The organism is Psychrobacter pocilloporae (assembly GCF_029872915.1).
Classification (GTDB): domain Bacteria; phylum Pseudomonadota; class Gammaproteobacteria; order Pseudomonadales; family Moraxellaceae; genus Psychrobacter; species Psychrobacter pacificensis.
This window is the reverse complement of the sequence record NZ_PGFT01000002.1, coordinates 1-50,920: the sequence shown is the minus strand read 5'-3', so window position 1 is coordinate 50,920 and position 50,920 is coordinate 1. Positions and strand designations below refer to the sequence as shown.

Below are 50,920 nucleotides of genomic sequence, written 5' to 3'. Positions count from 1 at the left end.
TGTGTAATGTCAACAACATCGGTCACGCGTGGTTTGCCTTCAGTTTAAAGTGCCTGTCTTGTCAAAAGCGACTGTCTTCACTTGGCCGATGGTTTCTAAAGCACTACCGCCCTTGATCAGCAAGCCGCGGCGCGCACCGACCGCTAGACCAGAGGCGATAGCAGCTGGTGTTGAGAGCACAAGAGCACAAGGACAAGCGATCAATAATAAGGCTAGACCTCGATATAACCAAGTTGACCAATCTCCGCCCATGGTTAACGGTGGGACGATGATAATTAGGGCGGCAATAGCCATCACAGCCGGTGTATAGTAACGACTGAATTTCTCAATAAAACGGGCAGTGGGTGCTTTGGAAGCTTGCGCTTGCTCTACCAAATCAATAATGCGCGAAATAGTGTTATCGGCGGCTGTCTTTTCTACGCGCACTTGGAGCACACCATCGATGTTAATTGACCCTGCAAATACATTGTCACCCATCGTCTTGGCAACAGGAACAGACTCTCCCGTCACGGGCGAATCATCAAGGCTGGACGCACCTTGAACAATGGAACCATCAGCAGATACCCTATCTCCAGGACGCACCAGCACAAGGTCATTCACTTGTAGTGAAGTCGCTGGAACGTTACGCTGCCCACCTTGAGCATCAAGTAAAATCGCACTTTTCGGAACCAGCGATGATAAGGCTCTGATGCCAGCGCGAGCGCGATCAGCAGCGATACTCTCAAACAGTTCACCGATTGAGAACAAAAAGACAACCGCTGCGGCCTCTTCAGCTTCACCAATGATAAGTGCGCCAAGCACGGCGACGGACATCAGCGTTTCAATTGAAAAGAATGAACCTGTTTTAGCCAGTGCTAAGGCTTTGCGTGCAAATGGAAAAACGCCTACAATCACAGCGATGGCAAACACCCATATCCCATAAGCGGGGAACAGTAGTGACAGTGCATAAGCGCTGCCCATCAAAATACCGAGACCAACAACCTGTTTGCCTTTTTGAGTTTGCCACCACCGCTTATCCTGCGGAGCCATCTGATTGTCGCTGTCAATATCAATAGCCGATACAGTTTGTTGACCAGTATTGGCAGATATACCGAACCCTAGGCTTTTGATTGTTTTTTCGATATCACTAGCCTGAGTCGGCGCACCAGGGGCTAAATTTAGCTCTAGCGTTTCTGTAGCGAAATTCAGCTGAACATCAGAAACCCCAGGCATACGTTTCAAAGCTGTTTCAATCTTGCCGATGCAACTGGCACAGTCCATACCTTCAATATGATATTTCATAATAATTTACCCTTTGAATAATGATATTATGAACCCTATAGTGGCTTTAGAGTCAAGGTTATTTATCTACAGTTTCGTAATTTTAATTTCTCTAGCGCTAGTCTTTACAGCCACTTTAATTATTTAAATCATAGAGGTTGTTATGACAATCAAAATTGGTGAGCTCGCTAAACGCACAGGTGCCACAGTAGAAACCATTCGCTATTATGAAAAAGAGCGTTTATTACCCGAGCCTTTTCGTAGCGAAGGGAATTATCGTTTATATAATGAAGAGCACATTGAGCGTCTACAATTTATCCTACATTGCCGTACGCTCGATATGGCTTTAGATGATGTGCGAATCTTACTTGAATACTGGGAGTCGCCTGACAAGGACTGCGGCGATGTGAATAACTTGCTAGATGAGCACATTCATGCTGTGGAAATACGAATGGAAGAACTGATGCACTTAAAGCATCACTTGACCGTTTTGCGCCAGAAATGTGCAGGTAGTGCACAAGCGGTATCATGTGGCATCATGTGGCATCTTAAACGCGCTTGCCGATAATTCTTGTAATGAGTAATGATATCAGTAGTGTTCATTTCTGACGGATCAAATCATGAAAGGTTAAATACGCCCTGATGTTAAGCACAAAAAAACCCAGCAATGATAGTAAGATCACTACTGGGTTGGAGGAAATAACAACTATGTTGTGCTGACTTAGAAAGTCTTATTTATCATTCATAGCAAGGTAGATATTACGATCTGATGCGGATGCGTCATCCACATATTTTGAATCACGCCATGTCGTATAAGCATAGACACCACTGTATGGGCTGATGCTGTTCTGACGGAAATCAGAAATCCAATTTGTACCATCGAAAATTTGAATATGGCCATGTGGACGCTTTGATGAGCGATCATAGACAATAACATCACCTACTTGGGTTGGCATATCATTACTGATTTTGCTAAAACCTGCTTTCTCAAGTGTGCCACGAGTAGCGTACTGATAGGCTGAAGGATTTGGAGTGAACTCATAACCAGCTGATTGTAGTGCTTTACGTACGTAACGGGCACAGTATCCAGAGCTGCTAGATAGAGCCACTTTTGAGGCGCGAGCAGCAGCGATAGCGGGTGCTGAATTGCTATCAGGAACCTTATTGACTTGCTGCTGTTGTTTTTCAGCGTATAAGCGGCTGTTTAATGATGAAAGCTGATTCTCTTTTTGCTTGGCCTGCGCACTTAGGTTGCTAATTGCTTGACTAATTTCATCATTATTAGAAACATAAGCACCACTTTTGGTGCTATAGATGTTTTTTGATGAACCGTAGTTTGATGCCACAGAAGTATTGGTGATGGTATTATTTGTTTGAGAGATTGTGATAGCAGCACCACTCGTTTGTGCTATGCCCATACCCAGTACTGACAAAATCAATAAAGCCTGTTTCATAAATCTAATACCTACGGTTAATTCAAAATCGTCTGTTATCAACAACAGCGCAGTCAATTAAATCTCAATAACTCAAGTATATATATGTCATAGTGACTGATACTTCTGCTGCATATTATTCATATAAAAAATGATTATTGGCGATCACAGCTCATTGAAGTCTTACGAAGCTGTTACAAATCAAGCTGCTGACCAAAACACAAAGCCGACTTTAGCATAGGTTGTTTAGCCTGTCATTCCCCTTAAAAACCCCAAAAATACTTTTTTGATGTCGAAAAAATTGCTAATATCCCACATTTTACAATGTAAGTTTGTGTAACATGTACAGAATATAGCTGACTAGATTGACCACAATTTCTACTGTTTTATAAGCAAAAAAACGTCTGAGGGTTAAATCTATAATTTAGATTTAACCCTCAGACGTTTTTCTATTGGATGAAGTAATTACCCTATATAGGGTCTAACTAATTATTAAGATAATATAATAATTTATAATATTAATATAGATGTTAATTCCCTACTGGCTTATGTAATATTACGTAATTGTTTCGATACATCCTGTATATTCTTGTATTAACCCTTAATTATTTATCTATTTTAAGGGTTAATAACCGATAAATCCGCTTACATTGTCATCAAAAGTTACAAATTCAAAGTTATTTTTGCTTTTAAAGTCGCAATAGCTAATGATTTTTTTGATGAAGAATCATTTTATAAGCAATAGAACAGTCTTATACCTGCCTCATTTACTTTTAACGCTAACACTATAATCAAAGTATTCTTAACTGCTAACACACTATAATTGCTGCTCTACCGATTCAATATCAGCATAAACTTGGGTCGTCCCGTCTTTATTGAGCTGCATAACCTGATAGGGCATGAATTTATTTTGATACTCCATACCTGGGCTACCAACAGGCATGCCAGGTACGGCAAGACCCATAGCTTGTACTGGCGGATTTTCTAAAAACTGCGCCATATATTTAGCGGGTACATGACCTTCAAAGACGTAACCATCAGTAGTGACTACAGTATGGCAAGAACGCATTTCATTTGGAACGCTGTAGCGCTCTTTAAATACGGCTAAGTCCGCAACATCTTGCGCGGTTGCACTTAGACCATTATCTTCTGCATGACTTATCCATTCTTTACAGCAGCCGCAATTGGCATCTTTATAGACAGTGGCTGAGACGTTTTTTAGTAGGTCTGGTTTACTTACTGATGTCATCATAGGAGTATTTATAACGTTTGGTTCAGCTGTCTTTGGAACAGCCAAAACATCTTCAGTTGATGCCGATGTTGTGCTTGCATCAGATACGCCACTACTCGGTTGGCTACAAGCAAATAGTGATGAGGCGGCAAGTAATACTAACGTACTACGCAACCCCTTAGACAGATAACGATTGAATATAAGACTGGATTTTATTTTTAAGGGGGTCATAGTGCTCTCTCATGTACTGTAGATATTGTGAGCTATAGAAGGTCAAGTAACACTTCATATCGTTTGGTAATGTAGCATAATAACCCATCAAACGGAGTACGTAAATTTATCCATTGAGCAGTGCGGACTGGTATCATAAGCAGTTTTCATTTTGAAATGCTGCCTGTAGTATTAACAGGTCTATCCGAGTTTTGGATTTTGACTAAAAATTCAAAACTCATAATTTTGGATAATTTGCGATGCGCCTGTCTACTATTAATCTACAAAAGCGTTTGAGTACTCACTTAAATCAATTACCGCTATCGCTTACGCTAGTAGCAGCATGGCTTGCAGGGGCTATTTTTTTATTTTCGCTAGCGCCTTATGGGTTTTGGCCGCTAGCAATAGTATCACCAGCGATTTTATATGCGCTGTTGGTGACAAGTATGAGTGGTCGTCGCGCTTTTATTATCGGTGAAGCTTACGGTATGGGGCTATGGTGCGTCGGCGGCTTTTGGCTCTATACTGCTATCCATGATTATAGCGATACACCAACGTGGCTCGCATTGATTATGATTGCATTGATGGGTCTCGGTATGGGACTGTTTCATGGATTGTTAGCACTAGTCTTTAACCGTATGGTAGGCAAACAACCCTTTTCATTTGCTGCTCTTTGGGTGCTACAAGAATGGTTAAAAACTTGGTTATTCACAGGCTTTCCGTGGCTGTTTGTTGGTTATGCATTTACTGAAGAGTATTGGTTATCGTCCTTAGCACCCGTTGCTGGTGTTTTTTCCGTCTCTTTTGTTGCCATACTATTGGCTGCAAGTTTAGTAGAGCTACTGCTTCGGCGCAGTAGTTATGCCATCGTTTCTGTACTGTTATTAGCCATTAGCACATCATTATGGCTGGTCAATCCGCAATGGACAAAACCTAAGGGCACACCTGATCTGTCAGTGTCATTGATTCAAGGTAATATTTCACAAGATATAAAGTGGCTGACTAAGTATCAAGTAGAAACGCTAAAGATTTATGCGAAGTTAACACGCACTGAGTGGGGACGTGATGTGGTGGTGTGGCCTGAATCATCTATTCCTATGTTTCAGGATGAGGCTGCGGGCTTTATTAGTGAAATGATAGAAATGGCTAATGCGACCAATACGACATGGATAACTGGTATCCCTTATAAGGATAAAGCGGCATTCAATGCCAGTACGGATAAGTATCCCCCATTTTACAATAGCGTGATTGCTCGAGGTGTAGAAGCGGAAGGCCTATACAAGAAGCAGCGTCTAGTGCCTTTTGGAGAGTATATTCCATTTGAAGGCGTGCTCGATATTTTCCCAAGTTTGGCCGGTAGTCAGGATATTAAGAGCTATAGTCGTGGTAGTGATCAGCAGTCACCTCTAAAGGTGCGTGGACACAATATAGGGACGGCTATCTGTTATGAGGTAGCTTATCCAGATACCACGCGTAAAAATGCCATCGATACTGAATTTTTGTTGACCGTCTCTAACGATGCCTGGTTTGGCACTTCAGCAGGACCATTGCAACATTTGCAAATGGTACAAATGCGCGCGCTTGAGAACGGGCGCTGGTTTATTCGAGCGACCAATACTGGTGTTACCGCTATCATTAACCATAAAGGTCGTATTGTAAAACGCGCACCGCAGTTTGAGCGTACTGTACTACGTGGTGAGATACAGGCACGGGTTGGTAACACGCCCTTTATGCTTATGGGAAATTATCCTATCTTGATAATAATAACCCTGTTATTACTAATAAGCTATTTTGGCAAAGGTCTAACCACACTTAGAAGACGAGGGTAATAGTAAACTTAATCATAATAATTTAATCAGCGTAAGTTTTTTATTTTTTCTAGGTAACGTCCTAACGCACGTAAATATAAAAGTTTTAAACTATTGATCACATAAGAACTGATTGAAAAAATTATGTTGACATAAGGCACGCGCCTCATACTTAAAAAGAGATAGCTATATACGGTCTATCATCTTTTAGTTGATACTTTCATTTAATGCACGCGATTTTTGATTGTCATCTGCCTTAGTACCAAATTCAATAGTTGCATGTTGTATATTCTGATGCGCCAAATCTTCCTTGATGTTTTCTTTCATAGTAATAGTCTCTTCAAACGTTATATCGGTCTTCGGTACAATATGAACTGTAAGAGCATTCTCAGTGGTACTCAAAGCCCAGATATGTAAATGATGAAAGTTTTGAATAAAATTATAGCTCTCTAAGATAGCAGTGATTTTACTGAGATCAACATTTTGAGGTACTCCGTCGATAGCAAGCTTGATACTCTCTTTTAGTAGACCCCAAGTCGATAACAGTATAACGACTGAAATAATCAAGCTAACTAGAGGATCAACGATATTCCAACTTGTATAGTAAATAATAATGCCCGAGATAACGACACCTAAAGAGACCAATGCATCTACCATTAGATGCAAGAAAGCACCTTTGATATTAATATCGTCTTTTTGACCTTTGTAGAATGCAAAAGCAGAAACAGTATTTATAAATACACCTATTAGAGCTGTAATAATAATAACTTTTCCTGCAACTTCCGGTATCGTATCAAATCGACCCAAGGCCTCATACGCAATACCTATAACGATTGTAACTAACAATATGGCGTTAATAAGAGACGCCATTATAGAAGCTTTTTTGTAGCCATAGGTATAAAGCGTAGTAGATGCTTTCTGTGCTAATTTCATTCCAATTAACGAGATTATTAAACTGGCAACATCACTTAAGTTGTGGCTAGCGTCTGCGATTAAAGCTAATGAATTAGTTGAATAGCCCACTATAAACTCGATGAGCGTAAATGCAGAATTTAGACCAATCCCAATATAAAAAGCTTTATTCATATTTTTAGGGTCTGGAGCTTGATGACTGTGGTTATCTGAATTACTCATAATTTACCCTTGTTTAGGTTGCTGCATTTTATTAAAGGTAGAAAATAAGTTTATTGCATATTTTCTATATTGCACAGTCAATATTGCTCTAATACCGTAGACCCACTTATTTTTATCAATAAACTGAGCCACAACTTGATTGTGTGTCCTATCTCTCCTTGGGCGAAAAAAGCGGATTTTACTGTAATCTAACTGGCTTACGTAAGCTTCTTGTTCTCATGTTCAAGCTCTTTAGTATGTGTAGCTTAGTCTTGAATGTTGGTTAGTATAGTTTCATTAGTGTGCTTTTTATGACATGACCACATAAAGGTGTAATCGTTTAATGCTTCAATCAGCATACGAACGGCGCGTTCTTTAATCTCAGGAGTGTAGGTTTGTCTTTTCATTATCGTATTCTCTCAGAAAGATGATTTACCGCTTCTTAACAGCGCGTGTAAAACCTTGCATCTGACGACTAAGCCGGTCTTCATAGTAAACTATCCCAGTATTGTCAGAAACTTAACGTCTTGTGAGGATGTACTAAGTGCTAACTTCAAAATGGTTGAAATACCTACGCTAAATGACGACAAAAAAAGCCTAAGCAATCTAATGAAAAAGTAGATAATAAAAACCCAATCTACATGACAAACAAAAAAATGCCTCTGGGAGTTGACTCCCAGAGGCATTTAGTTTTAAATATAGCTAACGGTTACAGCGTGTTGACGCACACTGTAACGAACAAATAAGCACCTGAACTGCGTTATTTGAACAGCATTAAATGCCCGTGTAGGTGCATTTTATCCAAAATTTGCTTTCATATCAACTTTATTCACTATACATTTTAAAAACCGCTTGTTCGCTCGTTACATCCTCGTGCTGCTCTCTTTATAACCGTTACCCGTCAAATGGGTGGCAGGCTAAGGCGACGACTGCGTTTGACAGAAGGGTAAAGCTCTCGACAGGGGGTTCTAGACATATTGAGCAACGCAATGAGTGGTTATTTGTGCATATCGTAGCGGTATATTGGGTGTATTGCCCTTGCTAGCGTATGACAGCACAGTAGCGGTTAAGAGCGTGTCTAGGCGGTGCTATCAGCCGTAATCTTAACAACCGTAGCTTGATACAGTGATACGGTCTTGATGACGCGATGGGCGATGAAGTCGGCATGACTAATCACATCAAATCCAAGGAATGCACTAAAGTGTTTGTGAGTATGCTAGAAAATACTCATAGATGCTTTAGGGTGAGTGTTCCTTGAAATCTGCTCAAGGCTCCAAAATCAGCATCGGAACTTACTTAGGCTAATTTAAATAGTATATAGCCCACTAGGCTATATACTATAAGACTTCAGAGAAAAATTTAGAATAGTTCTTATACAACAGTCATTTATTCAGTGAGTCGATATTGTCATGGTTGATTCATAAGCTTAGTGTGAATAGAACGAGATCTATGCCTTGGGTAAACTACCTCCCAAACTTATAACTGTTCTTTATCTTGAAATCCTAATTAAACTGAAACCTCGAATACTTTTATTTAGTCAGCATCCAAAGTATTATCTTTGTTTTGAATAAGTATTAGAGCATCTTGTGCTTTCTTAAGTTGATCTTGTAACAGAGTCACTTGTTCCTGCTTTGATAAATGACGGCTTGATAGCTCGCTATATTGTTTATTCAATACGCTATGCTCGGCTTCAAGCTTAGCCTGAGTTTGAGTCAGCTGATTATTAAGTCCTGATAGCTTGTCACGTTCAGCGGTGACTGCCTTTAACTCTCCTTTGATCTCTGCGGTAGCCGTTTGTATATCATTCCGCTCAGTGGTGACTGCCTTTAGCTCTGACTTAGTATTTTTAAGTTCAATCTTTAAACGTGCAATCTCTGCCTTATCACTATCAGCTGTGGCTTTAAGCGTGGCTACCTCACCAAGACTGCTAGTCAGCTCTATAGATTGCTTATCTAATGCATTACTCACCTCTGCAAGCTGTGATTGCGCGGTCTTAGCCTTAGTGCGTTCAAGCTCTAATTCATGCCTAGTATCTAATAGCGTCTGTTTGGTAGCGTCATGGTCAGCTGTGGCTTGCTGTGCGCTTTTAGTTGCTGTTTCCGCAGTGCCGGTCACCTCGTCCAGTTGCTGTAGTAAATCCGCTTGTTCCCCCTCCAAGGTCTTAACCGCTTCTTGCGCTTCGTCCATCTCTGCTTGTGCCTTGATCTTAACCACCTCTAAAGCTTCACGCTCTTTAGACAATCTATCATTAGCCATATCAATAGCCGTCTGCCACATATCAGCCCCAAGCGTGTGCAAGCGTTCTGTGATACCACTAGGTAAGTCTACTTGCTGTAGCTCTTGCTCTTCTTGCTGTTCTCGCTTCCAGCTTTGCATAGCATCACTGATAGTCGTGAATGATCCACCGCCTAGCGCCTTACGCACCTCTGCCAGTGTCGGCTTAACCCCTTGCTCTTGTAATTGGTCTGCTGCTGCATGAATATCTTGTATCGTGAGTGCCATGATTTTGTATCCCTTAATAGTATATTGTAGTATGTTGTATATAATATACTACAATATACAACATACTACAATATAGAATGTAAAAAAACCCCAAGTAATCTTGAGGTCATGTGCTTGTTATTTAATGCCTAGTGATCGGTTAGGTATTCTTCTAGGGCATCGTTGATCATGTCTTGATAGTTACCGCCTGTTTGCTTAGCTCTGTCCTTGAATTTGGTAAGGATACTTGGGCTAATGACACTGGTTTCCGTAGACAACGCTTGAGATTTGATACTGCCACGGATCGCGCCTGACCAGTCGGTGACTTCTGGAATGTCCGATAAATCAATGTCGTCATCGCTAAGCGTGGCTAGATGCTCTGAGTCTGCTTGCTGCTTAGCAGTTAGTGGCGGTAATTCGTCTATTTTATCATCTAACGCCGTAAAACCACGTCCTTCTAGGGCGTGGATATCAGGCGTCAGTCGTTGTCGCCCAGTATGGCGAACCCCTTGATACCCAACTGCATTGAGATCATAATTACTCCATGAAAACGCTCAAACTACGCATCAAAGACAAACACGCCACTCAGCTCAATATCTTAGCTGGGGCAGTCAACTTTGTCTGGAACTACGTCAATGAGCTAAGTTTTAAACATTTACAGCGCACGGGCAAATTCTTTTCAGCCTATGACTTGGCCGCTTATACTAAAGGGGCGGGTGAATACCTGAATCTGCACAGTCAAACCTTGCAAGCGATCAGTGAGGTTCACGCTAAATCCCGTAAACAGTTTAAAAAAGCCAAACTCAACTGGCGTACCAATAACCCAAAAGCCAAGAGAAGAAGCTTGGGCTGGATTCCGTTTAAAAAGACCGCCATTAAGCACCTAACAACCCGTCAGTCAGGCAAGAAAAGCCTTAAATCTACTATTCAGCTAAGCCTCGCTAAAGGCAAAAAGCTGATCATTGATTTGTGGGATAGCTATAACCTCTCGCTCTATACCATCAATACTTGTGAGCTGGTACAAGATGCACGAGGTCACTGGTACGCCTGTATCACCGTCAAAGAATTTCCAAAAACAGTTTGTGGTACGGGCCAAGTCGGTATTGATTTAGGCTGTAAAGATGCCGCAGTCAGTAGTGAGGGTGATCAGCTACAAATCAAAGTCACCCATCAATACGCAGAAAAACTGGCCATCGCTCAACGTGCCAAAAACAAAAAACGGGTTAAGGTCATTCATGCCAAGATTAAAAACACCCGCCAAGATCTGATTCATAAATTCACATCAAAGCTTGTCAAAGCCAACAGCTTAATCGTTGTTGGTAAAATCAAATCAAACTCATTCACTTCATCCAAACTGGCCAAATCCGTCTATGATGCTGGTTGGTTTGAGATTAAGCGGCAACTGGATTATAAATGCGCGAACGCAGGTTGCCACTATATCGAAGTCAATGAAGCGTACACCACCCAAACCTGCTCGTGTTGCGGCTCTCGCCAAGACAGTCCGAAAGGTAGAGAAGGTCTTGGTATAAGAGCATGGTTTTGTCGTTCTTGTAAAACGACCCATAACAGAGATGTTAATGGAGCAAAAAACATTCTCGCGGTCGGGCTTGGCCGTCTTTAGTAGGAATCCCCGTTCCTTTAGGTCGGGGAGGAAGTCAATCTGTGGTAACGTGATCAGAGGTATAGTCATTATTAGCAATTATATGGCGTCGTATGACCACATAAGGTTTGTTATCGAATGTTTAGGTCGAAAATACTAACCAATATATTTAGACGTCTCTACAGAGCTTTCTCGTTCGTTTTAGGACACATAGCCAGAATGGAAAATAAAAAAGTGCCTGATTCTTAGGATCAAGCACTTTTGTGAACTAACACTGTTTACTTAATAATGATATCGGCACTGAACGATGATAATGGCATCATCTTGAACCTCATAAACCAGTCTATGCTCTTGATCAATGCGACGCGACCAATAGCCTGCCAGATCGTGTTTGAGTGGTTCAGGTTTACCAATACCCTCAAATGGGTCACGTTTGATGGCTTTAATCAGCTTACTTATTTGCTTGACCTTCTCTTTGCTGGTTTTTTGCCAGTATTCGTAGTCCTCCCACGCATCCTGTGTCCAAGATAAGATCAAGCGTCCACCTCATCATCACAAGTCAATAATGCGTCATCCGTATTGATGTCATGCTCGATTAAACGACCCGCCTTAGCATCGGCTATAGAGCGTCTGAGGCGCTTGGCATTAGTGGGGCTTTTTAGCAGATGAAGCGTTTCCTCATATGAATTAAACTCTTCTAAACTCATGAGTACCGCAGGTTTGGCGTTTTGTCTAGTAATCACGATCGGCGATTTGTCGGTATCTACCTTATCGATATATTTGGCTAGGCCCTTTCTAAAATCAGTGTAGTTCACAACATCCATAACGATTACTCCGTGTTTGGTCATCTTTATTTGTATGACTGATATTATATACCATATCTGTACTTATATCTGTACAGATATTTTACACTGATTTATTTATGGCGCTGGCCGCTCAATCCGTAATCACCCGCAGAAGTTTGTGGCGGCGTATTAAGATTAGAGGGTTTTTGATAATCAAAGGATAACGGCACGGTATTGGTTTGCGCCACTTGAGTTAAGAACAATTTGATTGCTTGAGACGGCGTTAATCCATAGCTTTCAAACACGGCAAAGGCGCTATCCTTGAGCTCTTGATCGAGCCTGATATTATAATTGGTTGTCGTCATGGCATTACAAATGGCTTATATATGTACGTACAATATAAACCATTTGTAATGCCAAAACTACTAAGCATGCTTTTTTCATATTATGATTTCTGCTTAGGGAACGTATAGCCTATCGCCAGTAAGTGCTTTTTGTGGGTCTTTAAAAAAGCTTCATCTCTTAATTGAGTGTGTAACCAGCTGATCACTTCTTGGGTACTTTTTCCTGAAGGCGCATAGCTACCAAATGGGGCATAGTTAGCCAATAGAGGCGCAAAACGGTCGATCTGTTTGACGGTTAAGGATGGTATATCTCTATTCTCATTATTCTGATTTAAGTCCTCCAGACTTTTTTTCTTGGTGGGCTTAGCTTTGACATTAAATTTTAGTCCTGTGACGGTACGACCACGTTTAACGTTTTCATAGGTGATTTTAATATCTGACTTTTCTGTTATTTCTTCAACGCTTGGGTTGATGACTCGACTTTTTAGGTTGTTAATACGTTCGTAAGATTTAGAAAGAGCTAGCTCCTCTCTAATTTCTTCAAGTGACATTGTCCACGAGCTCATTGCCTCATGTTTTTTGGCCAGATGGTATATATCTATTGAATATTCACCCTTCAGTTTAAGTACATCTTCTTTTTTATATTTAGTGAATGGATTATTTTCATCAAAAACCTTCAACATCAGTAGCACTTCATCTGTAAAACATAGAGACACATAGCCATCTTCATATATTGATCTGATGACCCACTGTACATTGACACGGCTACCGCGTTCATTTCTATAGCTAAAAAATCGCCTCATCATCGTTTCACTAGCATCTTTTAATTGAGTATAAGCAGAATCCACTTGAATGTTGCAAGCCTCTGCAAATGCTTTCGCGGTTATCTCTATAGTGTCTTTTTCAGTGGCATCTATCAAACGCACTACTGAACTAGCAAGCAACAGCAACCGTTTTTCATCAAGTGTCATTTCATAAAACGCTTGTAGAATACGATTTTGCATAACAACCCAATTTGCAGGGTATTTCTTCTCATATAAACCAACTTGGTTAGTCATATCTACGCCTTAATGCTCAAATCTATCTAATTGTAGCATAATACCTGCTGATTGTAGCTTTTAACCTAGCTGATTGTAGCATTAACCTAGCTGATTGTAGCATTAACCTAGCTGATTGTAGCTTTATAGATCTTGAAGCCCTTAATTGGTAAGGTCTGAGAGCGTCCTAAAAGTCTTTAAAAGTCTTTAAAAGTAAAAAATATGTTTTTATATTAAATAATAGGAAAAAAACCAAAAAACCGACGGATTTAAGATGATAATTTGATCGACCAATCACTTATAAAACTTATCAGTAGCTCAGAATGCAATTGTCCATTTACTTGATGTTAATCCTCGTTCACATAGTTCGGATCAAGCTTGGATCTTTGAAAATCTTCAAAAGCATGGTCAAAGATATTTTGAATATCTTCATCTGTCATTCTGGACAACCCTGTTTTCACATTCTCAATATCAGTCTCATTTTTTGTAGATAGTTTGTCTTCATTTTCAGTAGCCATTATCGACACATCTGTAAACACTTATCAAACCGTTGCTAAAAAGCCTAGAAACCACTCTTATATACGTTTTACGCTCTGTCCGATACGATGGTAGCTAAAGCTATTCTAAAACGCTTAAAACAGCCGATAACCGTCTCCTAACCTTTCGCTAATTAGTAGACGATCCAGCTGTACCTTCAATTAGGCGATTTCGAGTAGCTACTGTGATGATGAATAAATATCAAGCAATGAACCGTGGTCACTGTCCTGACTGTTTTTAGGTGGTGTAAAGCTGCTTGGTACCACCTCAGCTTTACTTTGTATTTTATTGGCAATTGCTTTCAAAAATTCACGGTGCTTTTTCAAACGAGCATATTTTTCATTATCGTGTGCGTCTAAAAAAATAGCTTGCAGTTCATGATTATCATCATCGTCTAATGCGTTGGCCAACCACTCCCCCAATATTTTATGTGCTTCAAGCCTGTCCTGATCAATCTCTTTCTTAAGAGCCTGTAATTGCTTAATCTTATTTGCAAATAAATCATCTGATATTACTGACATTACCTCATCCTTTTTTTAGCCAACTATGATAGAGTTGATCCTAGCAGTACATACACAGGTATGCAAGGTAGTAAAATACACAAGACCACATCGTTTCGTGGGCGCAGTAGTATTTTAACCCTCTGTTAAGAGCGAACTTAGGAGTTTGTGTAAAAAAGACCCACAAGGGGTACTGTTTTTTTACATAAACTCCGTCGTCCGGCAGGGGGCGAACCCCCTACAACCCCCAAGAAAACATTTTTCAATTCCGGATTTTTTGCTATGAATAATAAAGGGTTTCACCTGTCAGTTAGCGCCGTTAGTAAGGCGAAAAATCATAGCGTGGTGGCAAAGTCGGCTTATAATTCTGGCTCAAAACTGGTTGATGAGCAGTCAGGAGTCGTCCACGATTACACCAGTAAAGCTAAAGACAAAATCTTAAATTTAGTGGACAGTGATGGTACTAAATACACGCAAGTTATTGAGAAAAATGTGATGCATACGGCGTTGATAACGCCAACTCTTGCTGGGGATCTAGCAGTGACACGTGAGGGTTTTTGGAATGATATCGAACGCATTGAGACTCGTAAAAACGCGCAATTGGGTACTGAGATTGACGTGATGTTTCCTGATGGGATCACCGCGGATCAGCGTATAGTTCTGGCCGAGCGCTACGCTCAAACCTTATCTGATCGCTATAACGTGCTTGTCGATGTGGCCATTCATCGGCCCCACAGTCACGAGAAACATGTGGGGGAGGTTGAAGTGGTTGAGCTGACCAGTCGTAACTTTCATGCCCATATTTTACTCTCAAGCCGTGAGATAGTAGCGGATGTTGAGGGTTATGCTTTATCAGCACGCAAGAATTGGTTGCAGTGGTCAACGGAGGAGCGGTTATCTAAGGGGTTAAACGGACGCGGCGATGAGCTTAAATATCAACGCACCCTTTGGGCGGATATGGCCAATGAGCTACTGCCTAAGAATAAAACCATTAGTGAGAAATCCTACCGTGAGCTGGGCATCAATCGTTTGCCAAAAATGAAACTGGGTAAATCACTATATAAGGATATTCTCAAAGGCAATCGTTCAGTGATTCACGAATACAACGAGACGATTGATGAGATCAATGCTTACATTGAAAAAAATGGTTTAGTAATTGAGTACGACGACAAGGGACGTATTGACCTAGAAAGCAATGAACAAGAGGTTAACGGCGTCACAATACATTATAAAAAGCGTAAACCCTTTGCGCGAATTGAGCTCAGTAATATCCGATTTGTAGATCCTGCCGTTGAACTTGAACCCGCTATCCCTAAAAGTAACAGTCAGACGCATAGTGATGCGGCGAATGATCACGCACTTGATGAGCTTTTAGCAATCTCAGCCGACTTTGTGAGTCAAAAAAAGATGGTACGCAGCGCCTTATTTTCAACCATTGATGCGCTGCATGAAGAGTTAGCGCACCAGTCTAAACAGATTATTACTATTGATAAAAACATTAAGAGTACCCAGCGGTTCACCGAGGAGGTGGGACAGGATTTTAGTGACCCCCGCCAAAAAATGATTGAGCTTGCCAGGCAGATAAGCACAAAAGAGCAAAGTGAGGCACTAAAGGCGGCTTTAGCGTTGGTTGAGGAGTTTAGACAAGATGATACCCTACAAACAGGCCGCGCTGTTAGCCGTCTTGAAGAGCAGCTGTCACAGATTGATAAAACGGTGCTGAACAATAAAACGGTTTTAAAAAAGCTGATCCCGCTTAATAATGAAGTCATTGCGGACTACAAAGGGTTGAAGGCCACGCTAAAACCCTTTGCCGCAAAGCTGAATAAACTGGCGACTGGCTTTAAAGCTCTTGATGAGATTGATATTGAAAAATCCGACTTATCCTTACAGTGGGATCAAGCGTTTGCGGATCTACAAGAGATAGACGTCACCAATAACATGGACACTTATCATAAGTTTGCCGCATTTGCAGATCTGGATGTTGAGCGCTTTAAATATCTTCAAAAAGAGCGTGAGGCGCTCAGTACGTTAAAAGCAGTAGAGGTAGACGCGGATGCTTACACTCGTTTAACGGCATTGACCGCTGATGTTAAAGCGTTTAAGACTGCCAATGATAACGACATCAAACAGTTAAAGCAGCAAATTAATACCAGTCAAAAAACCTATCAGCGCCTGTCGCCGTTTTATGAGCAGCGTATCGCCTTACTGGATCAAAGTGAAGCTGTGATTGTGCAAGATGATGACCTATACGATGAGATTACCCGTACCAAGACCACTCAATTGAACGCAGATCGGCTTGATGACTGGCGCAACCGTACGATGGTGCTTCACCACCAGCTCAATAAAGCACATGAGCAAGCAAAGCTTAAGGAAGAGGCTGAGCGCGCACGAGAGGAGGCTTTAACCAGGCGGCGAGTAGCTTTATAACAGAGACGGCAGCAGGCATCTCTTAAGCGTCAGCGAATCAATGAGACCAAAGCATATCGAGATCGATTTGACAATTTAGTGGTACGGGTGCGTGACCGCGTTGATGCCCTTGATTTTAAGGCCGTTGATGCACCGATCGAAGTGATCAACGCGGCTGAGGCGGTTGCCGCACAAGCATTTATATTCACTACTCTAAAACACACTGACAGCTTTACGACACTACAAAAAAGTTTACGAGACACCGATGCCAAAAAAATTGCAACGCAGGTGCAGAAGGCAGCAACGACGCTATGGCAACAGCTTGAGCGCTTGCCTGACAATCAAGATAAGGTCGAGGTATTAACCCAGATCAATGAGCGCTTTGAGCACGTTCCTGCTATCACCATAGATGGGGCAACGCTCACACAAACTGTGACAGATCACCTGCAAAAAACGAAGAACGCCATCCAAGCGCATGAACAAGCACAAAGACGCCGCTACTCCTCACCACGCCCATTTTAGGCGGCATTATAATAATGAGTACCCCATGAATAAAGACAATAGCAATGAGCAAGACATACACGATCAACTTGTTAACCTAGTGACTTCATTGACTCCGGTCATTGGGGCCTTGCGTGAGCTGATTAAGCGAGCCGATGATGCGGTAGCGAGGCGGCTTGAGCGTTCGCTTAGCGGTATTGATAGCAAGGTGAATGAGGTGTCTTCTGCCATTGAAGAATTAGGTAGTAGCGCAAGCACGACTTCGCAGGCATTGAGCCAGTATCAAGAACTCGTGTTAAAGCAGCTTCAAGCAGCAGTGACGGCTTTCACTGACAATGAGATGCCGCGTCGTTATGATGACAAAATAGCGGGCATCATCACCGATATGAAACAGCAGATTGATACGGCTGTAGAGTCGGTCGTCACTGCTAAAAACGATAGCATAGAGGTACAAATCAGTACCATGCAAGGAGTTGCTGATAAACTTAGCGCAAGCGCTGACAATCTAGCCCTATTCACCAATCAGTACCAAGCTGGTCATAAGCAGATTATTGAAGATATTGAGACCTTTGAGACCACCACCAAAACGCGGATTGAGCAGGTCGAGGGTAGAGCTAGTAAAGACTTGGACAAAATTCATAAGTCCATTGAGACTATGAGTATTAAAAGGATTGCAGCCGCTGTCGCAGCGGGTACGATGGCTGTGATAATAAGTTTGGTGGCTCTGGTATTTTGGTATGTGCCAAGCTTTGATGAGATTGCAGAGATGAAATACCAGCAAGCAGAGCTACAGCGCGGCATCGATGAGCTTGAAACGGGTTGGAAACAGGCCTTTAATAATGCTCAAAGTGCGCAGTTTATTTTGGCTTGTGATGTTAATAAAGAGCAGCCTGATGCAATCAGCTGGTGCGTTAGAGCAGACAGTAAGAGTGTTTTGAGAGATGAGAGAGGCTTTGTTTATTATAAAATAGCTGGGGTGCCGCGTGCAAAGCCGACTGAGTAAAGACGTATGGCAATAGTGAGCTATATTGCCCAAAAGTGCGTCTTCTGAAACATATAAGACTGAAAAAAGGCTTGTTTGATTGTCGTTATCTTTGTCTATATTAAAAAGCCAGATAATGACACTTTATCTGGCTTTAAGGGTTATTGTTTCTTGTTAAACAAGAAGTCTGTAAATATAAGCTAAAGTGACTAGGCTGCTTGGTCAGTGTAAGCTGTGACCAACTCTATAAAAGCAGTTTCAAGGATGCTTAAAGTGTAGTCGTCAACGATAAGACCATCATCCAGCTGTCGTTGCACCCAGACATAAATCGCTTCATCATTATAAAGAATAGCGTCAACACCAAGTAATGATGCCAGTTGTACGCCTTGCTGTACTTGTAAGCTGAATAACAGCTTAGAGGCTAAATTTTTAGTCTGTTCACTAAACCAAGCGCAGCTGTTGAGCCGCGATAGATTGTTATTCATTAGTATTCTCCTGCAGATTATTGTGTATAAATAATGGATAAAATGACTTACTACAGGTCAAATTATACCTATATTTTAATCTATTGCAAGAGAAAATAACCTTCTGTAGGTCTTTTTATACTTTTAAAGGTGATAATGTCTTATGAGCGAAGGTGTTCACTCAGGCGACTCACTGCTGTCCTCATTTATGATTTCATATAAATCACCAACATTGATTCTAAGATACGTGCATAAAGACTCGATGACATCTAGATCAACTCGGGTGGCTTCTTCATGATACATGCGAGTAATGGTGCCACGATTGATGCCAGTATCCCTTGCGACATCGGCAATTTTAAGGCGTCTTTCGCCCATGATGGTCGATAAGTGACACTTCACCATAGTGGTTTCCTCATTAACGATTGGTGGTTTTGATTGGTGAGCAGATTATAACGAATATGAGTGGCTAACGTATTCCTTTTAGTAGCTCAAATTGATATTCAACAGCGGTAATTTACCTGGTAGTAGGCAGTTCGTTATGCTGTCTTTGATACAGGACGTCTATCATGATGGATATACGCTAGTTAGAAAAGGTGATGCTATTTTTACTATGAAGTATTGCTATTAGTAGTAATGTGACGTACATTTTTAGTTATACTTATATACTTATATACTTATATACTTATATACTTATATACTTATATACTTATATACTTATATACTTATATACTTATATACTTATATACTTATATACTTATATACTTATATACTTATATACTCAATACATACTACAGGGATCTGTATTTATGAAGGTAATCGCGGTATTAAATCAAAAGGGTGGCAGCGGTAAGACTACCATCGCAACGCATTTGGCTCGTGGCTTACAGCTAAAAGGCCATAGTGTTTTGTTGGTGGATAGTGACCAGCAGGGCAGTGCGCGTGACTGGAGAGCAGTTGATGAAGACAATCCGGTACCGGTGATTGGGCTCGACAGACCAACACTTGATAAAGATTTAAAAAACGTCTCTGATAAAGATTATGTGGTGATCGATGGATCGCCGCAAGCTACTAGTCTGGCTATTTCTGCTATAAAAGCGGCTGATTTTATATTGATTCCGGTGCAGCCGAGCCCCTATGATATCTGGGCGACCAGCGATTTGGTTGATTTAGTGCAGCAGCGTATTGAGATGATGGATGGCCAACTAAAGGCAGCCTTTGTTGTCTCACGCGCCATTCAAAATACCAATATTGGTAAAGAGGTTGCAACCGCGCTGCTTGATTATAATATTCCGGTATTAGAGACCAGAGTGATGCAGCGAGTTGCTTATCCTAATAGTGCTGCCCTTGGTAAGACAGTATTTGATACCGAATCGCCTAGTAGCAATGCGATACAAGAGATAACCGCATTGGTCAGTGAGATTCAAATATTTTTTGGTGAGGAGTAAGTCATGAGTTTATCAGCAGGTCGTCCTAGTAAGAACGTTAAGGATCAATTGGCTTTATCGGATGTGACGGACAGTCCCAAAAAGACGGTACGCGTGAATTTTAATTTAGATGAAGATAAACACATTGCGCTCAAGCGGTACGCGCTTGAAAGCCGAAAAACGGTGACTGAGTTGTTGACTGAAATGATTGAGGAAAAGTTGGTTGAGCGATAGGTATAAAAAAGGGACTTTCCTAAACTTTGTGTAACTTCTTATACCCTATTAGCAAATAGAAGTTACACAAAATCCAGGATGGGCTCGTGGTCGATGCCTATTCGTAACTGGACGTCTGCTCTGAATCGTTTTATGATTATGTTTGATGACCGTATCAGCAAGCATTTAATCTAAACGGCAGTTACACAGAATTCGGGATGGTCTCAAAAGCAGCGACAACTTCTACTATTAAAAAAGTAGTCGTTAAACCTAAGGCAACCATTAACTTCTTACTATTTTCTTCAGTAACAACCGCATGGCTATGATCATGATGTTCTGACATAAAATATTTTCCTTATTCTATTTATGATGAGCAGAGATATTGGATAACAGCCAATATCTCTGCTGTAAATCGACTAATCTATTGGATTAAGAAACTTTTTTTTCATTTATCCAACGATAAAGCACGGGTAACAGCACCAAAGTTAGTAATGTTGAAGAGATAATCCCGCCAATCACTACGGTTGCCAGTGGCCGTTGAACCTCAGCCCCTGTTCCGGTTGCCAGCGCCATTGGTACAAAACCCAGTGAAGCCACACAAGCTGTCATCAACACTGGTCTTAAGCGCAAAATAGCCCCTTGCCACACGGCTTTATGCACTGGATATTTGTCCCTTAATTCCTTAATAAAGGTCAGCATTACCAGTCCATTGAGGACTGCAACACCAGATAAGGCAATAAAGCCAATTCCAGCTGACATCGATAATGGAATATCCCTTAGCCAAAGGAACAGCACACCACCGGTCAAGGCAAAGGGTATCCCGGTAAAGACCAATAGACTTTCTTTGACATTGTGAAAGACCGCCATCAGTAAAATAAAGATAGTGATTAAAGCCAGTGGAATCACGATTTGCATCCGTGCTTTGGCTGAAGCCAAATTTTCAAACTGACCGCCATATTCTATCCAATAACCACTTGGCAAAGTGTATGCTTTGAGCTGTGTCTGTACATCAGAAACAAAAGACCCTAAATCACGCCCTTCAACATTCGTTGTAACCACAACTCGGCGTTTACCATTTTCTCGACTGACTTGGTTGATTCCTTCAATGGTCGAGACTTGCGCGACATCCGACAATAAAATACTGCCACCATTTGGAAGCTGAATAGGTAACTGGGAAACAGATGCGACACTACGGTCTTGCTCTCCAAGACGGATAACAAAATCAAAACGACGATCGCCTTCTAAAATCTCTCCCACGCTTTGTCCACCAATATTGGTTGCCACAAGGTCTTGAATTGAACGCACACTCAAACCATATTGTGCAGCCAAAGTTTTATTTACCTCGACATTCAGTAATGGCAAACCTGAGGTCTGCTCAACTTTCACGGCACTGCTACCCGATATTTGCTGAATGATTTTGGAGATTTTAGTCGCCTCAGTATTGAGGACATTCATATCATCACCGAAGATTTTCACACCAATATCACTACGCACACCTGAGATCAATTCATTAAATCGGAGTTCAATCGGTTGTGAAAATTCACTATTATTGCCTGGAATCGTGGCTAAATACGTCACCATACGGCCACGTAATTCATCTAAACTTTCTTTAGGATTTGGCCATTCTGAACGAGGCTTTAACATGATATAGCCATCTGAAATATTGGGTGGCATGACATCTGTTGCAACCTCGGCTGTACCCGTTCTGGCAAATACTGCCTTAATTTCAGGGAAACTCTTTAAAAGAAGTTTTTCAGTATTCTCCTGAATACGTAAAGACTCTTCTAAGCCTGTACTTGGTGAACGTAACTGTTGTATCGCAAAGTCTCCTTCACTGAGCTGTGGTGCAAATTCACTGCCGAGTTTGGTACTGATAAATCCCGTAATCACTAATAAACACAGTGCAAAAGTCAGCACAACTGCTTTGTATTGATACGAAATATCAAGAGTTTGCTGATATTTAGCTTTTAGCCATAACATCCAACGACTTTCTTTTTCTTGAATATCGCCTTTGACCCACAATGCCACAGCAGCAGGCACAAAGGTGATCGATAAAATAATGGCTGCAACAAGGGCGAGTACCACTGCCAATGCCATCGGATGGAACATTTTTGCTTCCACACCACTTAAAGCAAAAATCGGCAAATACACCACCAAAATAATAAGCTGACCAAAAATAAGAGGACGACGTGCTTGGCGGGCAGCCAGAAAAACTTCCTTAAAGCGTTCACTTTGTGTGAGAGGTCGTTTTAACAGTTGCTGTGTATGGGCTAAACGCCGGATACAGTTTTCGACAATCACCACAGCACCATCGACAATGATGCCGAAATCGAGTGCACCTAAACTCATCAGATTGGCACTGATATTTTGCTGTGCCATCCCGGTTAAGGTAAACAGCATAGAGAGTGGAATGACACAGGCAGTAATCAAGGCAGCACGGATATTCCCTAAAAACAGGAACAGAATGATGATGACCAGGATTGCTCCCTCTACCAAGTTTTTCTGAACGGTTTTAATCGCCTTCTCAACCAAGATAGTACGGTCGTACACCGTTTCAATCACTACCCCTTTAGGCAAACTATTCTGAATATCTTGAAGCTTGGCATCCACAGCTTTAGAAACAGTCTGGCTATTTCCACCCATCGCCATCATGACAACCCCTAAAACGGTTTCTTTGCCGTTATAGGTTGCCCCACCGGTTCTTAAATCATGCCCAATAGAGACTTGCGCAATATCACCAACCCGAATTGGGCTGCCATTTGGGCTACCCAGCATGGTGTTCTCAATATCAGAAAGCCCATTGAATGCACCCGGTACACGTACCGTCAGTTGCTGACCATTGTCTTCAATATAACCTGCACCTCGGTTCTTATTATTTTGCGCTAAAGCCTGTTGCAGTTGTTCTAATGAGATATTCAGTTGCTGCATCCGGTTTAAATCGGGAGAGACCACATAGGTTTTTTCAAAACCACCAATACTGTTGACCTCTGCAACTCCCTTAACACGTTGCAGTTGAGGACGCACAATCCAGTCCTGAATCTCACGCAAATCCATCGGCGTGTATGCAGTTCCATCCGGCTTTTTCGCATTCGGATCTGCCTTCAGTACCCATTGATAAATCTCACCGAGACCCGTAGAAACGGGGGACATCGTCGGTGCGATTTGTGCAGGCAACTCAGATTGCGCCTCCTGTATCCGTTGGTTAATCTGCTGACGGGCCCAATAAATATCAGTCCCATCTTTAAAGATAATGGTGACTTGAGAGAGTCCATAACGGGATATGGAACGGGTAAGCTCCAGATCCGGAATGCCAGCCATGGCATTTTCAATGGGATAGGTAATCAGCTGTTCGACTTCAAGCGCAGTAAAACCCTTGGCTTGAGTATTAATCTGGACTTGGGTATTGGTAATGTCAGGAACAGCATCAATCGGCAACTTCTGATAACTATAAATACCCACTGCAATCCAGGTACAGGCAAAGAGCAACACCCAAATCGCATTTTGTATGGAAAACTGAATGATTCGTTCGAATAAACCTTCTGGTTTTGGCAGATCAGAATTAATGTCCATGGCCTGCCTCGTCTTTTTCTAATTCAGACTTTAATAGAAAACTGCCATCCGCAATGTATTTCTGCCCTTCAGTTAATCCAGAAATGACTTCTAGCCATTGCCCATCCTGACTGCTCACGCCCACTTCTATTGGCTGTGCTTTAAGATGAACCAGTCCCTTTTCTTCAGACTCAATCACAAATACCACAGGTTTTCCTTCAACCTGCTGTAAGGCTTTTTTCTGGACTCTTAACGCTGTTTTTGCTTGTGCATCAGTCACAAAAACATTTACCAAAACATTTGGACGCAGTACATCCGCTTGTGTGGTGACTTTGGCACGCACTTGTAAACGTCCAGTTTGTAAATCTGCCTCTGGATTCAGCGTTTGTACTTTTGCTTGGTAATTTTGATCAGAACCATTGGTTTTAAAGTTTAAAATTTGCCCTACTTGAAGTTGAATATTTGAGGTATTTGGTAGATTAAATTCCAACCAAAGGTCTTTTAGATTTTCAATCACAAAAAGCTGATCCGCCAGTTGCACATTTTCACCGACCACAATATCTTTTTTACTGATCACCCCAGAGATCGGTGCTTTAATCAGAAAACGCCCATTGTTATTGCCACTTGCACCTAATGCATTTAAACGTGCTTGTGAGGACTGGACAGTAATCTGCGCTTGACGGTAGGCATTTTCGGCACGCTGGTAATCCTGTTTGGCAGAAACCCCCTGTGACCAGAGTTGCTGTTCGCGCTGGTAATCTTTACGGGCCAAATCCAGATTCACCTGTGCCATACGCAGATTTGCCTGTTGGTCGATCAGTTCAGGCACGGTTAGTACAGCCAGCGTTTGTCCTTTTTGCACGCTCTGTCCTAAAGCCACATTGATCTGCTCGACATAACCACTAAAATTAGGCGATATATGCGCTTGTTGATCGGTATTCACCACCAATTTACCTGGCAGGGTTGTCAGCTTTTCAACCAATCCTGTGGATGCAACAGCAACTTTTAAACCTTGTTCAACCATTTGTTGGCTGGTCAGTTGTATTTCGCCTTCTTCAGCATGTCCTTCTTCAGAACTATCTTCATCAGAATATTCGGCATTTCCCTCATCATAACCACGCCCCTCAGATTCAGTTTTTTTTGAACTTAACCAAATAGCCAGACTGACCAAGACCGTAATCAGAATCAAAATTGCAATCATGAGAGACTGGGATATTTTTCCGTTTTGCTTGGCGTTCATTTTATCGTGCTCCCCCATTGATTAAATTTTGCGATGCTTCGACTGCCTTTTTATTCAGTTGTGTATAGGCATCCGAACGGCTAATTTCTTCATAACTTGTGCCAATACTGAGTGCCTCAGCTGCTAGGGCAGTTTGCCAAGCTTGACGTAGAATTTGTAATTGACCCAATCGAAGATTCTGCAGTTGGGTGGTTGCTTGCTGAACGTCGGTAATGGACAGTTTCCCTGCCTGAAACCCTAGTAAAGTACGGCTCTGAACTTTGGTCGCCAAAGTAACTTGTGCTGTTGTGGCATCGAACTGGCTACGTAAACCTTTGAGCTGATGCATGCTGTTGGCAATATCGAGTATTTGTTGCTTCAGCTCACGCTGCTGCTGTTGGTTCAGCAATATTTGCTGTTGCTGGACCATCGGGATCGCATATTGCTGGCGATTGAAAATATTCAGTGGAATAGCCACGCCGATTGCTAAAGTCGTATCGTTGCTTTCATTAGGGGTTTTGCTACGTTTCATGCCTACATTTAAAGTCGGATTGGGACGTGCCTGAATTCTTAAATTTTCAATTTGATGATCCGATTGCTGAATGTTCAAGGCATAGAGTTTTTCTAGCCACCCTTCAGCAATATACCGTTGCACAGTTTGGAGACTTTGCTCTGGCCAAGGGATAGCGGTTTTATTCAATTGAAGATGTGAAGATGTTTCTCCCCCCCACAAATTAGACAGCTGACGACCGGCAGCTTGTTTATTCAGCATCGCTTGCTCATAAAGTCGTTGGATTTCTAGCGCTTCAATTTGGGCACGCTCAAAATCAACCAGGGCAATACTGCCTGCCTGATAGCGTTTCTGGGCACTGTCCAGATTGACTTTACTTGTTTTTAACTGTACTGAATAAGCAGACTGCTCAACCTCAGCAAGTGCAAATTGCGACCATGCAAATTTAACAATCAGTTGGCTTTGTGCCTTCCATAATTGCTGTTGCAATTGGATTTGTTGATTCGAGGTATTGGCAATCACCCGGTTCAGCTTACGCTGACCAAATAGATCTAGAGGTTGACTAACGCCAACATTGAATTCCTGTTCTTGACCTGAGCCAAAGCCAGACTGTTCTAAACTTATACTTGGATTCTGCCATAACCGACTTTGCTGAATATTCAATTCAGATATTTGCTGAACTTGTTGCCACGGCTTGTCTTGAGTCTGGTAACTTTGTACTTTTGCTAAAGCGGATTCAAAGCTGGTAACGTTTTCAGCATAGCTATATTGCATAGCCGCTGCACATATACAAGCAACCAAGCTATGACGCAAGAGTATAATTGATTGTGAAGACATGATTTTTCCCACTTATTTAAATAATAAAAGTGGTGGGAATGTTTTAGGCTACCCCACCATGAGCGGGGAAAATTCGGGAGGTAGGCTTTGTTGAAACAGGTCAGGAGCCTGATAGCTGTTTTTCCAATGAAATTGTGGATTCACTTTAACTTCAGAGCTTGGATGAAACACATCTACTTTTTCATTTTGTACAATCAAATGCATCATCGATGGTAGATGATCTTGATGATCTTCACCGATTTCTAAATCGCTACTGAATGTTTTTATGTTTTCTGACTGTCCATTATGATCGTGTTGACGACTATCGCTGGCACACAAGGTATTTTGGTGATGACCAAAATGATAACTCTGCTGTGATTGAGGCTGTTGTTCATGGACACAAAAGGCCGCCGCCACATTCCAAAAGCTTTGGAACATGAACAATCCAACCAAGACTGTAATCCATGTAGTAGAACGCATCATCATAACAACCGAAAAATTTGTACCAAGTATAAGGCTTAGAGCCACTCCAAGGTCAAGCTTAATAAATTAAATTAAACATTCAATGAACACTGAATAGCCGGCACTTTTGCAAATTTACCTTGTCTCTATAAGCTCACATCAATTTCAGGTAAGAATAACAATAGATAGTGAACCGTACCGGGTTTGTCGGAGACTTTTTATTTAAGTTAGGCCACCTGACCTAACGGGTTAATCTTATCATTGTACATTGCTTCAAACTCAAAAGGCAATTTCCATGAGAGTTTCCCAAACTTTGTGTAACTGCTTATAATCCACTAACAGGAGAATAAGCAATGACTAACCAATCTGACATCAAGAAACTGGCTGAGCAAATGGCCAGCAGCATGAAAAGCTTCGATGACATCAAAGACTTTCAAAAGCAGCTCATGCAGTCCTTCATCGACACTGCATTTACACTCTCCTAAAACCATTTAACAAAATCTATGACTATTTTACTTCCCTTACATAATCGTCCTAGTGTATATCTTTTTTTTTGATTAGCCTATTCCTAAATCAATTGACTTTAGGGAAGTATGATGAACGATATCCAATTTTCAGATTGCGCAAAGGCATGTATGAACTGTTACCTTACCTGTGCCAGTTGTGCAAATGCCTGTCTAAAAGAAGAAAATCTGGAGATGATGCGAGAATGTATTCAGCGTTGTCTAGATTGTGCAGATATTTGTCAGCTCTGTGCTCGTATGCAGCAAACAGAATCTCCTTTTATGAAAGAAATTTGTGAGCTTTGTGCCAAGGTTTGTGAATACTGTGCAGATGAATGTAGCCAACATGAGCATCAATACTGCCAGCAATGTGCTGATGCTTGCCGTGAATGTGCCGTCGAATGTCGAAAAATGGTTGCCTGATAAATAAAAGAATTAGTTGAGTTTAGGATTTACTCAATGAATAGCCAACGTGTTAGTTGTTAGTGGGTCAAACCACTAACAACTCGCAAAAAATGGCTGAATTTGTGGACGTTGTTTTTGCGATTCGATCCAAAGAGAGTACTTTGATTGAACGCGCATGAGTAAATCAGCACTAATACCTAAAGCATCGTGCAAACGTAAGGCTACATCGGCTGTTACTGGGAGGGTGTAAATAATTCTGTGTAAATACAGTTTTATTTACACTCTCAACTGTATTTACACAGAATTATTTACACCCTCCCCCTGGGGTATAGAATATCGAACTTTCTTACTTTTTAGAGTAACTCAGCTGCTTGTAATGCTATTTCTTTAACATCTAAGCTAAGGGCTAAATCTGCATTGATCAAATCTTCAATATCGAAAAATCTAGCTTCTAGGGCGTCATCACCTGCTAGAGGATCACCAGAAACCCAAATACAAAGTACGGCTACAAGAACAAAATGGTGACGCAGCTTACCACTACTATCAAAGTCAAACGCGTCTACAGCGTTAAATGTCTTAAAGGCTTTTGATACAATGCTTGTCTCTTCATAAAGTTCACGAACGGCAGCATCTTTAACAGTTTCCCCACGTTCAATTTTACCACCGGGAAAACCCCATCGACCTGCATCGGGTGGGTTAGCACGGCGTACTAAAAGCACCTTTCCATCTTTAAAAAGTACTCCAATAGTAGCTACTATTGGACGTAGGCTCTGTGGTTCGTATTGTATTATAGGTTCATTACTTAGTATATTAGACATAAAAACTCAATTGAGAATAGGACATAGAGGATAGCTTAATATTCAAGTCCTCACTAGGGAACCGAACCAGTGAAAGCGCCTGACAATCTACCATTAGACTATACCCAAAACATAAAACCTCTAAATGATAAATAAACTATCATTAGACTTGTTTCTATTATTAAATGATAGTAATATCTTGATATTATCAATGAACATTATTTATTGAGTCTAAATAATAGAGGTAGTGTTATGAGCGTTCGTATTTATGTGAGAGCAAGCACTAAGGATCAAGACGCTAAGAGAGCCTTATCTGACTTGATTAGCTTTAGCAAAAGCTACGATGATAGCTATGCTGAATATATTGAGCATTTCAGTGGTACGAAGCTCGATAGACCCGCACTCACTCTGTTACTCAATGACGCTGAAGAAGGAGATATTCTACTGGTTGAAAGTGTGGATAGATTAAGCAGGCTATCTCAAGATGATTTTGCAATCTTAAAGCAGCGCATTAAAGACAAGGGCTTACGATTGGTGGTAGCTGATCTACCAACCACGCATACGGTCAGTGAAGGTATGACCGGGGATATTCTCAGGGTGATCAACGATATGTTAATCGACTTATTAGCCACAATGGCAAAGCTTGATAACGACAAGCGTAGAGAGCGTATCAAGCAGGGATTGGCTAACAGTGGCTATAAGCCCACTGGTAAAAAGCCTAATACAACGAAACATAATCGTATTATAGAATTAAACAGTCAAAACAATATGACAAAAGAGGAAGTAGCTAAGGCAGTTGGTGTTGGGGTAGCTACCGTTTATCGCGTATTAAAAAAGTAGTTAGTCATCAGTAGCAGCTTAGGTATAGCTTTTTTATTCAACACTAAGTATTGAAATTAAGTATTTAAAATGTTTTAAGTAAAGACATGTAAAAACGATTCAGTTGACAAGAGTTCAAGCTATTTTTGACAATATTTTGAGTATTTTGAGTATTTTGAGTATTTTGAGTATTTTGAGTATTTGAGTATTTGAGTATTTATGATCATATTTAGTGAGAATGGCCATAATCTAAAGCGGGCTGTATAGACTCTTTTTCAGCACGCTTATCGTCTTACTTTTCGGTGAAAGCCTTCAGATATGGTTTAGTAAACACAATCACCTAAAGTAGTCTGTCAAAAGTAGTTCCATCATATCAGTCTATTTTAAGTGGTCTATTAGTTGATAAGTGAACCTAATTAGGTAGTACCTTTGAGGCATACCCTACGATAACAGGAAATCCATCGCGGATGACAAAACCTGTTTAGCTTTTAAACAAGACGGGTTTGTCGATAGTATGTAAGATAAGTTGGAAAAGTAACTAGAGTGTAAGACTATTCATACTGGGTCTGAATCAAAGTTTTATTGTGATTAATTTCTGCTCAATATTATTCATTTGTCGCCATGATGAGTGATGGCGGCTTGTAATTTAGTTAGGAAAAATAATCTTGAGTAATAATATACGTTTGTATCATTTGTATCATTTGTAGCAGAGCTTGTTCTAGGCTTCTTTACTTACACTTTTCTGTAAGTTATTTTTTAGTAAATGATCGAATATAAATGGGCCAAAAGGTAAGAGTGAGCCGAGTACGCCCGCAGGTATTGCCCAAAGAGGCATTTTCATTTTGATAGCTGAGCCTATAAGTATTATGATATAGGTAATAAACAAAATACCGTGTGCCATACCGATGTATTTCACACCTTCTGGAATATCCAGCATATATTTTAGTGGCATGGCGATGAAGAGCAATAATAAGAAAGAGGTGCCTTCTAGGTAGCCTATAAGGGTAAGACTTTTTAACGCGGTCTCTTGTTTTTTTCTAAGGCTGTGAATTTTTTCAATAGTTGGCTGAGCCTGTGACACTATATTTTCCTTTTGTTATTTCAATAAATAATTTAGGCGGTATTCAATGTCTTTATAATAATGGCCCTGTCCAGAGCTTTGAAGTACTGGTTTTTGTCATCTACCACTTAGCACGTCACGCCTTCGTCTAGCCACTTCAAAATCATCCTGCGTTCACTCGCATACAATTATGCATTGGGTTTTGGGATATAGAATGAGAGAGTATTTGTATTAATCATATATCACCTTCCAGTTCACATTTTATAAACATACTCAAGTATAAAAAGTATTTTTCCGTATAGAGTGACTATGACGCTAGTTCTTTTTATTTGTACTGATCAATATTCACTTGTTTATTCATTACGCTTACTTTCCAAAAATATCATATCAATTATAATCAACGCTACACCGACACAGACACCTATATCTGCAACATTGAAAAGAGGATAATTCCAGACATCAGCATAATGCACATGGATAAAGTCAACCACTTTACCAATTCTTAAACGATCGATTAAGTTGCCAATCGCACCACCAAGCATTAAGGCCAACCCCATAGATAATAGCTTGGCTGCACGTGGCGCTTTGATTAAATAAACCGTTAAAAAGATAGCCATTACAAAAGCTAAGCCTGAGAAAAACCATTTCTGCCAACCGCCAGCGTCGGCTAAAAAGCTAAATGCTGCCCCATAGTTATAAGCGAGTGTCCAGTTGAGAAATGGTTCAATGACCGGTACGGGGTCATTGAACGCTAATGTGGTTTGGGCCAACCACTTAGTCCATTGATCAAGTATTAATACCATTATCGCCAACAAATACCAGATAAAAGCGCGACTGCCATTGGCAACCATTTTTGGCATTTTGTCCAACTTATCTTTAGGTGTTATTGAGTTGCCTGAAGTCACGTACATAGCTTTAGGCGTATGATTCATGGTTTTAGAGTCAATCGATTGATGAGTACTACTCACAGCTATAGGTACTTTATTGTCAGCAATATTAGTACTAGCCGATTCAACGCTATTCAATTTAGTACTATCTAATCTGTCGGTAGATTCAGTCATAGTTGTTTTCTTTATCTGTGTTTATACAATGAACAATGTTAAACGTATATGTTTTTGGTATACGACTATTAATCGCGCCACTTTTATAAACGGCTCCACTTACCGCTCTGGTGTTATGAAACTTACGGTAATAATTTTTTATTAGGGAATCTGTTGATTGATTTCAACATTAACCTGAGTCTGTTCAGCGCTAATCACTATAGGATTACCCGATAAGTCGCCTGACTCTGCTATGGCATTACCGCTATGACTAATACGAGCAACGACTGCTAACTGAGTTTTGTCACTACGAGCTGAATTTAACGTGCGATCTGGCATCATCGCATCAAGATTGCTTAAGCGGATACTAGCCTCACCTTGCTTGATAATACTAATGGGTAAACGTTTGGCGGCAAACGGTGGACCTCCTTTAACGTCACGTATCGCAACAAACAACACATCATCAGCTTTCACTAACGGTAATAAATTAGCGTTAATTTTCACTGTCACGTCAATACCTTCTAGCGCTTGCTTTTCTTGCGTGCTAACGTAGTTGCTTAACTCATCTAAGCTTGCTAAAGCTTTAGTATGATCACCTGGTTTGGCCACAATGCTGCCTTGTAAGCGTTTAATCCAACCTTGCGCTTGGGCAAAGTTACTACTACGAGTCTCACCCATTGCCATGAGCATTTGAGCCCGTTCATGCTGCGGATTCTTAGCTAATATAGCTTGTAATACACGGCGAATATTGGCGTCTAACTGACCTTCATTAACGAAAAAGCTAGTCTGAGCATAAGTGGTGGCGATTTCTTCATTTTCAGGAGCTAAACGATAGGCACGAGATAAGGCTTCCAGCGCAGAATCAGTTGCCTCCATAGATAAGAAAAGCTCGGATAGGCGCATCCAGCGATTAGGATCATCAGCATTACGATGAACATTGGTTTGCATGGCGCTAATCAGTTGACGACCATCTTCAAACGCCCATGATGGCGGCTTGTCAATTTTAGCTGTCAATAGGTCGTCAGCCACTTGTCCTACTTTGTCCTCAGCTGTCCACAAATCAAACACGGGCGTACGATTGCCTATTAGTAAATACGCCATTGCAGCCAATATTGGGATCCAAGCTGCGACAATTAAACGGCTTTTGACATCAGGGGTGACCATAGGTGTTATCTGACGCTGCACATCTAATAGCTGACGCTCCAGTTCCAGCTTTTGATTTTGATAATGGCTATTATTAATAGTACCGCTGTCTTTATCTGTTTGTAGCTCAGCTAAACGTTCGCGAAATACTGCAACATTAATATCTAGCAGTTGATTGTCTATTGGTTTGGACTGCAAACGCGGTGCTCGTAGCCATGGCATAATAGCAATCAGCGCAAATATAAGAGCAATCAGCAAGCTTAGAGTTACAAATAAGCCAAAAGTAGAAAATAGAGTCATTTTTTGTCCTCTAGGCTAGTAATGTCGTGGTCGACACTCTCAGCTTGCGATAATAGACGATCAAGCTCAGCCTTTTCCGTAGAGGTCAAGGCAGCAGTACTGTTCACTGTGACGCCGCTTTGACCACGGGCAACAACTTGGCGACGCTTACTTTGCCAAAACCAACCAATAATTAAGACGAGCAATAATAGTGGTGGAAAAAACCATAGGATCCATGTTGATGGTCGCATAGGCGGCTTGTAGCTAATAAAGTCACCGTAGCGCTCTTGCATATAGACGCGTATTTCAGCATCACTACGTCTATCTTTAATTAAATCATAGACTTTTTGCTTTAGATCCTGTGCAATCGGTGCATCAGAGGCTGCAAGGTTTTGATTTTGGCATTTTGGGCAGCGAAACTCTTCTATTAATCCACGATACTGAGCTTCTTGCTGTGGTGAGTCAAAATCGTATACGTCAATAGCTGCGTTTGCCGTCATGTTAAGCAGACACGCTAGTATTAAGCTTGCTAGTTTTAAAACTATATTGGGTTTTAGTTGAGGAGCTCTTATTCGAGTAACGTTCATTTGCACATCTCCTCAACCTGAATGAGATCAGGACTATCGTTGTTCTTATTAGCCTTATTAAGTACTGTCAGGCACGGCTTAACACGCTGTTGCCAATTGGCTTCATTAATCTCACCAACAATATGCTGACGAATGATGCCATCTCCATCCACAACAAAGGTTTCGGGCGCACCAGTTATGCCTAAGTCTAGAGCAAACTGACCCAATGAATCCTGAATAGACATAGAAAATGGATCACCGCCTCGGTTTAAGTAACTGAGCGCATTACCAATCTCATCCTTATAATTCACACCAACGATATCAACGCCGCGCTCTTCTAGTTGCATTAAAAACGGATGCTCAATAACGCAAGTTGGGCACCATGAGCCCCAAACATTAAGTAAAAACGGCTTATCCGGCAAATTATCATTGGTGATAGTACGGGTAGTATCTGCTAATAACGGCAGCTCAAAGGTAGGAACCGGACGCTCAAGAGCGGTATTGGTCACAATGTCTGTTGGTTTACCTAAGCGCATGTACAATATAACTACCAAACCAAAAAAGAGGATAAGCGGAATTAAGAACCATAGCTTCGTCTGCTTTTTTTTCATTGTCTTTGGGTTACGCTGCTTACTGTTTTGGCTATCTTTTTGCTCAGGAGTATTATTCGACATAGTCATTTATTTCTCCTTTAGTGTCGACATCGTCGATACTGAGATTGCCTGCTCAATAGCTACCTCATTGACTCCATAAGTAGCCAAACTACCAGTAACTAGCAACGGAGCTTTAATTTTTTTGATGCGGTATCGTTTATCAAGCATACTAATTAATCCACCTAGAGCCATGATAATTGCCCCTAACCAAATCCAGCGAATTAATGGTTTTACATAAATCCTTAATGCCCATTGGTTACTACCATCGGCAATAGGTTCGCCCAGTGCGACATAAACATCGCGCATAAGACTGGGGTCAATAGCAGCTTCAGTTGTTGGCATCGTGCTGATAATATAAGTACGCTTTTCTGGAGTCAGTTTCGCCACTTCACGACCGTCTTTGGATACCACCACTTGCGCTTGCGTTGCATCAAAGTTACTACCCTTTATTTCAAAAAATTCAGTTACTTCAAAATCGTAACCTTGAACATTGACTGTATCGCCAATACCCATTGCTACGTCACGCTCAATACTCAGGCTACTAGTAAAGGCTATGCCAATGACAGCAACCAATACGCCAATATGAGCAGTCTGTTGACCCCAGTAGCTTAAACGCAGCTTATTTAAGCCTTGCAAAAAGCTTGGTGCATTTTTGGTTTTGTCTTTGAAATCAACCACCATCCAGAACAGTACCCAAAAACTTACTGCTAGTGTTACACCAATATTAAGCATGGCAGATGGACTGACAAAGTAAGTGATGACTGCAGCTAATACTAGACTGCTTGCGGCAATGACCATACCAACGCCTAACAATGGACGCTTATCTTGTTTCCAGCGGATATTGGAGCCCATACCCATGGCAACCAGCAATAGCCATGTTAAAGGCACAAATAGCGCATTAAAGTACGGAGGACCTACCGATACCTGACCCAAGCTAAAGGCGTCGGCAATGATAGGATAGAGGGTACCAAGCAATACCACTAACGTTGCAATCAAAATGATGACGTTGTTAATGACTAAAAATGACTCACGCGAAACCAGTTGATACTGACTTTCAATCGTCAAACGCCAGCCACGCAGCGCAAACATCAGCAAACCACCACCGACGATGATGCCAAGAATAGCTAAGATAACCAAACCACGCGTCGGATCAGCGGCAAACGAATGCACTGAGGTAAGGACTCCAGAGCGTACCAGGAACGTGCCAAGCAAGCTTAAGGCAAAGGCGAAAATAGCCAGCATGATGGTCCATGCTTTAAACACCCCGCGCTTTTCAGTGACTGCTAATGAATGCAGCAATGCTAAGCCGACAAGCCAAGGCATAAACGAGGCGTTCTCTACCGGATCCCAAAACCACCAACCGCCCCAGCCAAGCTCGTAGTAGGCCCACCACGAGCCCAGTGCAATACCAATGGTCAAAAATCCCCAAGCCGCGAGCGCCCATGGACGTGACCAGCGTGTCCAAGCAGCATCTAAACGCCCTTCCCACAATGCCGCCATACAAAATGCAAAAGGCACTACCATACCCACATAGCCCATATATAACATGGGCGGATGAATAATCAGACCGAAATCTTGTAGGACAGGATTTAAATCAGCGCCATCGACCGCTAGATTGGGTAAGGTACGCTCAAACGGTGACGAGGTAAATATCAGCATTGTTAGCATCATTAACTGTACACCGGCCAAAATAACTAATACCCGCGCACGCATTGATAACGGCAAGCCGCGACTAAAGTATGATACCAGTGCACACCATGTGGCCATGATGGTCATCCATAGCAGCAAAGAGCCCTCGTGTCCGCCCCATGTCGCCGATAACTTATAGTACCAAGGCAACAGCGTATTAGAATACTGCGCGACGTAACTGAGGCTAAAATCATTATAATAAAAACCTGTTATCAAAGCGCCAAATGACGTTATCATGGCGGCAAACTGTGCCCAAGCTAGGCTAGGGGCTAGTCGTTGCCAAGCAACTTGGTTACGAATAACACCAATAGTTGGCAGAATTACCTGCAATAACGCCAGTACAAAAGCGGTAAGCAAGGCAAAATAGCCCAATTCTGTAATCAACATACGGTCTAACCTTATTTACTCTAATGCGGTTGCAGTTTACTGTGGCGGTGGAATTTTTATTATTAGAACCCACCCCCGAAATCTGCTGCTATCTCTAGTTTTTAATTGATTTCGAAGGGTTTTATTTAACTACTTTAGGCGGAGTTACCAGTGGAGGCGCGCCTTTAAAGCGCAGTAAACGTAACGCATTGAGAGTAACGAGCACTGTTGCTCCAGCATCAGCTAGAACCGCAATCCATAGTCCAGTAATGCCGAATACGGTCGTGATCAGAAAGACGCCTTTGAGACCTAAAGCGAAAATGACGTTCTGATGAATGTTGCGCATGGTGGCACGCGAAAGTGCAATCAGATGGGCCATGTCTGTAACACGACTTTTTAATAATGCGATATCGGCCGTCTCAATGGCCACATCGGTACCACCACCCATCGCGATGCCAACATCAGCGGTTGCTAGTGCTGGCGCATCGTTAATACCATCACCCACCATCGCTATTTTGCTGTTATTCTTCATCTCGTTAAGCAAGCGCAGTTTGTCCTCAGGCAACAGCTCAGCTTCCCATTCCACGTCTAAATTACTGGCAAGTGCTTGAGCGGTTAAGCGGTTGTCGCCTGTTAGCATGACGGAGCGCACACCCATCGCTTTAAGTTGAGCCACACCTTCATGAGCGTCGTCTCGTAACTCGTCTCTTAGTGCGACCAATCCAAGCACTTCTCGACTTTGCTCATCGAAAAGAACTGAGACGGTCTTGCCCTCATTTTGCAGCGCCTCGATTTGTGCCTGTTGCTCGGCTGAAATTGATGCCTCATCTGCGGCATAAACAGGCGAACCGATAGCTAGCGCGCGCCCAGCGATAGTTGCGTGTACCGCTTTACCCGCAGTAGCAGAAGCTTTAGAAGCCACAGGTATGACAACTTTGGCGGCTTTGGCATGACTGACAATAGCTTCAGCAAGCGGGTGACTAGAACCTGTCTCCACACTGGCAAAGAGCGCCAATACCTTATCTTTACCTTGAGAACCCTGATCCTGAGAATCCTGACCTTGAACACTTGAATACTCTTGTGTAATGTCAACAACATCGGTCACGCGTGGTTTGCCTTCAGTTAAAGTGCCTGTCTTGTCAAAAGCGACTGTCTTCACTTGGCCGATGGTTTCTAAAGCACTACCGCCCTTGATCAGCAAGCCGCGGCGCGCACCGACCGCTAGACCAGAGGCGATAGCAGCTGGTGTTGAGAGCACAAGAGCACAAGGACAAGCGATCAATAATAAGGCTAGACCTCGATATAACCAAGTTGACCAATCTCCGCCCATGGTTAACGGTGGGACGATGATAATTAGGGCGGCAATAGCCATCACAGCCGGTGTATAGTAACGACTGAATTTCTCAATAAAACGGGCAGTGGGTGCTTTGGAAGCTTGCGCTTGCTCTACCAAATCAATAATGCGCGAAATAGTGTTATCGGCGGCTGTCTTTTCTACGCGCACTTGGAGCACACCATCGATGTTAATTGACCCTGCAAATACATTGTCACCCATCGTCTTGGCAACAGGAACAGACTCTCCCGTCACGGGCGAATCATCAAGGCTGGACGCACCTTGAACAATGGAACCATCAGCAGATACCCTATCTCCAGGACGCACCAGCACAAGGTCATTCACTTGTAGTGAAGTCGCTGGAACGTTACGCTGCCCACCTTGAGCATCAAGTAAAATCGCACTTTTCGGAACCAGCGATGATAAGGCTCTGATGCCAGCGCGAGCGCGATCAGCAGCGATACTCTCAAACAGTTCACCGATTGAGAACAAAAAGACAACCGCTGCGGCCTCTTCAGCTTCACCAATGATAAGTGCGCCAAGCACGGCGACGGACATCAGCGTTTCAATTGAAAAGAATGAACCTGTTTTAGCCAGTGCTAAGGCTTTGCGTGCAAATGGAAAAACGCCTACAATCACAGCGATGGCAAACACCCATATCCCATAAGCGGGGAACAGTAGTGACAGTGCATAAGCGCTGCCCATCAAAATACCGAGACCAACAACCTGTTTGCCTTTTTGAGTTTGCCACCACCGCTTATCCTGCGGAGCCATCTGATTGTCGCTGTCAATATCAATAGCCGATACAGTTTGTTGACCAGTATTGGCAGATATACCGAACCCTAGGCTTTTGATTGTTTTTTCGATATCACTAGCCTGAGTCGGCGCACCAGGGGCTAAATTTAGCTCTAGCGTTTCTGTAGCGAAATTCAGCTGAACATCAGAAACCCCAGGCATACGTTTCAAAGCTGTTTCAATCTTGCCGATGCAACTGGCACAGTCCATACCTTCAATATGATATTTCATAATAATTTACCCTTTGAATAATGATATTATGAACCCTATAGTGGCTTTAGAGTCAAGGTTATTTATCTACAGTTTCGTAATTTTAATTTCTCTAGCGCTAGTCTTTACAGCCACTTTAATTATTTAAATCATAGAGGTTGTTATGACAATCAAAATTGGTGAGCTCGCTAAACGCACAGGTGCCACAGTAGAAACCATTCGCTATTATGAAAAAGAGCGTTTATTACCCGAGCCTTTTCGTAGCGAAGGGAATTATCGTTTATATAATGAAGAGCACATTGAGCGTCTACAATTTATCCTACATTGCCGTACGCTCGATATGGCTTTAGATGATGTGCGAATCTTACTTGAATACTGGGAGTCGCCTGACAAGGACTGCGGCGATGTGAATAACTTGCTAGATGAGCACATTCATGCTGTGGAAATACGAATGGAAGAACTGATGCACTTAAAGCATCACTTGACCGTTTTGCGCCAGAAATGTGCAGGTAGTGCACAAGCGGTATCATGTGGCATCATGTGGCATCTTAAACGCGCTTGCCGATAATTCTTGTAATGAGTAATGATATCAGTAGTGTTCATTTCTGACGGATCAAATCATGAAAGGTTAAATACGCCCTGATGTTAAGCACAAAAAAACCCAGCAATGATAGTAAGATCACTACTGGGTTGGAGGAAATAACAACTATGTTGTGCTGACTTAGAAAGTCTTATTTATCATTCATAGCAAGGTAGATATTACGATCTGATGCGGATGCGTCATCCACATATTTTGAATCACGCCATGTCGTATAAGCATAGACACCACTGTATGGGCTGATGCTGTTCTGACGGAAATCAGAAATCCAATTTGTACCATCGAAAATTTGAATATGGCCATGTGGACGCTTTGATGAGCGATCATAGACAATAACATCACCTACTTGGGTTGGCATATCATTACTGATTTTGCTAAAACCTGCTTTCTCAAGTGTGCCACGAGTAGCGTACTGATAGGCTGAAGGATTTGGAGTGAACTCATAACCAGCTGATTGTAGTGCTTTACGTACGTAACGGGCACAGTATCCAGAGCTGCTAGATAGAGCCACTTTTGAGGCGCGAGCAGCAGCGATAGCGGGTGCTGAATTGCTATCAGGAACCTTATTGACTTGCTGCTGTTGTTTTTCAGCGTATAAGCGGCTGTTTAATGATGAAAGCTGATTCTCTTTTTGCTTGGCCTGCGCACTTAGGTTGCTAATTGCTTGACTAATTTCATCATTATTAGAAACATAAGCACCACTTTTGGTGCTATAGATGTTTTTTGATGAACCGTAGTTTGATGCCACAGAAGTATTGGTGATGGTATTATTTGTTTGAGAGATTGTGATAGCAGCACCACTCGTTTGTGCTATGCCCATACCCAGTACTGACAAAATCAATAAAGCCTGTTTCATAAATCTAATACCTACGGTTAATTCAAAATCGTCTGTTATCAACAACAGCGCAGTCAATTAAATCTCAATAACTCAAGTATATATATGTCATAGTGACTGATACTTCTGCTGCATATTATTCATATAAAAAATGATTATTGGCGATCACAGCTCATTGAAGTCTTACGAAGCTGTTACAAATCAAGCTGCTGACCAAAACACAAAGCCGACTTTAGCATAGGTTGTTTAGCCTGTCATTCCCCTTAAAAACCCCAAAAATACTTTTTTGATGTCGAAAAAATTGCTAATATCCCACATTTTACAATGTAAGTTTGTGTAACATGTACAGAATATAGCTGACTAGATTGACCACAATTTCTACTGTTTTATAAGCAAAAAAACGTCTGAGGGTTAAATCTATAATTTAGATTTAACCCTCAGACGTTTTTCTATTGGATGAAGTAATTACCCTATATAGGGTCTAACTAATTATTAAGATAATATAATAATTTATAATATTAATATAGATGTTAATTCCCTACTGGCTTATGTAATATTACGTAATTGTTTCGATACATCCTGTATATTCTTGTATTAACCCTTAATTATTTATCTATTTTAAGGGTTAATAACCGATAAATCCGCTTACATTGTCATCAAAAGTTACAAATTCAAAGTTATTTTTGCTTTTAAAGTCGCAATAGCTAATGATTTTTTTGATGAAGAATCATTTTATAAGCAATAGAACAGTCTTATACCTGCCTCATTTACTTTTAACGCTAACACTATAATCAAAGTATTCTTAACTGCTAACACACTATAATTGCTGCTCTACCGATTCAATATCAGCATAAACTTGGGTCGTCCCGTCTTTATTGAGCTGCATAACCTGATAGGGCATGAATTTATTTTGATACTCCATACCTGGGCTACCAACAGGCATGCCAGGTACGGCAAGACCCATAGCTTGTACTGGCGGATTTTCTAAAAACTGCGCCATATATTTAGCGGGTACATGACCTTCAAAGACGTAACCATCAGTAGTGACTACAGTATGGCAAGAACGCATTTCATTTGGAACGCTGTAGCGCTCTTTAAATACGGCTAAGTCCGCAACATCTTGCGCGGTTGCACTTAGACCATTATCTTCTGCATGACTTATCCATTCTTTACAGCAGCCGCAATTGGCATCTTTATAGACAGTGGCTGAGACGTTTTTTAGTAGGTCTGGTTTACTTACTGATGTCATCATAGGAGTATTTATAACGTTTGGTTCAGCTGTCTTTGGAACAGCCAAAACATCTTCAGTTGATGCCGATGTTGTGCTTGCATCAGATACGCCACTACTCGGTTGGCTACAAGCAAATAGTGATGAGGCGGCAAGTAATACTAACGTACTACGCAACCCCTTAGACAGATAACGATTGAATATAAGACTGGATTTTATTTTTAAGGGGGTCATAGTGCTCTCTCATGTACTGTAGATATTGTGAGCTATAGAAGGTCAAGTAACACTTCATATCGTTTGGTAATGTAGCATAATAACCCATCAAACGGAGTACGTAAATTTATCCATTGAGCAGTGCGGACTGGTATCATAAGCAGTTTTCATTTTGAAATGCTGCCTGTAGTATTAACAGGTCTATCCGAGTTTTGGATTTTGACTAAAAATTCAAAACTCATAATTTTGGATAATTTGCGATGCGCCTGTCTACTATTAATCTACAAAAGCGTTTGAGTACTCACTTAAATCAATTACCGCTATCGCTTACGCTAGTAGCAGCATGGCTTGCAGGGGCTATTTTTTTATTTTCGCTAGCGCCTTATGGGTTTTGGCCGCTAGCAATAGTATCACCAGCGATTTTATATGCGCTGTTGGTGACAAGTATGAGTGGTCGTCGCGCTTTTATTATCGGTGAAGCTTACGGTATGGGGCTATGGTGCGTCGGCGGCTTTTGGCTCTATACTGCTATCCATGATTATAGCGATACACCAACGTGGCTCGCATTGATTATGATTGCATTGATGGGTCTCGGTATGGGACTGTTTCATGGATTGTTAGCACTAGTCTTTAACCGTATGGTAGGCAAACAACCCTTTTCATTTGCTGCTCTTTGGGTGCTACAAGAATGGTTAAAAACTTGGTTATTCACAGGCTTTCCGTGGCTGTTTGTTGGTTATGCATTTACTGAAGAGTATTGGTTATCGTCCTTAGCACCCGTTGCTGGTGTTTTTTCCGTCTCTTTTGTTGCCATACTATTGGCTGCAAGTTTAGTAGAGCTACTGCTTCGGCGCAGTAGTTATGCCATCGTTTCTGTACTGTTATTAGCCATTAGCACATCATTATGGCTGGTCAATCCGCAATGGACAAAACCTAAGGGCACACCTGATCTGTCAGTGTCATTGATTCAAGGTAATATTTCACAAGATATAAAGTGGCTGACTAAGTATCAAGTAGAAACGCTAAAGATTTATGCGAAGTTAACACGCACTGAGTGGGGACGTGATGTGGTGGTGTGGCCTGAATCATCTATTCCTATGTTTCAGGATGAGGCTGCGGGCTTTATTAGTGAAATGATAGAAATGGCTAATGCGACCAATACGACATGGATAACTGGTATCCCTTATAAGGATAAAGCGGCATTCAATGCCAGTACGGATAAGTATCCCCCATTTTACAATAGCGTGATTGCTCGAGGTGTAGAAGCGGAAGGCCTATACAAGAAGCAGCGTCTAGTGCCTTTTGGAGAGTATATTCCATTTGAAGGCGTGCTCGATATTTTCCCAAGTTTGGCCGGTAGTCAGGATATTAAGAGCTATAGTCGTGGTAGTGATCAGCAGTCACCTCTAAAGGTGCGTGGACACAATATAGGGACGGCTATCTGTTATGAGGTAGCTTATCCAGATACCACGCGTAAAAATGCCATCGATACTGAATTTTTGTTGACCGTCTCTAACGATGCCTGGTTTGGCACTTCAGCAGGACCATTGCAACATTTGCAAATGGTACAAATGCGCGCGCTTGAGAACGGGCGCTGGTTTATTCGAGCGACCAATACTGGTGTTACCGCTATCATTAACCATAAAGGTCGTATTGTAAAACGCGCACCGCAGTTTGAGCGTACTGTACTACGTGGTGAGATACAGGCACGGGTTGGTAACACGCCCTTTATGCTTATGGGAAATTATCCTATCTTGATAATAATAACCCTGTTATTACTAATAAGCTATTTTGGCAAAGGTCTAACCACACTTAGAAGACGAGGGTAATAGTAAACTTAATCATAATAATTTAATCAGCGTAAGTTTTTTATTTTTTCTAGGTAACGTCCTAACGCACGTAAATATAAAAGTTTTAAACTATTGATCACATAAGAACTGATTGAAAAAATTATGTTGACATAAGGCACGCGCCTCATACTTAAAAAGAGATAGCTATATACGGTCTATCATCTTTTAGTTGATACTTTCATTTAATGCACGCGATTTTTGATTGTCATCTGCCTTAGTACCAAATTCAATAGTTGCATGTTGTATATTCTGATGCGCCAAATCTTCCTTGATGTTTTCTTTCATAGTAATAGTCTCTTCAAACGTTATATCGGTCTTCGGTACAATATGAACTGTAAGAGCATTCTCAGTGGTACTCAAAGCCCAGATATGTAAATGATGAAAGTTTTGAATAAAATTATAGCTCTCTAAGATAGCAGTGATTTTACTGAGATCAACATTTTGAGGTACTCCGTCGATAGCAAGCTTGATACTCTCTTTTAGTAGACCCCAAGTCGATAACAGTATAACGACTGAAATAATCAAGCTAACTAGAGGATCAACGATATTCCAACTTGTATAGTAAATAATAATGCCCGAGATAACGACACCTAAAGAGACCAATGCATCTACCATTAGATGCAAGAAAGCACCTTTGATATTAATATCGTCTTTTTGACCTTTGTAGAATGCAAAAGCAGAAACAGTATTTATAAATACACCTATTAGAGCTGTAATAATAATAACTTTTCCTGCAACTTCCGGTATCGTATCAAATCGACCCAAGGCCTCATACGCAATACCTATAACGATTGTAACTAACAATATGGCGTTAATAAGAGACGCCATTATAGAAGCTTTTTTGTAGCCATAGGTATAAAGCGTAGTAGATGCTTTCTGTGCTAATTTCATTCCAATTAACGAGATTATTAAACTGGCAACATCACTTAAGTTGTGGCTAGCGTCTGCGATTAAAGCTAATGAATTAGTTGAATAGCCCACTATAAACTCGATGAGCGTAAATGCAGAATTTAGACCAATCCCAATATAAAAAGCTTTATTCATATTTTTAGGGTCTGGAGCTTGATGACTGTGGTTATCTGAATTACTCATAATTTACCCTTGTTTAGGTTGCTGCATTTTATTAAAGGTAGAAAATAAGTTTATTGCATATTTTCTATATTGCACAGTCAATATTGCTCTAATACCGTAGACCCACTTATTTTTATCAATAAACTGAGCCACAACTTGATTGTGTGTCCTATCTCTCCTTGGGCGAAAAAAGCGGATTTTACTGTAATCTAACTGGCTTACGTAAGCTTCTTGTTCTCATGTTCAAGCTCTTTAGTATGTGTAGCTTAGTCTTGAATGTTGGTTAGTATAGTTTCATTAGTGTGCTTTTTATGACATGACCACATAAAGGTGTAATCGTTTAATGCTTCAATCAGCATACGAACGGCGCGTTCTTTAATCTCAGGAGTGTAGGTTTGTCTTTTCATTATCGTATTCTCTCAGAAAGATGATTTACCGCTTCTTAACAGCGCGTGTAAAACCTTGCATCTGACGACTAAGCCGGTCTTCATAGTAAACTATCCCAGTATTGTCAGAAACTTAACGTCTTGTGAGGATGTACTAAGTGCTAACTTCAAAATGGTTGAAATACCTACGCTAAATGACGACAAAAAAAGCCTAAGCAATCTAATGAAAAAGTAGATAATAAAAACCCAATCTACATGACAAACAAAAAAATGCCTCTGGGAGTTGACTCCCAGAGGCATTTAGTTTTAAATATAGCTAACGGTTACAGCGTGTTGACGCACACTGTAACGAACAAATAAGCACCTGAACTGCGTTATTTGAACAGCATTAAATGCCCGTGTAGGTGCATTTTATCCAAAATTTGCTTTCATATCAACTTTATTCACTATACATTTTAAAAACCGCTTGTTCGCTCGTTACATCCTCGTGCTGCTCTCTTTATAACCGTTACCCGTCAAATGGGTGGCAGGCTAAGGCGACGACTGCGTTTGACAGAAGGGTAAAGCTCTCGACAGGGGGTTCTAGACATATTGAGCAACGCAATGAGTGGTTATTTGTGCATATCGTAGCGGTATATTGGGTGTATTGCCCTTGCTAGCGTATGACAGCACAGTAGCGGTTAAGAGCGTGTCTAGGCGGTGCTATCAGCCGTAATCTTAACAACCGTAGCTTGATACAGTGATACGGTCTTGATGACGCGATGGGCGATGAAGTCGGCATGACTAATCACATCAAATCCAAGGAATGCACTAAAGTGTTTGTGAGTATGCTAGAAAATACTCATAGATGCTTTAGGGTGAGTGTTCCTTGAAATCTGCTCAAGGCTCCAAAATCAGCATCGGAACTTACTTAGGCTAATTTAAATAGTATATAGCCCACTAGGCTATATACTATAAGACTTCAGAGAAAAATTTAGAATAGTTCTTATACAACAGTCATTTATTCAGTGAGTCGATATTGTCATGGTTGATTCATAAGCTTAGTGTGAATAGAACGAGATCTATGCCTTGGGTAAACTACCTCCCAAACTTATAACTGTTCTTTATCTTGAAATCCTAATTAAACTGAAACCTCGAATACTTTTATTTAGTCAGCATCCAAAGTATTATCTTTGTTTTGAATAAGTATTAGAGCATCTTGTGCTTTCTTAAGTTGATCTTGTAACAGAGTCACTTGTTCCTGCTTTGATAAATGACGGCTTGATAGCTCGCTATATTGTTTATTCAATACGCTATGCTCGGCTTCAAGCTTAGCCTGAGTTTGAGTCAGCTGATTATTAAGTCCTGATAGCTTGTCACGTTCAGCGGTGACTGCCTTTAACTCTCCTTTGATCTCTGCGGTAGCCGTTTGTATATCATTCCGCTCAGTGGTGACTGCCTTTAGCTCTGACTTAGTATTTTTAAGTTCAATCTTTAAACGTGCAATCTCTGCCTTATCACTATCAGCTGTGGCTTTAAGCGTGGCTACCTCACCAAGACTGCTAGTCAGCTCTATAGATTGCTTATCTAATGCATTACTCACCTCTGCAAGCTGTGATTGCGCGGTCTTAGCCTTAGTGCGTTCAAGCTCTAATTCATGCCTAGTATCTAATAGCGTCTGTTTGGTAGCGTCATGGTCAGCTGTGGCTTGCTGTGCGCTTTTAGTTGCTGTTTCCGCAGTGCCGGTCACCTCGTCCAGTTGCTGTAGTAAATCCGCTTGTTCCCCCTCCAAGGTCTTAACCGCTTCTTGCGCTTCGTCCATCTCTGCTTGTGCCTTGATCTTAACCACCTCTAAAGCTTCACGCTCTTTAGACAATCTATCATTAGCCATATCAATAGCCGTCTGCCACATATCAGCCCCAAGCGTGTGCAAGCGTTCTGTGATACCACTAGGTAAGTCTACTTGCTGTAGCTCTTGCTCTTCTTGCTGTTCTCGCTTCCAGCTTTGCATAGCATCACTGATAGTCGTGAATGATCCACCGCCTAGCGCCTTACGCACCTCTGCCAGTGTCGGCTTAACCCCTTGCTCTTGTAATTGGTCTGCTGCTGCATGAATATCTTGTATCGTGAGTGCCATGATTTTGTATCCCTTAATAGTATATTGTAGTATGTTGTATATAATATACTACAATATACAACATACTACAATATAGAATGTAAAAAAACCCCAAGTAATCTTGAGGTCATGTGCTTGTTATTTAATGCCTAGTGATCGGTTAGGTATTCTTCTAGGGCATCGTTGATCATGTCTTGATAGTTACCGCCTGTTTGCTTAGCTCTGTCCTTGAATTTGGTAAGGATACTTGGGCTAATGACACTGGTTTCCGTAGACAACGCTTGAGATTTGATACTGCCACGGATCGCGCCTGACCAGTCGGTGACTTCTGGAATGTCCGATAAATCAATGTCGTCATCGCTAAGCGTGGCTAGATGCTCTGAGTCTGCTTGCTGCTTAGCAGTTAGTGGCGGTAATTCGTCTATTTTATCATCTAACGCCGTAAAACCACGTCCTTCTAGGGCGTGGATATCAGGCGTCAGTCGTTGTCGCCCAGTATGGCGAACCCCTTGATACCCAACTGCATTGAGATCATAATTACTCCATGAAAACGCTCAAACTACGCATCAAAGACAAACACGCCACTCAGCTCAATATCTTAGCTGGGGCAGTCAACTTTGTCTGGAACTACGTCAATGAGCTAAGTTTTAAACATTTACAGCGCACGGGCAAATTCTTTTCAGCCTATGACTTGGCCGCTTATACTAAAGGGGCGGGTGAATACCTGAATCTGCACAGTCAAACCTTGCAAGCGATCAGTGAGGTTCACGCTAAATCCCGTAAACAGTTTAAAAAAGCCAAACTCAACTGGCGTACCAATAACCCAAAAGCCAAGAGAAGAAGCTTGGGCTGGATTCCGTTTAAAAAGACCGCCATTAAGCACCTAACAACCCGTCAGTCAGGCAAGAAAAGCCTTAAATCTACTATTCAGCTAAGCCTCGCTAAAGGCAAAAAGCTGATCATTGATTTGTGGGATAGCTATAACCTCTCGCTCTATACCATCAATACTTGTGAGCTGGTACAAGATGCACGAGGTCACTGGTACGCCTGTATCACCGTCAAAGAATTTCCAAAAACAGTTTGTGGTACGGGCCAAGTCGGTATTGATTTAGGCTGTAAAGATGCCGCAGTCAGTAGTGAGGGTGATCAGCTACAAATCAAAGTCACCCATCAATACGCAGAAAAACTGGCCATCGCTCAACGTGCCAAAAACAAAAAACGGGTTAAGGTCATTCATGCCAAGATTAAAAACACCCGCCAAGATCTGATTCATAAATTCACATCAAAGCTTGTCAAAGCCAACAGCTTAATCGTTGTTGGTAAAATCAAATCAAACTCATTCACTTCATCCAAACTGGCCAAATCCGTCTATGATGCTGGTTGGTTTGAGATTAAGCGGCAACTGGATTATAAATGCGCGAACGCAGGTTGCCACTATATCGAAGTCAATGAAGCGTACACCACCCAAACCTGCTCGTGTTGCGGCTCTCGCCAAGACAGTCCGAAAGGTAGAGAAGGTCTTGGTATAAGAGCATGGTTTTGTCGTTCTTGTAAAACGACCCATAACAGAGATGTTAATGGAGCAAAAAACATTCTCGCGGTCGGGCTTGGCCGTCTTTAGTAGGAATCCCCGTTCCTTTAGGTCGGGGAGGAAGTCAATCTGTGGTAACGTGATCAGAGGTATAGTCATTATTAGCAATTATATGGCGTCGTATGACCACATAAGGTTTGTTATCGAATGTTTAGGTCGAAAATACTAACCAATATATTTAGACGTCTCTACAGAGCTTTCTCGTTCGTTTTAGGACACATAGCCAGAATGGAAAATAAAAAAGTGCCTGATTCTTAGGATCAAGCACTTTTGTGAACTAACACTGTTTACTTAATAATGATATCGGCACTGAACGATGATAATGGCATCATCTTGAACCTCATAAACCAGTCTATGCTCTTGATCAATGCGACGCGACCAATAGCCTGCCAGATCGTGTTTGAGTGGTTCAGGTTTACCAATACCCTCAAATGGGTCACGTTTGATGGCTTTAATCAGCTTACTTATTTGCTTGACCTTCTCTTTGCTGGTTTTTTGCCAGTATTCGTAGTCCTCCCACGCATCCTGTGTCCAAGATAAGATCAAGCGTCCACCTCATCATCACAAGTCAATAATGCGTCATCCGTATTGATGTCATGCTCGATTAAACGACCCGCCTTAGCATCGGCTATAGAGCGTCTGAGGCGCTTGGCATTAGTGGGGCTTTTTAGCAGATGAAGCGTTTCCTCATATGAATTAAACTCTTCTAAACTCATGAGTACCGCAGGTTTGGCGTTTTGTCTAGTAATCACGATCGGCGATTTGTCGGTATCTACCTTATCGATATATTTGGCTAGGCCCTTTCTAAAATCAGTGTAGTTCACAACATCCATAACGATTACTCCGTGTTTGGTCATCTTTATTTGTATGACTGATATTATATACCATATCTGTACTTATATCTGTACAGATATTTTACACTGATTTATTTATGGCGCTGGCCGCTCAATCCGTAATCACCCGCAGAAGTTTGTGGCGGCGTATTAAGATTAGAGGGTTTTTGATAATCAAAGGATAACGGCACGGTATTGGTTTGCGCCACTTGAGTTAAGAACAATTTGATTGCTTGAGACGGCGTTAATCCATAGCTTTCAAACACGGCAAAGGCGCTATCCTTGAGCTCTTGATCGAGCCTGATATTATAATTGGTTGTCGTCATGGCATTACAAATGGCTTATATATGTACGTACAATATAAACCATTTGTAATGCCAAAACTACTAAGCATGCTTTTTTCATATTATGATTTCTGCTTAGGGAACGTATAGCCTATCGCCAGTAAGTGCTTTTTGTGGGTCTTTAAAAAAGCTTCATCTCTTAATTGAGTGTGTAACCAGCTGATCACTTCTTGGGTACTTTTTCCTGAAGGCGCATAGCTACCAAATGGGGCATAGTTAGCCAATAGAGGCGCAAAACGGTCGATCTGTTTGACGGTTAAGGATGGTATATCTCTATTCTCATTATTCTGATTTAAGTCCTCCAGACTTTTTTTCTTGGTGGGCTTAGCTTTGACATTAAATTTTAGTCCTGTGACGGTACGACCACGTTTAACGTTTTCATAGGTGATTTTAATATCTGACTTTTCTGTTATTTCTTCAACGCTTGGGTTGATGACTCGACTTTTTAGGTTGTTAATACGTTCGTAAGATTTAGAAAGAGCTAGCTCCTCTCTAATTTCTTCAAGTGACATTGTCCACGAGCTCATTGCCTCATGTTTTTTGGCCAGATGGTATATATCTATTGAATATTCACCCTTCAGTTTAAGTACATCTTCTTTTTTATATTTAGTGAATGGATTATTTTCATCAAAAACCTTCAACATCAGTAGCACTTCATCTGTAAAACATAGAGACACATAGCCATCTTCATATATTGATCTGATGACCCACTGTACATTGACACGGCTACCGCGTTCATTTCTATAGCTAAAAAATCGCCTCATCATCGTTTCACTAGCATCTTTTAATTGAGTATAAGCAGAATCCACTTGAATGTTGCAAGCCTCTGCAAATGCTTTCGCGGTTATCTCTATAGTGTCTTTTTCAGTGGCATCTATCAAACGCACTACTGAACTAGCAAGCAACAGCAACCGTTTTTCATCAAGTGTCATTTCATAAAACGCTTGTAGAATACGATTTTGCATAACAACCCAATTTGCAGGGTATTTCTTCTCATATAAACCAACTTGGTTAGTCATATCTACGCCTTAATGCTCAAATCTATCTAATTGTAGCATAATACCTGCTGATTGTAGCTTTTAACCTAGCTGATTGTAGCATTAACCTAGCTGATTGTAGCATTAACCTAGCTGATTGTAGCTTTATAGATCTTGAAGCCCTTAATTGGTAAGGTCTGAGAGCGTCCTAAAAGTCTTTAAAAGTCTTTAAAAGTAAAAAATATGTTTTTATATTAAATAATAGGAAAAAAACCAAAAAACCGACGGATTTAAGATGATAATTTGATCGACCAATCACTTATAAAACTTATCAGTAGCTCAGAATGCAATT

General features: G+C 41.3%; 50 protein-coding genes and 2 pseudogenes. 14 read left to right on the top strand and 38 right to left on the bottom strand.

Annotated features, from left to right (window positions below; translation table 11 throughout):
• Positions 1 to 39 precede the first annotated feature (39 nt).
• On the bottom strand, positions 40 to 1,281 hold the full coding sequence (locus CUR83_RS13395; RefSeq protein WP_284719859.1) for a heavy metal translocating P-type ATPase: 1,242 nt from the start codon (positions 1,279 to 1,281) through the stop codon (positions 40 to 42).
• 142 nt (positions 1,282 to 1,423) lie between these two features.
• Here CUR83_RS13395 and cadR (CUR83_RS13390) point away from each other — a divergent pair, with 142 nt between their 5' ends.
• On the top strand, positions 1,424 to 1,828 hold the full coding sequence (gene cadR / locus CUR83_RS13390; protein ID WP_284719852.1) for a Cd(II)/Pb(II)-responsive transcriptional regulator: 405 nt from the start codon (positions 1,424 to 1,426) through the stop codon (positions 1,826 to 1,828).
• Between the two features lie 163 nt (positions 1,829 to 1,991).
• Here the strand turns inward: cadR (CUR83_RS13390) and CUR83_RS13385 are convergent, their stop codons facing one another.
• Positions 1,992 to 2,714 (bottom strand): CHAP domain-containing protein, encoded by a 723-nt coding sequence (locus tag CUR83_RS13385; RefSeq protein ID WP_093071128.1) that lies wholly within the window; start codon positions 2,712 to 2,714, stop codon positions 1,992 to 1,994.
• Positions 2,715 to 3,510: 796 nt separating this feature from the next.
• Complete coding sequence (locus CUR83_RS13380) at positions 3,511 to 4,155, bottom strand: DUF411 domain-containing protein (RefSeq protein ID WP_083499708.1); 645 nt, start codon at positions 4,153 to 4,155, stop codon at positions 3,511 to 3,513.
• Positions 4,156 to 4,394: 239 nt separating this feature from the next.
• On the opposite strand from CUR83_RS13380, the gene lnt (CUR83_RS13375) reads away from it, so the two are divergent.
• Complete coding sequence (gene lnt / locus CUR83_RS13375) at positions 4,395 to 5,963, top strand: apolipoprotein N-acyltransferase (RefSeq protein WP_284719851.1); 1,569 nt, start codon at positions 4,395 to 4,397, stop codon at positions 5,961 to 5,963.
• Between the two features lie 186 nt (positions 5,964 to 6,149).
• Here the strand turns inward: lnt (CUR83_RS13375) and CUR83_RS13370 are convergent, their stop codons facing one another.
• The 4 genes from CUR83_RS13370 to CUR83_RS13355 all read right to left on the bottom strand — a co-directional run bounded on the left by CUR83_RS13370 (position 6,150) and on the right by CUR83_RS13355 (position 9,814).
• Positions 6,150 to 7,076 (bottom strand): cation diffusion facilitator family transporter, encoded by a 927-nt coding sequence (locus tag CUR83_RS13370; RefSeq protein ID WP_093071121.1) that lies wholly within the window; start codon positions 7,074 to 7,076, stop codon positions 6,150 to 6,152.
• Positions 7,077 to 7,321: 245 nt separating this feature from the next.
• Positions 7,322 to 7,462: a hypothetical protein gene (locus CUR83_RS13365; RefSeq protein ID WP_156410079.1), complete on the bottom strand. Its 141-nt coding sequence runs from the start codon at positions 7,460 to 7,462 to the stop codon at positions 7,322 to 7,324.
• 1,126 nt (positions 7,463 to 8,588) lie between these two features.
• Positions 8,589 to 9,557, bottom strand: a complete 969-nt coding sequence (locus CUR83_RS13360) for a DNA-binding protein (RefSeq protein ID WP_025652670.1) — start codon at positions 9,555 to 9,557, stop codon at positions 8,589 to 8,591.
• Between the two features lie 128 nt (positions 9,558 to 9,685).
• The gene (locus CUR83_RS13355) at positions 9,686 to 9,814 is read right to left on the bottom strand and encodes a hypothetical protein (protein WP_284719850.1); all 129 of its coding nucleotides are present in this window, start codon (positions 9,812 to 9,814) and stop codon (positions 9,686 to 9,688) included.
• Positions 9,815 to 10,080: 266 nt separating this feature from the next.
• Here CUR83_RS13355 and CUR83_RS13350 point away from each other — a divergent pair, with 266 nt between their 5' ends.
• The gene (locus CUR83_RS13350; protein WP_101211256.1) at positions 10,081 to 11,157 is read left to right on the top strand and encodes an RNA-guided endonuclease InsQ/TnpB family protein; all 1,077 of its coding nucleotides are present in this window, start codon (positions 10,081 to 10,083) and stop codon (positions 11,155 to 11,157) included.
• A 261-nt stretch (positions 11,158 to 11,418) separates the two neighbouring features.
• On the opposite strand, the gene CUR83_RS13345 is transcribed toward CUR83_RS13350, so the two are convergent.
• From CUR83_RS13345 to CUR83_RS13320, 6 genes are all read right to left on the bottom strand, one after another.
• The gene (locus CUR83_RS13345) at positions 11,419 to 11,673 is read right to left on the bottom strand and encodes a Txe/YoeB family addiction module toxin (RefSeq protein ID WP_025652646.1); all 255 of its coding nucleotides are present in this window, start codon (positions 11,671 to 11,673) and stop codon (positions 11,419 to 11,421) included.
• The gene (locus CUR83_RS13340; protein WP_025652647.1) at positions 11,670 to 11,960 is read right to left on the bottom strand and encodes a type II toxin-antitoxin system Phd/YefM family antitoxin; all 291 of its coding nucleotides are present in this window, start codon (positions 11,958 to 11,960) and stop codon (positions 11,670 to 11,672) included. Before CUR83_RS13340 ends, CUR83_RS13345 begins: the two co-directional genes overlap by 4 nt.
• A gap of 92 nt (positions 11,961 to 12,052) precedes the next feature.
• A complete protein-coding gene (locus CUR83_RS13335) occupies positions 12,053 to 12,286 on the bottom strand; it encodes a type II toxin-antitoxin system RelB/DinJ family antitoxin (protein WP_025652648.1) in 234 nt (77 codons plus the stop codon).
• 80 nt (positions 12,287 to 12,366) lie between these two features.
• Positions 12,367 to 13,323, bottom strand: coding sequence for a replication initiation protein (locus tag CUR83_RS13330; RefSeq protein WP_025652649.1), 957 nt, complete (start codon positions 13,321 to 13,323; stop codon positions 12,367 to 12,369).
• Positions 13,324 to 13,649: 326 nt separating this feature from the next.
• Positions 13,650 to 13,820 (bottom strand): hypothetical protein, encoded by a 171-nt coding sequence (locus CUR83_RS13325; RefSeq protein WP_156410067.1) that lies wholly within the window; start codon positions 13,818 to 13,820, stop codon positions 13,650 to 13,652.
• A gap of 198 nt (positions 13,821 to 14,018) precedes the next feature.
• On the bottom strand, positions 14,019 to 14,360 hold the full coding sequence (locus CUR83_RS13320) for a hypothetical protein (RefSeq protein ID WP_025652650.1): 342 nt from the start codon (positions 14,358 to 14,360) through the stop codon (positions 14,019 to 14,021).
• Between the two features lie 261 nt (positions 14,361 to 14,621).
• Here CUR83_RS13320 and CUR83_RS13315 point away from each other — a divergent pair, with 261 nt between their 5' ends.
• From CUR83_RS13315 to CUR83_RS13305, 3 genes are all read left to right on the top strand, one after another.
• Positions 14,622 to 16,769, top strand: a complete 2,148-nt coding sequence (locus tag CUR83_RS13315) for a MobA/MobL family protein (RefSeq protein WP_284719858.1) — start codon at positions 14,622 to 14,624, stop codon at positions 16,767 to 16,769.
• An 87-nt stretch (positions 16,770 to 16,856) separates the two neighbouring features.
• Positions 16,857 to 17,270 carry a hypothetical protein gene (locus CUR83_RS13310; RefSeq protein WP_284719857.1) on the top strand — a complete coding sequence of 138 codons (414 nt, stop codon included), beginning with the start codon at positions 16,857 to 16,859 and terminating at the stop codon, positions 17,268 to 17,270.
• 25 nt (positions 17,271 to 17,295) lie between these two features.
• Complete coding sequence (locus CUR83_RS13305; RefSeq protein ID WP_025652652.1) at positions 17,296 to 18,252, top strand: hypothetical protein; 957 nt, start codon at positions 17,296 to 17,298, stop codon at positions 18,250 to 18,252.
• Between the two features lie 188 nt (positions 18,253 to 18,440).
• Here the strand turns inward: CUR83_RS13305 and CUR83_RS13300 are convergent, their stop codons facing one another.
• Positions 18,441 to 18,716, bottom strand: a complete 276-nt coding sequence (locus CUR83_RS13300) for a hypothetical protein (protein WP_025652653.1) — start codon at positions 18,714 to 18,716, stop codon at positions 18,441 to 18,443.
• A 156-nt stretch (positions 18,717 to 18,872) separates the two neighbouring features.
• Positions 18,873 to 19,097, bottom strand: coding sequence for a helix-turn-helix domain-containing protein (locus CUR83_RS13295; protein ID WP_025652654.1), 225 nt, complete (start codon positions 19,095 to 19,097; stop codon positions 18,873 to 18,875).
• 404 nt (positions 19,098 to 19,501) lie between these two features.
• On the opposite strand from CUR83_RS13295, the gene parA reads away from it, so the two are divergent.
• Positions 19,502 to 20,140, top strand: coding sequence for a ParA family partition ATPase (gene parA, locus CUR83_RS13290; protein ID WP_025652655.1), 639 nt, complete (start codon positions 19,502 to 19,504; stop codon positions 20,138 to 20,140).
• A gap of 3 nt (positions 20,141 to 20,143) precedes the next feature.
• Complete coding sequence (locus tag CUR83_RS13285; protein ID WP_025652656.1) at positions 20,144 to 20,353, top strand: plasmid partition protein ParG; 210 nt, start codon at positions 20,144 to 20,146, stop codon at positions 20,351 to 20,353.
• A gap of 199 nt (positions 20,354 to 20,552) precedes the next feature.
• Here the strand turns inward: CUR83_RS13285 and CUR83_RS13280 are convergent.
• The 5 genes and pseudogenes from CUR83_RS13280 to CUR83_RS13260 all read right to left on the bottom strand — a co-directional run.
• Positions 20,553 to 20,675 (bottom strand): annotated as a pseudogene (locus CUR83_RS13280) (cation diffusion facilitator family transporter); the annotation flags it as partial.
• Between the two features lie 86 nt (positions 20,676 to 20,761).
• Positions 20,762 to 23,902: an efflux RND transporter permease subunit gene (locus tag CUR83_RS13275; protein ID WP_284719856.1), complete on the bottom strand. Its 3,141-nt coding sequence runs from the start codon at positions 23,900 to 23,902 to the stop codon at positions 20,762 to 20,764.
• Positions 23,892 to 25,121 (bottom strand): efflux RND transporter periplasmic adaptor subunit, encoded by a 1,230-nt coding sequence (locus CUR83_RS13270; RefSeq protein WP_284719855.1) that lies wholly within the window; start codon positions 25,119 to 25,121, stop codon positions 23,892 to 23,894. The genes CUR83_RS13275 and CUR83_RS13270 overlap by 11 nt, the downstream gene beginning before the upstream one ends.
• Before the next feature lies 1 nt (position 25,122).
• On the bottom strand, positions 25,123 to 26,448 hold the full coding sequence (locus tag CUR83_RS13265) for a TolC family protein (RefSeq protein WP_093071103.1): 1,326 nt from the start codon (positions 26,446 to 26,448) through the stop codon (positions 25,123 to 25,125).
• A 48-nt stretch (positions 26,449 to 26,496) separates the two neighbouring features.
• The gene (locus CUR83_RS13260; protein ID WP_198013336.1) at positions 26,497 to 26,907 is read right to left on the bottom strand and encodes a cation efflux protein, CzcI-like; all 411 of its coding nucleotides are present in this window, start codon (positions 26,905 to 26,907) and stop codon (positions 26,497 to 26,499) included.
• Between the two features lie 335 nt (positions 26,908 to 27,242).
• Between CUR83_RS13260 and CUR83_RS13255 the strand changes: the two are divergent.
• A pseudogene (locus CUR83_RS13255) lies at positions 27,243 to 27,359 on the top strand (transposase); the annotation flags it as partial.
• A gap of 126 nt (positions 27,360 to 27,485) precedes the next feature.
• Positions 27,486 to 27,815 carry a four-helix bundle copper-binding protein gene (locus tag CUR83_RS13250; RefSeq protein ID WP_093071101.1) on the top strand — a complete coding sequence of 110 codons (330 nt, stop codon included), beginning with the start codon at positions 27,486 to 27,488 and terminating at the stop codon, positions 27,813 to 27,815.
• Between the two features lie 335 nt (positions 27,816 to 28,150).
• Here the strand turns inward: CUR83_RS13250 and CUR83_RS13245 are convergent, their stop codons facing one another.
• Positions 28,151 to 28,615, bottom strand: a complete 465-nt coding sequence (locus CUR83_RS13245) for an NUDIX hydrolase (protein WP_007115209.1) — start codon at positions 28,613 to 28,615, stop codon at positions 28,151 to 28,153.
• 231 nt (positions 28,616 to 28,846) lie between these two features.
• Between CUR83_RS13245 and CUR83_RS13240 the strand changes: the two genes are divergently transcribed.
• Positions 28,847 to 29,434 carry a recombinase family protein gene (locus CUR83_RS13240; RefSeq protein WP_101204374.1) on the top strand — a complete coding sequence of 196 codons (588 nt, stop codon included), beginning with the start codon at positions 28,847 to 28,849 and terminating at the stop codon, positions 29,432 to 29,434.
• A 697-nt stretch (positions 29,435 to 30,131) separates the two neighbouring features.
• Here the strand turns inward: CUR83_RS13240 and CUR83_RS13235 are convergent.
• The 7 genes from CUR83_RS13235 to CUR83_RS13205 all read right to left on the bottom strand — a co-directional run bounded on the left by CUR83_RS13235 (position 30,132) and on the right by CUR83_RS13205 (position 38,568).
• Positions 30,132 to 30,494 (bottom strand): DUF3817 domain-containing protein, encoded by a 363-nt coding sequence (locus CUR83_RS13235; protein ID WP_087813587.1) that lies wholly within the window; start codon positions 30,492 to 30,494, stop codon positions 30,132 to 30,134.
• A gap of 332 nt (positions 30,495 to 30,826) precedes the next feature.
• On the bottom strand, positions 30,827 to 31,534 hold the full coding sequence (gene lspA / locus CUR83_RS13230) for a signal peptidase II (protein WP_284719854.1): 708 nt from the start codon (positions 31,532 to 31,534) through the stop codon (positions 30,827 to 30,829).
• 141 nt (positions 31,535 to 31,675) lie between these two features.
• Positions 31,676 to 32,956: a c-type cytochrome biogenesis protein CcmI gene (ccmI, locus tag CUR83_RS13225; RefSeq protein ID WP_025643930.1), complete on the bottom strand. Its 1,281-nt coding sequence runs from the start codon at positions 32,954 to 32,956 to the stop codon at positions 31,676 to 31,678.
• A complete protein-coding gene (locus CUR83_RS13220; protein ID WP_020443538.1) occupies positions 32,953 to 33,435 on the bottom strand; it encodes a cytochrome c-type biogenesis protein in 483 nt (160 codons plus the stop codon). Before CUR83_RS13220 ends, ccmI begins: the two co-directional genes overlap by 4 nt.
• Positions 33,436 to 33,518: 83 nt before the next feature.
• Positions 33,519 to 34,112, bottom strand: a complete 594-nt coding sequence (locus CUR83_RS13215) for a DsbE family thiol:disulfide interchange protein (protein ID WP_025643927.1) — start codon at positions 34,110 to 34,112, stop codon at positions 33,519 to 33,521.
• 69 nt (positions 34,113 to 34,181) lie between these two features.
• Positions 34,182 to 36,230: a heme lyase CcmF/NrfE family subunit gene (locus CUR83_RS13210; RefSeq protein WP_284719853.1), complete on the bottom strand. Its 2,049-nt coding sequence runs from the start codon at positions 36,228 to 36,230 to the stop codon at positions 34,182 to 34,184.
• A gap of 121 nt (positions 36,231 to 36,351) precedes the next feature.
• Entirely contained in the window at positions 36,352 to 38,568 is a 2,217-nt protein-coding gene (locus CUR83_RS13205) for a heavy metal translocating P-type ATPase (protein WP_058025811.1), read from the bottom strand.
• Between the two features lie 142 nt (positions 38,569 to 38,710).
• On the opposite strand from CUR83_RS13205, the gene cadR (CUR83_RS13200) reads away from it, so the two are divergent.
• Positions 38,711 to 39,115: a Cd(II)/Pb(II)-responsive transcriptional regulator gene (gene cadR, locus CUR83_RS13200; protein ID WP_284719852.1), complete on the top strand. Its 405-nt coding sequence runs from the start codon at positions 38,711 to 38,713 to the stop codon at positions 39,113 to 39,115.
• Between the two features lie 163 nt (positions 39,116 to 39,278).
• Here the strand turns inward: cadR (CUR83_RS13200) and CUR83_RS13195 are convergent, their stop codons facing one another.
• The gene (locus tag CUR83_RS13195) at positions 39,279 to 40,001 is read right to left on the bottom strand and encodes a CHAP domain-containing protein (protein ID WP_093071128.1); all 723 of its coding nucleotides are present in this window, start codon (positions 39,999 to 40,001) and stop codon (positions 39,279 to 39,281) included.
• A gap of 796 nt (positions 40,002 to 40,797) precedes the next feature.
• Entirely contained in the window at positions 40,798 to 41,442 is a 645-nt protein-coding gene (locus tag CUR83_RS13190; protein ID WP_083499708.1) for a DUF411 domain-containing protein, read from the bottom strand.
• A gap of 239 nt (positions 41,443 to 41,681) precedes the next feature.
• Between CUR83_RS13190 and lnt (CUR83_RS13185) the strand changes: the two genes are divergently transcribed.
• Positions 41,682 to 43,250 carry an apolipoprotein N-acyltransferase gene (gene lnt, locus CUR83_RS13185; RefSeq protein WP_284719851.1) on the top strand — a complete coding sequence of 523 codons (1,569 nt, stop codon included), beginning with the start codon at positions 41,682 to 41,684 and terminating at the stop codon, positions 43,248 to 43,250.
• 186 nt (positions 43,251 to 43,436) lie between these two features.
• On the opposite strand, the gene CUR83_RS13180 is transcribed toward lnt (CUR83_RS13185), so the two are convergent.
• From CUR83_RS13180 to CUR83_RS13165, 4 genes are all read right to left on the bottom strand, one after another.
• On the bottom strand, positions 43,437 to 44,363 hold the full coding sequence (locus CUR83_RS13180; protein WP_093071121.1) for a cation diffusion facilitator family transporter: 927 nt from the start codon (positions 44,361 to 44,363) through the stop codon (positions 43,437 to 43,439).
• Positions 44,364 to 44,608: 245 nt separating this feature from the next.
• On the bottom strand, positions 44,609 to 44,749 hold the full coding sequence (locus tag CUR83_RS13175; protein WP_156410079.1) for a hypothetical protein: 141 nt from the start codon (positions 44,747 to 44,749) through the stop codon (positions 44,609 to 44,611).
• A gap of 1,126 nt (positions 44,750 to 45,875) precedes the next feature.
• Positions 45,876 to 46,844 (bottom strand): DNA-binding protein, encoded by a 969-nt coding sequence (locus CUR83_RS13170; protein ID WP_025652670.1) that lies wholly within the window; start codon positions 46,842 to 46,844, stop codon positions 45,876 to 45,878.
• A gap of 128 nt (positions 46,845 to 46,972) precedes the next feature.
• Positions 46,973 to 47,101 (bottom strand): hypothetical protein, encoded by a 129-nt coding sequence (locus CUR83_RS13165; RefSeq protein ID WP_284719850.1) that lies wholly within the window; start codon positions 47,099 to 47,101, stop codon positions 46,973 to 46,975.
• Positions 47,102 to 47,367: 266 nt separating this feature from the next.
• On the opposite strand from CUR83_RS13165, the gene CUR83_RS13160 reads away from it, so the two are divergent.
• The gene (locus CUR83_RS13160) at positions 47,368 to 48,444 is read left to right on the top strand and encodes an RNA-guided endonuclease InsQ/TnpB family protein (protein WP_101211256.1); all 1,077 of its coding nucleotides are present in this window, start codon (positions 47,368 to 47,370) and stop codon (positions 48,442 to 48,444) included.
• Between the two features lie 261 nt (positions 48,445 to 48,705).
• Here CUR83_RS13160 and CUR83_RS13155 read toward each other — a convergent pair whose 3' ends face one another.
• From CUR83_RS13155 to CUR83_RS13140, 4 genes are all read right to left on the bottom strand, one after another.
• Positions 48,706 to 48,960: a Txe/YoeB family addiction module toxin gene (locus CUR83_RS13155; protein ID WP_025652646.1), complete on the bottom strand. Its 255-nt coding sequence runs from the start codon at positions 48,958 to 48,960 to the stop codon at positions 48,706 to 48,708.
• Positions 48,957 to 49,247, bottom strand: a complete 291-nt coding sequence (locus CUR83_RS13150; RefSeq protein WP_025652647.1) for a type II toxin-antitoxin system Phd/YefM family antitoxin — start codon at positions 49,245 to 49,247, stop codon at positions 48,957 to 48,959. Before CUR83_RS13150 ends, CUR83_RS13155 begins: the two co-directional genes overlap by 4 nt.
• Positions 49,248 to 49,339: 92 nt before the next feature.
• Positions 49,340 to 49,573, bottom strand: a complete 234-nt coding sequence (locus CUR83_RS13145; protein ID WP_025652648.1) for a type II toxin-antitoxin system RelB/DinJ family antitoxin — start codon at positions 49,571 to 49,573, stop codon at positions 49,340 to 49,342.
• Between the two features lie 80 nt (positions 49,574 to 49,653).
• Positions 49,654 to 50,610: a replication initiation protein gene (locus CUR83_RS13140; protein ID WP_025652649.1), complete on the bottom strand. Its 957-nt coding sequence runs from the start codon at positions 50,608 to 50,610 to the stop codon at positions 49,654 to 49,656.
• Between the last annotated feature and the right edge of the window lie 310 nt (positions 50,611 to 50,920).

Excerpts from the sequence above, each read along its gene's own strand:
- CUR83_RS13395 (WP_284719859.1), bottom strand. The coding sequence starts at position 1,281 with ATGAAATATCATATTGAAGGTATGGACTGTGCCAGTTGCATCGGCAAG.
- cadR (WP_284719852.1), top strand. The coding sequence starts at position 1,424 with ATGACAATCAAAATTGGTGAGCTCGCTAAACGCACAGGTGCCACAGTA.
- CUR83_RS13385 (WP_093071128.1), bottom strand. The coding sequence starts at position 2,714 with ATGAAACAGGCTTTATTGATTTTGTCAGTACTGGGTATGGGCATAGCA.
- CUR83_RS13380 (WP_083499708.1), bottom strand. The coding sequence starts at position 4,155 with ATGACCCCCTTAAAAATAAAATCCAGTCTTATATTCAATCGTTATCTG.
- lnt (WP_284719851.1), top strand. The coding sequence starts at position 4,395 with ATGCGCCTGTCTACTATTAATCTACAAAAGCGTTTGAGTACTCACTTA.
- CUR83_RS13370 (WP_093071121.1), bottom strand. The coding sequence starts at position 7,076 with ATGAGTAATTCAGATAACCACAGTCATCAAGCTCCAGACCCTAAAAAT.
- CUR83_RS13365 (WP_156410079.1), bottom strand. The coding sequence starts at position 7,462 with ATGAAAAGACAAACCTACACTCCTGAGATTAAAGAACGCGCCGTTCGT.
- CUR83_RS13360 (WP_025652670.1), bottom strand. The coding sequence starts at position 9,557 with ATGGCACTCACGATACAAGATATTCATGCAGCAGCAGACCAATTACAA.
- CUR83_RS13350 (WP_101211256.1), top strand. The coding sequence starts at position 10,081 with ATGAAAACGCTCAAACTACGCATCAAAGACAAACACGCCACTCAGCTC.
- CUR83_RS13340 (WP_025652647.1), bottom strand. The coding sequence starts at position 11,960 with ATGGATGTTGTGAACTACACTGATTTTAGAAAGGGCCTAGCCAAATAT.
- CUR83_RS13335 (WP_025652648.1), bottom strand. The coding sequence starts at position 12,286 with ATGACGACAACCAATTATAATATCAGGCTCGATCAAGAGCTCAAGGAT.
- CUR83_RS13330 (WP_025652649.1), bottom strand. The coding sequence starts at position 13,323 with ATGACTAACCAAGTTGGTTTATATGAGAAGAAATACCCTGCAAATTGG.
- CUR83_RS13325 (WP_156410067.1), bottom strand. The coding sequence starts at position 13,820 with ATGGCTACTGAAAATGAAGACAAACTATCTACAAAAAATGAGACTGAT.
- CUR83_RS13320 (WP_025652650.1), bottom strand. The coding sequence starts at position 14,360 with ATGTCAGTAATATCAGATGATTTATTTGCAAATAAGATTAAGCAATTA.
- CUR83_RS13315 (WP_284719858.1), top strand. The coding sequence starts at position 14,622 with ATGAATAATAAAGGGTTTCACCTGTCAGTTAGCGCCGTTAGTAAGGCG.
- CUR83_RS13305 (WP_025652652.1), top strand. The coding sequence starts at position 17,296 with ATGAATAAAGACAATAGCAATGAGCAAGACATACACGATCAACTTGTT.
- CUR83_RS13300 (WP_025652653.1), bottom strand. The coding sequence starts at position 18,716 with ATGAATAACAATCTATCGCGGCTCAACAGCTGCGCTTGGTTTAGTGAA.
- CUR83_RS13295 (WP_025652654.1), bottom strand. The coding sequence starts at position 19,097 with ATGGTGAAGTGTCACTTATCGACCATCATGGGCGAAAGACGCCTTAAA.
- parA (WP_025652655.1), top strand. The coding sequence starts at position 19,502 with ATGAAGGTAATCGCGGTATTAAATCAAAAGGGTGGCAGCGGTAAGACT.
- CUR83_RS13285 (WP_025652656.1), top strand. The coding sequence starts at position 20,144 with ATGAGTTTATCAGCAGGTCGTCCTAGTAAGAACGTTAAGGATCAATTG.
- CUR83_RS13275 (WP_284719856.1), bottom strand. The coding sequence starts at position 23,902 with ATGGACATTAATTCTGATCTGCCAAAACCAGAAGGTTTATTCGAACGA.
- CUR83_RS13270 (WP_284719855.1), bottom strand. The coding sequence starts at position 25,121 with ATGAACGCCAAGCAAAACGGAAAAATATCCCAGTCTCTCATGATTGCA.
- CUR83_RS13265 (WP_093071103.1), bottom strand. The coding sequence starts at position 26,448 with ATGTCTTCACAATCAATTATACTCTTGCGTCATAGCTTGGTTGCTTGT.
- CUR83_RS13260 (WP_198013336.1), bottom strand. The coding sequence starts at position 26,907 with ATGCGTTCTACTACATGGATTACAGTCTTGGTTGGATTGTTCATGTTC.
- CUR83_RS13250 (WP_093071101.1), top strand. The coding sequence starts at position 27,486 with ATGAACGATATCCAATTTTCAGATTGCGCAAAGGCATGTATGAACTGT.
- CUR83_RS13245 (WP_007115209.1), bottom strand. The coding sequence starts at position 28,615 with ATGTCTAATATACTAAGTAATGAACCTATAATACAATACGAACCACAG.
- CUR83_RS13240 (WP_101204374.1), top strand. The coding sequence starts at position 28,847 with ATGAGCGTTCGTATTTATGTGAGAGCAAGCACTAAGGATCAAGACGCT.
- lspA (WP_284719854.1), bottom strand. The coding sequence starts at position 31,534 with ATGACTGAATCTACCGACAGATTAGATAGTACTAAATTGAATAGCGTT.
- ccmI (WP_025643930.1), bottom strand. The coding sequence starts at position 32,956 with ATGACTCTATTTTCTACTTTTGGCTTATTTGTAACTCTAAGCTTGCTG.
- CUR83_RS13220 (WP_020443538.1), bottom strand. The coding sequence starts at position 33,435 with ATGACGGCAAACGCAGCTATTGACGTATACGATTTTGACTCACCACAG.
- CUR83_RS13215 (WP_025643927.1), bottom strand. The coding sequence starts at position 34,112 with ATGAAAAAAAAGCAGACGAAGCTATGGTTCTTAATTCCGCTTATCCTC.
- CUR83_RS13210 (WP_284719853.1), bottom strand. The coding sequence starts at position 36,230 with ATGTTGATTACAGAATTGGGCTATTTTGCCTTGCTTACCGCTTTTGTA.
- CUR83_RS13205 (WP_058025811.1), bottom strand. The coding sequence starts at position 38,568 with ATGAAATATCATATTGAAGGTATGGACTGTGCCAGTTGCATCGGCAAG.
- cadR (WP_284719852.1), top strand. The coding sequence starts at position 38,711 with ATGACAATCAAAATTGGTGAGCTCGCTAAACGCACAGGTGCCACAGTA.
- CUR83_RS13195 (WP_093071128.1), bottom strand. The coding sequence starts at position 40,001 with ATGAAACAGGCTTTATTGATTTTGTCAGTACTGGGTATGGGCATAGCA.
- CUR83_RS13190 (WP_083499708.1), bottom strand. The coding sequence starts at position 41,442 with ATGACCCCCTTAAAAATAAAATCCAGTCTTATATTCAATCGTTATCTG.
- lnt (WP_284719851.1), top strand. The coding sequence starts at position 41,682 with ATGCGCCTGTCTACTATTAATCTACAAAAGCGTTTGAGTACTCACTTA.
- CUR83_RS13180 (WP_093071121.1), bottom strand. The coding sequence starts at position 44,363 with ATGAGTAATTCAGATAACCACAGTCATCAAGCTCCAGACCCTAAAAAT.
- CUR83_RS13175 (WP_156410079.1), bottom strand. The coding sequence starts at position 44,749 with ATGAAAAGACAAACCTACACTCCTGAGATTAAAGAACGCGCCGTTCGT.
- CUR83_RS13170 (WP_025652670.1), bottom strand. The coding sequence starts at position 46,844 with ATGGCACTCACGATACAAGATATTCATGCAGCAGCAGACCAATTACAA.
- CUR83_RS13160 (WP_101211256.1), top strand. The coding sequence starts at position 47,368 with ATGAAAACGCTCAAACTACGCATCAAAGACAAACACGCCACTCAGCTC.
- CUR83_RS13150 (WP_025652647.1), bottom strand. The coding sequence starts at position 49,247 with ATGGATGTTGTGAACTACACTGATTTTAGAAAGGGCCTAGCCAAATAT.
- CUR83_RS13145 (WP_025652648.1), bottom strand. The coding sequence starts at position 49,573 with ATGACGACAACCAATTATAATATCAGGCTCGATCAAGAGCTCAAGGAT.
- CUR83_RS13140 (WP_025652649.1), bottom strand. The coding sequence starts at position 50,610 with ATGACTAACCAAGTTGGTTTATATGAGAAGAAATACCCTGCAAATTGG.